This window comes from Amycolatopsis sp. NPDC051903, from assembly GCF_044452505.1.
Taxonomy (GTDB): Bacteria; Actinomycetota; Actinomycetes; order Mycobacteriales; family Pseudonocardiaceae; genus Amycolatopsis.
In genome coordinates this window covers 243,297-294,662 of sequence record NZ_JBITBT010000001.1, presented here as the reverse complement: position 1 = coordinate 294,662, position 51,366 = coordinate 243,297, and the positions used below count along the sequence as shown (strand labels likewise).

Here is a 51,366-nt window from a genome sequence, read left to right as displayed (position 1 = left end):
CGGGGCGACCGGTCCCCTCGCGGGCGGGAATGCGCGCGAGCGGTCCCTTGGCGCACAGGGGTCGGCGCGAACGGTCCCCTCGCGCATTGGGTCGGGGCGACCGGTCCCCTCGCGGGCGGGAATGCGCGCGAGCGGTCCCTTGGCGCACAGGGGTCGGCGCGAACGGTCCCCTCGCGCATTGGGTCGGCGCGACCGGTCCCGATGCGGGCGGGAATGCGCGCGAGAGTGCCCTCGCGCGCGGGCGCGCGCGAATCAAGCGGTCCTCTCGCATCGGGCGCGCGCGACCGGTCCAGTCACGCACCCGTTCCGGCGCGGAAGGTCCCTTCACGCCGCCAACCGCGCGCCACTGGTCCCTTCACGCAGACGAGGCCGCACCAGCCCATCGCGAGCGGCACGAAGGGTCCCATCACGCCACCAACCAGGCGCCAACGGTCCCCTCGCACAGACGAGCCCGCACCGGCGATCCACTCGCGCAGTCGGCGCGGCACCGCAGGTCCATTCGCGGTCGGGCGGCGTTAGCGGTCCACTCGCGTGTTCAAGGCGGCACCAGCGGTCCACTCGCGAGCGGGGCAACATCAGCGGTCCCCTCGCGCATTCAGCACGGCACGAACGGTCCACTCGCACGGCCAGCGCGGGGCCAGCGGGCGTTGCACTCGCGCAGCAAGGGCGGCATCAGTGGTCCGCTCGCGTTCGAGCAGCACCAGTGGTCCACTCGCGAGCGGGGCAACATCAGCGGTCCCCTCGCGCATTCAGCACGGCACGAACGGTCCACTCGCACGGCCAGCGGCCCACTCGCGCAGCAAGGGCGGCATCAGCGGTCCACCCGTGCGGCCAGCGCGGGGCCAGCGGTCCACTCGCGCAGTCAGCGCAGCACCAGCGGTCCACCCGTGCGGCAGGCGCGGCGCCAGAGGTCCACTCGCGAGCAGGCTCCGGCGGTCCCTTCGTGAGCCGGACCGGCGTGAGTGGTCACCTCGTGCTGTCGGGGTGGTGCGAGTGGGCCGTTCGCGCGGGAAGGGGCCAACCGGAGCCGTGAGTCAGCCCAGTGCGGCGAGCATGCCGCGCACCGATTCCGGCCACGCGAACTCCTCCGCTCGCGCGCGGGCGGCGGCGCGGCGGAGGTCTTCCGGACTGTTAAGGAGGCCCGTGACGGCGGAGGCGAAGGCCGGGGCGTGGTCGTCCACGGCGGCGCCGCAGCCGGGGCGGACGATCTCGCGCAGCGCGGACGAGGCGGAGACGACCACGGGGGTGCCCGAGGCGAGCGCCTCGAGGGCGGCCAGCCCGAAGGTCTCGTGCGGACCCGGGGCGAGCGAAACGTCGGCGGTGGCCAGCAGCCGCGCCACTTCGTCGCGGCCGGACAGGAAGCCGAGGAACGTGACGGGCAAGCCGCGGGCGCGGCGTTCCAGCGCCCGTCTTCGGGGCCCCTCTCCCGCGATCACCAGGCGGACCCGCGCGCCCGACTCCGTGAGTTCCGCCACGGTGTCCACGCTGCGCTCCACGTGTTTCTCCGGAGACAGGCGTCCACAGTGGACCAGTAACGCGTCCGCGCCACCGGCCAGCGAAAGGCGCCAGGAGTCCGAGCGCATCGAGGGCGCGAACGTGGACAGGTCGACTCCCAGTGGCACTCGGCGGACGTTCGGCGCCGAGATGCGGTCGAACTCCGCGCGGGCGAAGGCCGTGGTGCACACGACGGTGTCGTAGCTGGCGGCCATGCGGCGGTTGGCGACGTCGGCGACGGACCGGGCCATCGGCCGGGGCAGGAAGAACTGTTCCAGCAACCGGTCGAGGCGTTCGTGGGAGATGACCGTGCTCGGGACCCCGTGGCGGCGGGCCCAGGTGCCCATGCCGCGCAGCGTCAGGCGGTCCGACACCTCCAGCCGGTCCGGCTCGAGCCGGCGCAGCACCGCCCGCACGCGGTGCGGGTCGACCGCCCGGTACCCGCCCGTGCCCGGGATCCGGGGCGCGGGCAACGAGTACCGGCGCACCCCCGTCGGCAGCGTCTCGACCGCGTACCGCGTGCCCGGCACGACCAGGGTCACGCGGTGTCCACTGGCGACGTACCCGGCGCCGAGGTGGTGCAGCGCGGTCCGCAACCCACCGGAGCGCGGCCCGTAGAAGTTCGCCAGCTGGACGATGTGCATCGCTCAGGCCGCGCGCGCGGCCCGGCCCTGTACGGCCTCGTAGTGCCCCACCAGCTCGTGGCACACGGCGGGCCAGGTGCGCCCCAGCACGACCTTGCGCGCCTTCTCCCCCAGGCGCGCCCGCAGCGCCGGGTCGCGCAGGTCGTCGAGGCGTTCGACGAGTGCGCGGCCGAAGCTCTCGCGCTCGGCGGGCAGCAGGTAGCCCGTGCGGCCGGGCAGCACGAGGTCCTTCGGGCCGCCCGCGTCGGGGGCGAGCACCGGCAGGCCGGAGGCCATGGCTTCTTGCACGGCTTGGCAGAACGTCTCGTGCGGTCCGGTGTGGACGAACACGTCGAGGCTCGCGTATGCGACCGACAGCTCATCGCCGTACTTCGCGCCGAGGAACGCGGCCCCGGGGAGCCGCTCGCGCAGCGCCGGCAGCTCCGGACCGTCGCCGACGACGACCACGCGGATGCCGGGTACGCCCGCGAGCGCGGTGAGCCGCTCGACCTCCTTCTCCGGCGCCAGGCGGCCGACGAAGCCGACGAGCAATTCGCCGTTGGGCGCGAGCTCGGCCCGCAGCGCCGGGTCCGCGTGTTCGGGCGAGAAGCGGTCGACGTCGACGCCGCGCGCCCACCGGTGCACGCGGGGCACGCCGTGCAGGCGCAGCTGCTCGACGGAGTGGCTGGACGGCGCGAGCGTCCGGTCGGCGCGCGAGTGCACGCGGCGTACCCAGCGCCACGCCGCCCGGGCGCCGATGCCGAAGCCGTACGACGTGGCGAAGCCCGCGATGTCCGTCTGGTAAACGGCGATCGACGGCACCCGCAGCCGCCGGGCCGCGGCGAGGCCGCGCGCGCCGACGACGAACGGGGAGGCCAGGTGCACCACGTCGGGGCGGAAGCCGGTCAGCGCCGTGAGCACGGTGCGTGTCGGCAGGCCGATCGGCAGCGAGTGCACGCCGGGCACGTCGAAGGCGGGGATGCGGACGACCGGGGCGCCGCGGTAGGACTCCGGACCGGGTCCCGGCGCCACCACGAGCACGTCGTGGGCGCGGTCGACCAGGTGCTCGACGACCCGCAACACGGAGTTCGTCACGCCGTTCACCTGGGGCAGGAAACTTTCGGTGACAATGGCGACTCGCACGTGGTCACTGTGACAAAGGCGTGCGCGAACCGGACCAATCCCGTGTGACAGGTGGGCCAACGGTGTCCGAACACTCGCATGCGGTGTTCACGAGGACACAGTCCGTCGACAGATTCGCCACGACATGTCACCTCAAGGTCGTGTCCCGGAAACCAGGACGGCCCAGACTAAGCAGGCATGACCCTCTTGTCCTCCAGGCCGTCGCAGCCCGTGGAGCCGGGGCTGCTCTCGAGGGCTCTCGAGGTGGCCGGCCGGCTGGCCAACGACGCCACCGACGTGATCACCGCGACGGCAGGCCGCGGCGCCCACCCCTCGACCCTGGACTCCCCGTTCGACTGGGTCACCGACACCGACCGCATCCTCGAGCGGCACACCCGGCGGGTGCTGACCGCGGAGTTCCCCGGGATCCCCGTCGTCGGCCACGAGTTCGGCGCCGACCACGGTGCTGACGTCGCCGAGTACCGGTGGGTCGTGGACTCCGTCGACGGCACGGCCAACTACGTCGCGGGCGTGCCGTGGTGCGCCTACAGCCTCGCCCTGATCGACGCGTCGGGCCCGGTCGTCGGGGTCGTCGCCGACCCGTACCGGGCGCAGATCTACGCCGCCGCCCGCGGCCGGGGCGCCCGCGCGAACGGCAAGCCGATCCAGCTGGTCGACCGCCGCGTGACGGCCGGCGCGATCGTTTGCACGGAGCTCGCCCGCAAGGGGCCGTGGCCCGGCATGGGCGGGTTCATCGAACGCGCCGCCGCCGCGCACGCCGGGGTGCGGGTGCTGGGGTCGGCCGCGCTGTCGATCGCGCAGGTCGCGCTCGGCCACGCGGCCGCCGCGGTGCTCCACAGCTACCACGAATGGGACGTCGCGGGCTCCGTCGCCATGGCCATCGAGGCCGGCGCGGTGGTGCTGGACAAACACGGCGAAGACACCGCCCTGCCGACCGACGGCCTCCTCGTCGCCGCCCCCGGCGTCGCCGACGAGGTCCTGCGCTGGTGGCAGGAAACGGCGACGGTCGCGAGCTGAGGCGGGTTCGGCGGTTCTGAGCGGCTGCGGTCGGGCGGCTGTGCGGGCTGGGACAGCGCCTGTTCGACCTTGATCACCGATTGGTCGCAGTCGGCCGGCGATTGTTCGAACCTGGTCCTGACCTGTGCGTGCTGGGTCGACGCCAGTCCGAACCTGACCCCGCCCGTGCGAACCTGATCCCCGCCTGTGCGGGATGGGTCGACCCCGCCTGTCCGAACCCCGCCCCAGCCGTCCGCGCCTGGCCCCACCCGTGCGAATCGAGTCGCCGGCTGTGCAGATTCGGGGTGCCGGCGGTGCGACCTGGGCCATTAGCTGTGCGAATGGGGGCGTCGGCTGCTCAGATCAGATCGCTGCCTGTTCGAATCTGAGCACCGATTGGGCGGTCCCGGCCATCGACTGTGCGATCACGGTCGTCCCCTCTTGTTCCGAGCGGGTGGGCGGCTGTGCTGCCCCAGACAGCCAGCCGTTCGAAGCGCAGCACCTGCTGTGCGGAGTCGACCGCCGACCACCTGAACCAGACCATCGACTGCGCGTCATCGGTCACCAACTGTGCGAGTTCGACCGCGCACTTAATCGGGCTCAACACCAGCTGCGCGAAGCCGGTCACCGGATGTGCGAGCAAGAAGGCCCAGCCGGTCATACTGGATCAGCAGTTGAGCGGCCAAGGCTGCCCCGCTGTTCGCAGCTGGGCGCCGGTTGTGCGATTCGGGACGCTGGCTGTTGTCGGCGGGGTAAACGATGTGCGAAGTCGATAGCCAGCCGCGCGAATTGGGCCGCTGGTTGTGCGGCGTCAGTCACCAGACTGGGCCGCCGAGCGCTCCGGGTGTTCCGGATGGGTCGCGGACCGTGGCGATCAGGACACTAGATGTTCGAACCTGATCATTTGTTGCACGGCGGCGGTCGTCGACAGTGCGGAGGGCGACGCCCGGCTGATCGGGCAGGGGCGCCGACTGTGCTCTGGTGACCAAGTGCTGCGGCGTTCGAGGCTGATCGTCGGCTGTGGGTGGAAGGCCGTCGTCTGGATGGAGCCGGTCGCCGGATGCGTGGATCCGGACGATCGCTGTGCGGATCCGATCACCAGCCGTGCAGATCGCGACCGAAACTGCGCGAACCCGCTCAAGCAGCCGTAACTTCAGGCACCTCGGCAGCAGCCCGGGCAGCCCGATCGCGCTTGAGCAAGCGGCGGAGCCACCACATGAGCGGGCCCGCGACGGCCCACGTGACGAGGATGGTGGTCCCCAGGGGCAGCAACGTGAGCGTCGCGGTGCGGCCGGCGACGCGGGCGAGGCGGTCGGGGTTCGTGGTGTCGTACTCGATGGCCACGAGCTGGCCCGCGGCGAGGCCGGAGGGGTAGAGCACGCCGTTGGCGGGGCTGTGGACGATGCCGTCCGGGCTCTGGAACTGGATGATCGTGCGGTCGAAGCCGACGGACTCGACGGTGGCCGTGGCCGTGCCGAGGTGGTCTTCGATGGCGTTGTCGTTGCGGATCGCCGCGAAGAGCAGGCTCACGCAGAGCACAGTGAGGAGCGAGGCGACACCGAGGACGGCATACCACCCGATGCGCCTCGCCCGCTCACTCTTGGCCGTCACACCGCGAGCTTAGAGCCTCAGCGCTCGCCCGCGGCGGCGAGCATCCGGTGGTTGGCCCGGATCTGGTCGTACGACTTGGGCTTCACCACCGCGTGGGCCGCCCGCACCCCAGCCGGAGCGGCACCGTTCGGGCCGGCGGCCGGCTTGCCCTTCGTGAAAAGCCACGTCTGGAACAGCGCCTGCAGCGGCTTGCCCGACACCTGTTCGGCCAGCGCCTCGAACTCCGGGATCACGCCGTGCCCACCGGCCTTCACCACCTGCCACTTCTTCAGGATCGCGAAGAACGCGTCATCGCCGACAGCCGTGCGAAGGGCCTGCAGCGCCATCGCACCGCGGTCGTAGACGGCGCCGTCGAACTGGTTCTCCGCGCCCGGGTCGCCGGGCAGGACCTGCCAGAACGGGTCGTCGGCGGCGTAGGAGTCGTAGGCGTACTGGGCGAGCTCGGCCGTGGTGCCCTCGCCCTCGTGCTCGGACCACAGGTACTCGGCGTACGACGCGAAGCCCTCGTTGAGCCAGATGTCGCTCCACTTGCCGAGCGAGACGTTGTCGCCGAACCACTGGTGGGCGTTCTCGTGGGCGATGAGCGTGGTGTTGGACCCGGCGAGGAAGTTCTTCAGGCCGTACGTCGGACGGGTCTGGTTCTCGAGCGAGAACGTGATGCCGCTGGTGACCACACCGCCCTCCGCCTCGAACGGGTAAGGCCCGAACTGCGTGGCGAGGAACGCGTCGATCTCCGGCGTCCGCTCGACGCTCGCCTTGGCCGCGTAGAGCGAGTCACCGAGGTCGGCGCCGTAGGCCGTGATGAACGGCTTGTTGTCGGGCGTCGTCGACTGGACCACCTCGTACTTCCCCACGATGAACGACGTCAGGTACGTCGCCTGCGGTTGAGTGCTCCGCCAGTTCCACCGCGTCCACCCGGCGCGCGACTGCGTTTTGCGCACGAGCGAGCCGTTCGTGATGGCCGCGAGACCGTCCGGGGCTTCGATCGAAACGTCGTACGTCGCCTTGTCCGTCGGGTGGTCGTTGGACGGGAACCACCACTGCGCGCTCTGCGGCTCGTCGACGCCCAGCGCGCCGAACGCGCCGTGCTTCCACCCGTGGATCCCGTCGACGGTCTCGGTCGAAGGCGTGTCGTCGTACGCCACGACGACGGTGGTGGTCTGCCCCTTCGCCAGCGGGTGGGCGGGGGTGATCACGAGCTCGCCGTTGCCGTTCTGGTTCCGGAACCCGGCGGCCTCGTTGCCGACCAGCACGCTCTTGGCCCTCAGCGCGAAGTCCAGGTCGAACCTCGACAGGTCCTGCGTAGCGGTGAGCAGCAGGGTCGTCGAGCCGGCCAGGCGGTCGGTGTCGGGCTGGTAGGTCAGCCGGATGTCGTAGTGCAGCACGTCGGTGCCGCCGTTGCCCGCGTTGGGGTAGTACGGGTCCCCCACGCCGGGCGCCCCGTGCCCCGGTGCGGCGGCCGCCGCCCCCGACACCAGCACCGACACCACTCCCGCCGCGACCAACCCGAGTCCGGCCCGTCTTCCACGCATTGGCGTTTCCTCCCAGAAGGCGATCAACGCGCTCGAACGTAGCCAGCGTTGGAGTTGCGAGGTACATCCGTTGGGAGGTTCTTACCCGCTGAGATCTTCAGCGGTTATCGGTTCGGTTGACTGGACCACCAGAATCGACCCGTGACCGAGATCCCGCTGACCGGCAACGTGACGGCCGGCGTCGTCCGCGTCGGCGACACCGTCCGGCGCCCGGCCGGGCCGTGGACGGACGCGGTGGACGCCGTGCTCACCCACCTGCACGACGTCGGGTTCCCCGGCTCGCCGCGGCCGCTCGGCCGAGATGAGCGGGGACGCCAAGTGCTGGAGTTCGTGCCGGGCAGCACCGGGGCCGAGGCAGGGCTCTACGCACCGGCTGAGCTGCGAGAGCTCGGCCGGCTGCTGCGCGAGCTGCACGACGCGCTCGCCGGGTTCACGCCACCGCCGGGCGCGGTGTGGCAGCGGCTCCTCCCACCGGATCGGGAGGAACTGGTGTGCCACAACGACGTCGCGCCGTGGAACCTGGTGCGGAACGACCGCGGCTGGGTGCTGATCGACTGGGACTGCACCGCCCCGGCGTCACGGGAGTGGGACCTGGCTTACGCGGCGCAGACCACCGCGGGCCTGCGCGCCGATCGCGGGCTCGCGGAATGCGCGGCGCGGCTGCGGGCCTTCACCGACGGCTACGGACTCGAGGACCGCCAGCGCGCGGAGCTCCCGGCGACGCTGGGCCGCCGCGCCCGCGCGATGCACGATTTCCTCCGGGCCAACGCCCACCGCCCGCCGTGGGCCCGCATCTGGCTCGAGGACGGCGCGTACTGGCGCGAGACCGCCGAGCACCTCGACGCCCACCAAACCGTCTGGCGCGAAGCGCTCCGCTGATTCAGACCTGTCCGACCGCCGACGCAACGGCTTTCCGCAGCCGGGCGTGGAGACCGCGGTGCTGGGTCCGGTCCACGCGCACCTCGACGACGCGCAGCCCCGGCGCGGGAACCAGCGCGGCGCGGAACTCCTCGACCGTCGTGGCCAGGGTGTGGGGCACGCGGTACCCCGCGCACAACGCGCCCAGGTCGGCGCCGTGCGGGGTGCCGAAGACGCGTTCGAAGCTGGCCGCGTGTTCGGGCGCGCCCTGTTCCAGCAGGGAGAAGATGCCGCCGCCGTCGTCGTTCAGCACGACGATCGTCAGGTCCGGACGTTGCTCCGCGGGGCCGGTCAGCAGGCCCGACGCGTCGTGCAGGAAGGTCAGGTCGCCGAGCAGCGCGTACGAGGGCGCGCGGTGCACCGTGGCGGCGCCGAGGGCTGTGGACACGGTGCCGTCGATGCCGGCCACGCCGCGGTTGCGGTGGACGAGGACGTCCGGGCGCAGGGAACCCGCGAGTGCGACGTCGCGGGTCGGGTTGGAGGAGCCCACCACGAGGAGCGCGCCTTCGGGCAGGGAGTCGATCAGCGCGGCGGCGACGGTCAGGCCGTTGGGCCACGGCTCCCCCACCAACGCCGCGGAAACGGCCGACGCGGCGGCGGCGTCCGCGCGTTGCCAGGCGGCGAGCCACTCCGGGTCGGCGGGTTTGGTCGGCTCGGCGAACCACTGGCCGACCTGACGCACGTTGTGCGCGGGCGCCGGCCAGTCCGAGTCCGGGCGCACGAGCAGGACCTCGACGGCCGGGTCGGACAGGACCTTGCCGACCTGGCGGAACACGGTCGGGCGGCCGAGGCACAGGACCTGCTCGGGCTTGTGCTTCGAGATGAACTCCTCGACGCCCAGCAGCCACGCACCCGACGAGATCGCGGTGGTGCCCGAAAGGCCCAGGCCACCGGTCTCCGACACCACGGGCCAGCCGTGTTGTTCAGCCCATTCGCTGGCCGCCTGCACGCCCGTGTCGCACGCGATGACCAGGCCGTGGCGGGCCGAGGGCACCACGAACGACGGCAGCGCGCCGAAGTCCGGCAGCTCCGTCCAGCGCTCGCCGTCGGCGCGGCCCTCGATGGATTCGTACCACTCGCCGTCATCCCCGACGTCGGGCACGAGCGGGTCGCGGAACGGGATGTTCAGGTGCACGGGCCCGCTGCGCCATTCGCCGTACGCGGCGTTCCACGCGCGGCAGATCTGGCTGCGCCAGTACGAGTTCTGCCCCGGCCGGCGTTCCGCGACGGCGAGCTCGTCGAAGTAGCGCACGGCGTCGCCGTAGAGCCGGTACTGCTCGATGACCTGGCTGGCCCCAGCGGCGCGCAACTCGGGCGGGCGGTCGGCCGTCAGCACGATCAGCGGCACGCCCGCACGGTCGGCTTCGAGCACGGCCGGGTGGAAGTTCGCCGCGGCGGTGCCGGAGGTGCAGACCACGGCCGAGGGCCGGCCCGTGCGCGCGGCGATGCCGAGCGCCAGGAACGCGGCGCCGCGTTCGTCGATGCGCACGTGCAGCTTGAGCCGTCCGGCCGCGGCGGCGTCGTAGAGCGCGATCGACAGCGGCGCGTTCCGTGAACCGGGGCACAAGACCACGTGGGACACGGTGTTGCGGACCAGTTCGTCGACGATGACCCTGGCCTGCGCGGTCGACGGGTTCACCGGCGGGCCCCTGGTGCGTCGACCGCCGACGCTCGCCCTTCCGGGGAGGCGGCATCAAGCACAGCACGAGTGTCCACAGGTCCTATTCTCCCAAACGTGGATGACGCCCGAGTTTCCGAGCTGTTCGACCCCGCCGCGTGGACCGAGGTCGAAGGTTTCGCCTTCACCGACATCACCTACCACCGCTCCGCTGAGAGCCGCTCCGGCAAACGGGTGGTCCGCGTGGCGTTCGACCGTCCGGAGGTCCGCAACGCCTTCCGCCCGCACACGGTCGACGAGCTCTACCGCGCCCTCGACCACGCCCGGATGAGCTCCGACGTCGGCTGTGTCCTGCTCACCGGCAACGGGCCGTCGCCCAAGGACGGCGGCTGGGCGTTCTGCTCCGGCGGTGACCAGCGTATTCGCGGACGGTCCGGATACCAGTACGCGGCTGGGGAGACCTCCGACACGGTCGACGCGGCGCGTGCGGGCCGGCTGCACATCCTCGAGGTCCAGCGCTTGATCCGGTTCATGCCGAAACCCGTGGTCGCGGTCGTGCCGGGGTGGGCCGCGGGCGGCGGGCACTCGCTGCACGTGGTGTGCGATCTCACGCTCGCCTCGGCCGAGCACGCGCGGTTCAAGCAGACCGACGCCGACGTCGGCTCGTTCGACGCGGGCTACGGCTCCGCGTACCTCGCGCGCCAGGTCGGCCAGAAGTTCGCGCGTGAAATCTTCTTCCTCGGCCGCGACTACACCGCCGAGCAGATGCACTCGATGGGCGCGGTGAACGAGGTCGTCCCCCACGCTTCCCTGGAGACCGTCGCGCTCGAGTGGGCCTGGACCATCGTCGGCAAGTCGCCGACGGCGCAGCGCATGTTGAAATACGCGTTCAACGCGATCGACGACGGGCTCGTCGGCCAGCAGCTGTTCGCCGGTGAGACCACGCGGCTCGCGTACATGCAGGACGAAGCGGTGGAAGGCCGCGACGCCTTCCTGCAGAAGCGGGACCCGGACTGGTCCGACGTCCCGTACTACTACTGATCCCCCGGGAGGACTTGTGCGGGTCGTCTGGCTCGACGGGAGCGCGGAGGCCGTGTCCGCGCTGGACTCGGCCGTCGCGGCGGCGCTCGACGGCGGGGACGCCGTGCTGCCGCTGTCCGCGGGTGACCCGGCGGCGCCGGCGTTGCTCGAGGCCATGGCGCCGGACACCCCGGTGGAGCCGGACACTGCGGTGATCATCGCCACGTCGGGCTCCACCGGGGCGCCGAAGGGCGTGCTGATCTCGCCGGGCGCGCTGACGTCGTCGGCCGTGGCGACGCACGCGCGGCTCGGCGGTCCGGGCCACTGGCTGCTCGCGACGCCCGCGCACTACATCGGCGGCCTGCAGGTCCTGGTCCGCGCCCGGCTGGCCGGCACGAAAGCGGCGTACCTCACCGGCACGGGCTTCCGGACCGACGACTTCGCCGCGGCCGCCGCGCCCGTGCTGGCCGAGGACGGCCCGCGGTACACGGCGCTGGTGCCGACGCAGCTCGCGCGGCTGCTCGACGACGGTGGCGCGGGCCTGGCCGCCGCGCAGGGCTTCGACGCGATCGTGCTGGGGGCCGCCGCGACGTCGCCGAAGCTGCGCGAACGGGCCCACGACGCCGGGGTGCGGATCATCCCGTCCTACGGCATGAGCGAGACGGCCAGCGGCTGCGTCTACGACGGCGTGCCGCTGGACGGCGTGCGGGTCGAGCCCGACGCGTCCGAGCGGTTGCGGATTTCGGGCCCGGTCCTCGCCCACGGCTACCGGCTGGCTCCCGAGCTGACGGCCGAGTCGTTCCAGGACGGCTGGTTCCGCACGTCGGACCGCGGGCGGCTGTTCCCCGACGGCCGCGTCGAGGTCCTCGGCCGCGCCGACGACGTCATCAACACCGGCGGCGTGAAGGTGTCGGCGGCTTCGGTCGAGAAGGTGCTCGGTGCGGTCGCGGGCGTGCGCGACGCGTGTGTGGTGGGCGTTGAGTCGCCGGAGTGGGGCGAAGCCGTGGTGGCGCTGGTGGTGGCGGAGGGTGCGGTCGACCCCGCCGCGTTGCGCGCCGCCGTGCGCGACGAGCTCGGCGCCGCGGCGGCGCCGAAGCGGATCGAGTTCACCGGCGAGCTGCCGCTGCGCGGACCGGGCAAGATCGACCGATCGGCCGTCAAGGCACTGTTCAGCTCCTGAAACGACCTACAGACGGCTCGAAAACCGCCCGGATCGTTGACAGGGTGCCAGTGATCGCGGTTGCCTCGGGGGATGAAGACCTGGACGAAGGCAGCGCTGGCGGTGGTGGCGGTGGTCGCCGGGCTCGTGCTCGGCGCGGGGGCCGCGTCGGCGGACGAGCCGGACAGCAGCGGGACCCTCACGTGGGAGGTCACGGGTTCCTGATCGGGTGAAGATCGCATGGCGTTGAATAACGCCCATGGCGACAGTGAGTGAGTGGATCGAAGGCGCCCGCCCGCGCACCCTGCCCAACGCGATCGCCCCGGTGGTCGCCGGGGTCGGGGCGGCGATCGCGCTGGACGCGTTCTCGTGGTGGCGTTCGGTGCTCGCGCTGCTGGTCGCGCTCGCGCTGATCATCGGCGTCAACTACGCCAACGACTACTCCGACGGCGTCCGCGGCACCGACGAGAACCGCGTCGGCCCGCTTCGCCTGGTCGGTTCCGGCACGGCCGCCCCGAAGGCCGTCCTCGCCGCGGCGCTGGTGTGCCTGGGTCTGGCCGGCGTGCTGGGCCTGCTGCTCGTCGCGCTCACCGGCTTCTGGTGGCTGCTCGCCATGGGCGCCCTGTGCATCCTCGGCGCGTGGTTCTACACGGGCGGCAGCAAGCCCTACGGCTACTACGGCTTCGGCGAGATCGCCGTGTTCGTCTTCTTCGGCCTCGCCGGCGTACTGGGAACCGTCTACGTGCAAGCCGGCCGCGTCAGCTGGGCCGGCCTGGGCTGCGCCGTCGCGGTCGGCTGCTTCTCCACCGCGGTCCTCACGGCCAACAACCTCCGCGACATCCCCACCGACCTGGAGTCCGGCAAACGCACCCTCGCCACCCGCCTGGGCGACAAGGGCACCCGGCGCTTGTATCTGGCCCTGGTGACCGTGCCGTACGTCATCACGATCCTGCTGGGCATCTGGCACCCGCTGCAGCTCATCGCCTTGGTCACCGCGCCGATGCTGCTGAAGTCCGTTCGCGCTGTCGGTGGTGGCAAGGTGGGCCGGGAACTCATCCCTGCGCTGCGCGACACGGGGTTGGCGATGCTCGCGTGGGCGATTTTGAGCGCCATCGCCCTGGCCTTCTGAACCACCCCACAAGGCGAGGCCAAGCCACTTGCCGCCAGCCCAACAAGGCTGCAGTTGGTGTTGTGGGGTGATGCGGTCCTGCGCAGGGGCGTGTTGCGGGGCGTAGGCACCCCGAAGCTCAAGTGTGACTACGGCCGCTGACCCCGTGTCAAGGCGGGAAAGCGTGCCTTGACACGGGGTCGGCGGCCGTGTGGAAGCTTCGGATCGAGGTGCCGGGCAGGGACTGGGCGCATCCTCAGTGGGGCGGTCGGGCGGCGGTGTCGTAGGTGGCTTCGAGTCGCCTTTTCAGGTGCCGGGCAGGGGCTGGGTGCAGGACGTTCTGCGTAGGTTGGCGGCGGATTCGTAGGTGGCTTTTCGTCGCCTTTTGAGGTGGTGGGGAGGGGCTGGGTGCTGGCCGAGGGCGAGGGCTCTCAGCCGTCGAACCGGCCGCTGATCAGGAACTCATCGAACTTCGCCCGATAAGGCGCGATGTCGATCCCCTGCTCCGCCAGCCACTCATCGTCGTAATACGTGTGCGCGTACCGATCCCCGCCGTCGCACAACAACGTCACCACGGACCCCGCCTGGCCCTCCGCGATCATCCGCGAGATCAGCGCGAACGCCCCGTACAGGTTGGTCCCCGTAGACCCACCCGCCCAGTGCCCCGTGTGATCCCTCAGCAACCGGATCGCGGCCAGCGACGCCGCGTCCGGCACCTGGAACATCTCGTCGATCACCCCGGGCACGAACGACGGCTCCACCCGCGGGCGGCCGATGCCCTCGATGCGCGACGGCATCCCCGTCGAGTAGTCCAGCTGCCCGGTCTCCCACGCGCCGTAGAAGGACGAGTTCTCCGGGTCCACCACCGCGATCTTCGTGGTGTGCCGCTTGTAGCGCACGTACCGGCCGAAGGTCGCGCTCGTGCCGCCGGTCCCGGCGCCCACGACGATCCACGACGGCACCGGGTGCCGCTCCGCTCGCATCTGTGCGAAGACGGACTCGGCGATGTTGTTGTTCCCGCGCCAGTCCGTCGCGCGCTCCGCGTAGGTGAACTGGTCGAGGTAGTGCCCGCCGCACTCCGCAGCCAGCTGCTCCGCTTCCGGGTACATGTCGGGCGCCCGGTCGACGAAGTGGCAGTCGCCGCCGTAGAACTCGATGAGGGCGATCTTCTCCTTGCTGGTGCTGCGCGGCACGACCGTCACGAACTTCAGGCCCAGCATCCGCGCGAAGTACGCCTCGGAGACGGCCGTGGAGCCGCTGGAGGCTTCGATGAGCGTGGTGTCCGGGCCGATCTGGCCGTTGACCAGGCCGTAGAGCAGCAGCGACCGGGCCAGCCGGTGCTTGAGCGAGCCCGTGGGGTGCACGGACTCGTCCTTCAGGTACAGGTCGACGCCCCACTCCTGCGGCAGCGGGAAGACGTGCAGGTGCGTGTCGGCGCTGCGGTTGGCGTCGGCCTCGATGATGCGGACGGCCTCGCGCACCCAGGCGCGGTTGTGGAGCCGGTTCATGCGGCGTCGTCGCCGGCGGGGCCGTCGCCGCGGAGCTCGGCGCGCAGGGCCGACCGGGCGCGGGCGCGGGCTTCGTTGCGCTTGGCCAAGCCCGCCGTGACGCGCGTGTTGAGCGAGCGGAAGAGCAGCAGCCCGAGCGGCAGGCCCACGACGAGCCCGATCAGGAGGGCGACCAGCAGCGGCACCCCGACCAGCGTCAGCACCCAGGCGACCACGGCCACCAGCGCGAAGCGCGCCAAGAGGTAGACCGTCAGGTCGCGGTACAGGTTCTTCGGCGTTTCGCTCACATCGAAGCAGGCTACGCCTTGTTCCCGTCCTCTTCGCCCAGGCCCGCGTTGTTCGGGCGGCCCTCGAAGCGCGTCGAGAGCACCACGGTCGTGTTGGTGCGCCCGACGCCCGGGATGCGGCGCAGACGGCCGAGCGTGTGCTCGAGCTCGTCGACGGTCGACACGCGCACCTTCACCACGAAGGCCTCGTCGCCGGCCACGGCGTAGCAGCTCTCCACCTCGGCCAGCTCGCCGAGCGCGGACGCGACGTCCTCGTCGGTCGCGGTGTCGGTCGGGTGGATGCCCACGAGCGCGGTGACGCCCAGTCCGACGGTGCTGGGGTCCACCATCGCGTGGTAGCCGGTGATCACCCCGGCCGCTTCGAGCTTGCCGACGCGCTCGTGCACCGACGAAGCCGAAAGCCCCACGGACCGGCCGAGGTCGGCGTAGGTGGCCCGGCCGTTGACCCGCAGCGCGGCGATGATCTTCCGGTCCAGCTGATCCACCGGCTCATTATGCTGCGCGGCTCCCCGGGCCCGCAGGCAAGGTAATGCCCGGAGTGTCTACTGCGTCACAACGTCGCCGATGGTCCCGATGGCCCGCGATGCCCCTTTGGCGCGTCTTTACCTGAGTGAGCGCCTCCGCAGAGGAAAACACGCAGGTCAGCGCGATCTGAACGGAGACTTCACGCGACGGAGAGCCGCAGAGGTTATGTCCCTTTTGCACTTTAAGGGCTCTTTACTCTTGGACAACCGTTCGAGTACCCGACGGGTGAAGTGCCACGATTGCCGCGTTGGCTACCCCGGCGCGACGGGCGAAAGGCCCGATGCCTCCGGTATAGCAAGTAGTTCGTTAAGGAGGCGGAAAATGACCGCGACGATGGGCGGAAGGCTGCTCACCCCGGGTGAGGTGGCCGCCTTGTTCCGGGTGGACCCGAAGACGGTCACCCGGTGGGCCACGGCCGGCCGGATCGGCTCGATCCGGACCCCCGGCGGGCACCGCCGGTTCCGCGAGTCCGAGGTGAACGAGCTCCTCGCCGAGCTCACCACCGACGCGAGCGAACCGGCCCGCAAGGCCTGAACCGCCACCAGCACGCAAGGGTCGTGAGTGGTAAGGGGTGACTTCCCGCACCTCTTACCGGTCACGACCCTTCGTCGTACCCGGGGTTCGGGCCGGTTCGCGGATTTCGGGCTGCGGTGCTTCTCGGTACCAATCCGGCCACGGTCACGGCGGAAGCCGCCGGCACACGCAGCAACGTCCGGTCGCGTATCCGCCTACCACCGGCCCGGAGAGGTAACGTGGGGAATCGGCAAGGCCCTGCACGACGGAAGGACCGGGCATGATTCCTCTGCTCGCAGCGGTGGGCGCGATCACCATCGCCGTTCTGTTGTGGCGGGTCTTCGCGGCGGGGCAGCGCATCGGCGTGCCGGACCGCCGGCCCACCCGCGGCCCGGACGACGACCCGGACTTCCTGCGCAAGCTCACCGAAGAGCAGCGCAAACGCCCCACGACCGACGACGGCGACTCCTGAACCGGAAACGAATCGGCGCCCCAGCTCCGCGAAGCCGGGGCGCCGTCGCGCGTCAGCGGTACTGCTGCGCGCCGAAGCCGTCCGCGACCGTGGCCGCCAGCTCCAGCAACGCGAGGCGCGTGTCGCCGCCCAGGCGCTCCAGCTCGATCTCCGCGCCCTCCTCGAGGTGCGGGTCGAACGGGATGCGGCAGACGGCGCGGACCTTGGCGCCGAAGTGGGCCGAAAGCTTGTCCAGGTCGACCGAGCTGCCCTTGGGGCGCACCGAGTTGATGACGACGACCGAGCGCTTCACCAGCTCGCCGTAGCCGTGGGCTTCGAGCCAGTCGAGCGTGGCCGACGCCGACCGCGCGCCGTCGACCGAACCGGACGACACCACGACGAGTGAGTCGGCGAGGTCGAGCACGCCCTTCATCGCCGAGTGCATCAAACCGGTGCCGCAGTCGGTGAGCACGATGTTGTAGAAGTGCTCCAGCAGGTTCACCGTGCGGCGGTAGTCGATCTCCGAAAACGCCTCCGACACGGCCGGGTCCTGCTCGCTGGCGAGGATCTCCAGGCGGCTCGACCCCTGGGACGTGTACGAGCGGACGTCGCTGTACCGGGTGATCTTCTCGGCGTCGCGCAGCAGGTGGCGCACGGTCGCCGTGGTTTCGATGGCGATCTTCTGCGACAGCGTCCCACGGTCGGGGTTCGCGTCGACGGCGACCACGCGGTCGCCGCGCAGCGACGCGAAGGTCGAGCCCAGCGTGGTCGTGGCGGTGGTCTTGCCGACGCCGCCCTTGAGCGACAGCATCGCGATCTTGTAGCACCCCCGCAGCGGCTGGTTGACGCGCGCGATCAGCTCGCGCCGGCGCGTGTCGGCCGGGCTCTCACCCGGGTTCACGAGCTTGCCGGTGCCGACGTACAGCGCCTTGCGCCAGCCCGACTGCGGCGTGCGCTTCGCCTGCTTCACCAGGTGCGCGGTCGCCAGGTCGTCGGGCACCGCCGACGCGGCGCGCCCGCCCGGCTGCGGCAGGTTCGACGGCTGCTGCTGCGAAGGCTGGTAGCCCGCGGGCGGGTACTGCGGCTGGGGTTGCTGCGGCTGGTGGGGTTGCAGCGGGGGCAGGTTCTGGTCGTACTGCTGCTGCGCGTACCCCGGCGGCACCTGGGCCTGCTGCTGCGGCACGGCGTGCGGTCCCGAGTTCGGGTTCGGTGACGCGACGACCTGCGTCGGCTGGGCGTCGTAGGCGCCCGAAGGCGGGTGCGGCGCCGAGTCCGTGCGTTCGTCGGAGAACAGCTCGGCCGCCGGTTCCTGCGCCTGGTCGGCCTTCGCTTGAGCCTCTTCGGCCGTAGCCCGGGCCGCTTCTTCACTGGGTCCGGTCACCGCTGCCTACCTCCCGGGTGCTGCGCCCGTCGAAAGTGCTTTCTGGATCCCTCCAGTATCGACGGTAGTCGGGGGGAGCGTTACCGACCGCGTGGCCCCCCGGTCAGCTGACCCCGGCGTACGAGTGCAGCCCGGCGGTCACCAGGTTGACGAAGAACAGGTTGAAGATCGTCACCGCGAACCCGACGATGTTGATCACGGCCGCGCGGGTGCCGCGCCAGCCCGCGGTGGCGCGGGAGTGCAGGTAGGCGGCGTAGACGACCCACGCGATGAAGGCGACGGTCTCCTTCGGGTCCCAGCCCCAGAACCGGCCCCACGCGGCCTCGGCCCACACGGCGCCGCACAGCACGCCGAAGGTGAAGATCGGGAACGCGATGATCGTGGCGCGGTAGGCGATGCGGTCGAGCACGTCGGCGGCCGGCAGCTTCGGGCCGAAGCCGGGGAACTTGGCCGGGTTGCGGTCGTAGGCGCTGCGGAACAGGTACAGCACGCTGGCCACACCGGGCACCAGGAACACGCCCGAGCCGATGATCGCGGCCGACACGTGGATGTAGAGCCAGTAGGACTGCAGGGCGGGCACGACCGGCGCGGCCACCGTGTACAGCAGCGTGCCGTTGATGAACATCAGGATCACGACGGGCAGCAGCACGAAGCCCGTGAGGTGGCGCACCGGGAACTTCTTGATGACGACCAGCCACGCGACCACCGTGATGAAGGTGACCGCCATGCCGTACTCGTACATGTTGCCCCACGGCGCGCGGTGCACGGCGAGACCGCGCAGCACGATCGCGGTGAGCTGCAGCAGGGCGCCCAGCACCAGCAGCGCCGCACCCATGCGGCCGATGCGCTCGGGCCGGCCGATCTCGCGCGGCACCTCGGGTTCGGCGGGCTTGTCGACGTCCTCGATCACCGGCGCGCCGGCCCCGACGAGGGTCTTCTGCGCGCTGCGCTCGTGGGCCAGGCGGCCCTTGGCGCCGAAGGCCTGCTCGAACAGCGAGAGCAGGAGCGCGAGGACGTAGATCGCCACCGTGGTGGTGTAGAACCAGTCGCTGTACTGCGACAACGTCTCGTTGATCTGCATGCCTCAGCTGCCTTTCCGGCCCGTGACCAGCCGTTCGCCGATCCGCTGGAACTCTTCGCCGTACCCTGCTTGGTCGGTGCGCGCGAGGCCGGCGACCTCGATCACGGTACCCGCGTGCCCGTCGTCACCGCGGCTCACCCGCACCCACACGCGACGCCGCTTGACCAGCAGCGACGCACCGAGACCCGCGAACATCACGATCGCGAAGCCGAGCACGTACCCCTGCGTCGGGTCGTGCGAGACCTGGAGGTTCACCCACTCGTTCACGCCGTCGAAGCGCACCTTGGTGCCGTCGTCGAGCGTGAGTTCCTGGCCCACGGCCAGGTTCTGCCGCGCGACGCGCTTGAGGCGGCCGTCGGCGACGCGGTCCTGGTCCACGTCGAACACCGACTGCCCGCGGCCCGCGTCGAGGCCGAGGTCGCCGCGCAGCACGTCGACGGCCACCATCGGGTTGTTCAGGCCCGGCGCGGTGGAGGTGAGCACACCGCCGTGGATGAACGACGTCGGCGCGAAGATCCCGGTGATCGCGAGCTGCTTCGTGCGCCGCTGGATCTCGTCGGTGATCCCCGGGGTGTCGAACTTGGTGGCGCCCTGCGACAGCATCGTGGCCGTGTCGGTGGGCCGCCACTGCGTGTTCTGCGTGCGCTTCTCGCCGTTGGGGAAGGTCACGGTGAACTGGGGCGAGTAGCCGTTGCCGAGCAGGTAAACGCGGTCGCCGACGGTCCGCAGCGGCTCGTTGGGCTGGAGGTTGTACGGGCGCCACGTGCCGGTCTGCAGGTCCGCGCCGGACTGGTACTGGATGTTCGAGTGGTAGTAATCGGCTTCGCCTGCGGGCGTGTAGTGCGCGGTGAAGTCGTTGACCTTCACGCAGAACGGGTCCAGTTTCGTGCCGTCGATGCGCAGGCCGGCTTCGAACGAGTCGTAGTTGTAGATGCCGGAGTTGCAGAACTGGCTGCCGTCGGCCTGCACGATCACCTGGCCCTCGTAGCTGTAGAGCTTGCCGAGGGCGAAGAAGATGATCAGGCCGAGCATGCCGAAGTGGAAGAGCAGGTTGCCCGTCTCGCGCAGGTAGCCGCGTTCGGCGGAGACGCTGAAGCCGCCGTTGTCCTCTTCGCGTTCGACTTTGCGCCAGCCGGACAGCTGCTTGAGCACGTCCTCGCGCACGGCCTCGACGGGGCGCGAGGTGCGGGCGATGCGGTGGTGCGGCATGCGCGCGAGGTTGCGCGGGGTCAGCACCGGCCGCGCGCGCATCTGCTTGACGTAGTCCCAGCTGCGGGGCGTGAGGCAGCCGACCAGCGAGATCATCAGCAGCAGGTAGATCGCGGAGAACCAGACGCTGGAGTAGACGTCGTAGAACTGCAGCTTGTCGAGGAGGGAACCCCACCAGCCGTGGCTCGAGATGTACTCGTCGACCTTGGCGGCGTTGAGGCGGTTCTGCGGCAGCAGGGCGCCGGGCAGCGCGGCGAGCGCCAGCAGGAACAGCAGGATCAGCGCGGTGCGCATCGACGTGAGGCCGCGCCAGGTGTTGCGCAGGAACGCGAGCAGCTGCTTGCCCGCCGACGGCTTGTAGGGGCGCTGGGGGTTGGCCGGGGGTGCTTCGGTGGTCGTCACAGTGGCAGCACCAGGTTCGAGGCGACGGAGTTGCGGAGCCAGCCCATGACGTCTCCCCAGAGTCCGGTGACGAGCAGGATGCCGACGACCAGGAGCAGCCCGCCGCCGATCAGCTGCACGCGGCGGCCGTTGCGGCGCAGCCAGTCGGTGGCGCGCACCGCCCAGCGGGCGCCGAGCGCGATCAGCAGGAACGGCAGGCCGAGGCCCACGCAGTAGATGAGCACCAGCAGGTAGCCGCGCGCGGCGGCGCCGCCGGTCGCGCTCGCGAGGCTCGTGACGGCCGAGAGCGTCGGGCCGATGCAGGGCGTCCAGCCGAGCCCGAAGACGGCGCCGAGCAGCGGCGCGCCCCAGATGCCGCCGCCGGGGACGTGGTGCGAGCGGAACTCGCGTTGCAGGCCCGGGATCCAGCCGAGGAACACGAGCGCCATCGCGATCGTGAGCACTCCGCCGACGCGCTGCAGGAGGTCCTGGTTGATCAGGAGGGTGTCGGCGAGCCAGACGAGCGTGCCGAGCGTCGCGACGAACACCACGGTGAACCCGAGCACGAACAGGCCCGCGGCGCCGAGCACGGCGTAGCGGCCCTTCTTGCGTTCCTCGCCGGCGCGCACCGCCGGGGCGTCGGCACCCACCAGCGCCGCGAGGTAAGCGAGGTACCCGGGCACGAGCGGCACCACGCACGGCGACGCGAACGAGATCGCGCCGGCCAGCAGCGCCACGCCCGCGGCGAGCAGCAGCGGTCCGGAGATCGCCAGCTCGGACACGGAGTTCACGCACTTGAGAGTAGGCAGTGAGCTTCGCGTGAGACGGGCGGGGGCAGCTCACAGGACCTACGCCACACCGCAGCGGGACCTTCGTCCCGCCTGGGCTTTCCGTGTGGTTGTCGCCGATCGGCCTGCCCCGCCCGGGTGATCCCGGTAGCGTCGGGCCGATCTTGCGTGCCGTCTTCTGGGGAGGAGCGCCCACCATGCCGACCGTCTCCGTGCTGCTGACCGTGGCGTCGGAAGGCCCGGAGCTCGACGCCGAGGAGCGCGACGAGCACGCGGCCGAACTCGGCCGGGCGCTGCGCGAGCTCCCCGACACCGCGATCGGGGTCCCGGACGGCGGGCCGGCGCCCGAGGGCAGCAAGGGCGTGAGCGGGCTGCTCGGCGTGCTGTCGGTGACGGTGGCGGTGTCGCGCAAAGCGCTCGGTGCCGTGGTCGAGGTGGTCCGGCGCTGGGTCGCGCTCGAGGCGTCGCGCAAGGTCGTGTTCGAGGTGGACGGCGACAAGCTGGAGATCAGCGGCGCCACCAGCGACCAGATCGACAGACTGGTGGCCGTGATCGTCGATCGGCACGGCCGGCCGAAGCCGTGACCCGCGCGGCGCTGCTCGCCGGGACCGGCACCCACACCGATCCCGCGCTGAGCCGGCTGCGCGCGCCCGGACCGGACGTCGACGGGCTGGCCCGCGTGCTGGCCGACCCGCAAGTCGGGGCGTACGGGGTCGACCGGCTCGTCGACCGCACGGCCGCGGAGCTGAGGTCGACGCTGCGGGCGTTCTTCGCGAACCGCGCGCCCGACGACGTGCTGCTCGTGTACTTCTCGGGCCACGGCGTGAAGGACGTCGCGGGCGAGCTGTACCTCGCGGGCACCGACACCCGGCTCGACGACCTCGACGGCACCGCGGTGTCCGCGGCCGAGCTGAACCGGTGGATCCGCGCGTGCCGGTCGCGCCACGTCCTGCTGGTCCTGGACTGCTGCTACAGCGGCGCGTTCGGCCGCGGGATGTTCGCGAAGGCCGGCGACACCGTGCTCGTGCAGGAGAACTTCTCCGGCCGCGGCCTCGCGATCATCACGGCGACCACGGCGATCGAGTACGCCTTCGAGGGCACCACGTTGCGTTCGGACGCGCCCGCCGCGTCGGCCTCCGTCTTCACCGAAGCCTTGACCCGCGGCCTCGACACCGGCGAAGCCGACGACGACCTCGACCAGCGCATCACCCTCGACGAGCTCTACTACTACGTCTTCGACACCGTCCGCGAAGCCAACCCGGCGCAGACGCCCTGCTGGTGGCTGATCGGCGGGCAGGGCGAGTTCGTCGTCGCCGCCCGCCGGCCGGGTACGTCGGCGCGCCGGGTGCGGTCCGCCGAGCCGGTGCCGGCGGTCGAGCTGAAGCCGGACCGGGGCGCGCTGGCACTGACGGTCCCGGTCGCGCTGGCCGGCGGCGCGCTGGTGTGGGCCGGGCTGGCGGGCTTTTCGTCGGGGCGGTTGTGGTCGTTGGTGGCGCTGGGGCTGGTGGTCGTGCTGGCCGCGGTGGTGCGGACGGCCGTCGCTTTCCTGGGCCGCGTGCGGCTGGAGGACCACGGGATTCGCGTGTCGCTGCTGCGGTCCTCCGCCGTGCCGTGGCCGGCGGTGCTCGCGGTGGAGACGCGCGCGGGCCTGTTCGGCCGCACGGTCGCTCTGCACCGCGGTGACCGCCGGCGGCTGCCGCTGCCCGCGCCGAGCGCGTCGTGGACTTCGCGGCGCGCCCGGTTCTCGGCAGGGCTCGACGCCATCCGCGACCACAGCATCAGCCGCGGCTCCCCCACGGCGGTGGCGCGGCGCGGCTGGGCCGTCGCGCCGGCGCGGGTGGTGCCGGTGCTGGCGCTGGTGGTGGTGTTGTTGTTCGCGACGGACCGGCCGTGGCTCTGGGAGGGCACGATCGCCACCTCACCGCCCGACGCTTGTCAGGTCCTGGACAAGAACACCGCTGCGGACTTGGCCGGTATCGGGGACGCCGGCGGAGTAAACGACATGATCGGCCCGCTCTACTCCGCGTTATTCGGTCCCATCAACGAACAACCTCCAGTCAGTGAGCACTCTGACCTCGGCAATCGCTGTACCCGCCGATACGCCGCCAACATAAGTGGGGCGAACGGCGCAATCGCATTGGCCTACGCACTCTCAGTGGCCACTGAATCCGAGTCAGCGCACAACGCTGCAGGCGAAGCCCTTGCCCGATCTCGAAGTTCCGATGGCGAACACGGCCAAATCCACGAGGAGGGGCTCCACCACCCGGGCTACTGGCTCAGCTACGACAACCACGGTGTCGCCCGGGAACTCTGCGGCAACGTCGTCACCACCATCACCTTCGACATGAGCGGTGAGTTCACCGCCCCGGGGCCGAAAGCGCTCGCGCCCGCGGTGGAGAAAGCCGTCCGCACGCTGACCGACGAAAACCCCGGCCTCTGCTGACCCGCTACTTCTCCGCCGCCAGCCGCTGCACCGTCGGCATCAGGTCCGACGCCAGCACCTGCCGCAGGAAGACCGCGGCGACGCGGTGCTTCTTGTCGAGCACGATGGTCGACGGGATGAGGTTGCGGGGGTAGCCCTGCAGCTGCAGCAGCACGCGGCCCGTCGGGTCCCAGATGGACGGGTAGGTGATGTTGCGGTCGCGGATGAAGTCCTGGGCGGCGTCGCGCTCGGGGTCGCGGAGGTCGAGGCCGACGATCTGGCCGCCGAGCGGCGCCATCTCCTGGCCGGCCTTCTCCAGTTCCGGCGCTTCGGCGCGGCACGGGCCGCACCACTGGCCCCACAGGTTGATCACCACGACCTTGCCGGGGAAGTCGGCGATGGACAGCTGCTTGCCCTCGTGCATGAGGTCGTCGCCGGCCAGGACGGGTGCGTTCTGGCGCTGCGCCTCCGGGTAGGTGATGTCGACCTTGCCGCCCGGCGAGACGAAGCTGAACGTGCCGCCTTCGACGACCGCGTCCTTGCCCGTCGAGCACCCCGCCACCAGCAACGCCGCCGCCAGCACCGCACCGAGAAGTCGTTTCACGCGCCTGTCACCTTCGGGTCCGTCGTGCCCGCGGGTTCGCTGTAGACGATCTCCACGAGCGCCTCGCCGTCGAAGACCAGGCTGGTCAGCGACGCGAGTGAGCACTGCCGGTGCCGAGGGTCGTGCCACAGGCGCTTGGCCTCGACGAACCGGCGCAGCGTCCAGATCGGCAGCTGGTGCGAAACGCACAGCGCCTCGCGCCCCTCGGCCTTCTCGCGCGCCCGGTGGACCGCGCCGAGCATCCGGTGCGCGATCTCCACGTACGGCTCGCCCCACGACGGCCGGAACGGGTTCAGCAGGTGCGGCCACGCCTTGGGCTGGCGCAGCGCGCCGTCGCCGACGGCCACGCGCTGGCCTTCGAACACGTTGCCGGCTTCGATCAGGCCGTCGTCGGTCGCGATGTCGAGCCGGTGGGCCGCGGCGATCGGCGCCGCGGTCTCCTGGGCGCGCTGCAGCGGCGACGCGACCACGTACGCGAGGTCGTGGCCCGCCACGGCTTCCGCCACGGTGAGCGCCTGGCGCTGCCCGCGGTCCGACAGCCGGAAGTTCGGCAGCCGGCCGTAGAGGATCTTGTCCGGGTTGTGGACTTCGCCGTGGCGCAGGAGGTGGACGACGGTGGTCACGGCCGGACCGCCTCGGCGGCCGCGCGCGCCGCGGCCGGTACCGCGGCCTCGATCACGCCGAACGCTTCGTCGTCCATCGCGGCGTTCACGAACCACGCTTCGTACGGGCTCGGCGGGCCGTACACGCCGGCGTCGAGCAAAGCGTGGAAGAACGCGGGGAAGCGCCAGGTTTCGGTGGCCTGCGCGCCCGCGTAGTCGCGGACCGCGCCGGAGCCGAAGAACACGCTCACGAGGTTGCCCGCGTACTGCACGTTGTGCGCGACGCCGGCCTCGGCCAGGGCCGAGTCGAACAGGTCGCCGAGCCGCTTCGCGTTGGCGTTCAGCGCCGCGTACACGGCGTCGTCGGCCAAGCGCAGCGAAGTGAGGCCCGCGGCGACGGCGACGGGGTTCCCGGACAGCGTGCCGGCCTGGTAGACCGGCCCGCCCGGAGCAAGCCGGGCCATCACGTCGGCGCGCCCGCCGAACGCCGCGGCCGGGAGCCCGCCGGACATGACCTTGCCGAACGTGTACAGGTCGCCGGCGACGCCTTCGAGGCCGTACCAGCCCGCGCGCGAGACGCGGAAGCCCGTCATGACCTCGTCCATGATCAGCAGCGCGCCGTGCTCGTGCGCGAGGTCGCGCAGGCCGGCGTTGAACCCGTCGTCGGGGGCGATGGCGCCCATGTTGCCCGCGGCCGCCTCGGTGATCACCGCGGCGATCTGGCCCTCGTTCTCCACAAAGGACTTCCGCACGGCGTCGAGGTCGTTGTAGGGCAGCACCAGCGTGTCGGCGGCCTGCGCGCCGGTGACGCCGGGCGAAGTCGGCAGCCCGAGCGTCGCGACGCCCGAGCCGGCCTGCGCCAGCAGCGCGTCGACGTGACCGTGGTAACACCCGGCGAACTTGATGATCTTCGCGCGGCCGGTGAGCCCGCGGGCGAGCCGGATGGCGCTCATCGTCGCCTCGGTGCCGGAGTTCACGAGCCGCACCTGCTCGACGGGCTCGACGCGGCCGATGATCTCCTCGGCGAGCTCGACCTCGCCGATCGTCGGCGTGCCGAACGAGAGCCCGCTGGCGGCGGCCGCGCGCGCGGCCTCGACCACCTGCGGGTGCGCGTGCCCGAGGATCATCGGGCCCCAGGACGAGACGAGGTCGACGTAGCGGTTGCCGTCGGCGTCCCACAGGTGGGGACCCTCGCCGCGAACCATGAAACGCGGGGTGCCGCCGACCGAGTTGAACGCCCGCACCGGCGAGTTCACCCCGCCCGGGACGGCCGCCTTCGCGCGTTCGAACCAAACCTTGGACTGCTCGGTGCCAGTGCTCACCCCTCCAGTCTCGCAAATCCTCCCGCTCGGCCGCCGACCCCCGCCACGCCGACACCGGGCGCGAGGGCGGCGAGCCTCCTAGGATGACGCAGCGGGTGACCGGCGCGAGACGGGAGGGGAACGTGACGAGCCCCACGCACAGGCGCAATCCCTGGGTGGTGCTCGTGGTGTTCTTCGCGCTCGTCGCGGTCGTCGCCGTGGTGGGTTCGCTGGCGGCGACGGCCGCGCCGGAGACGTACTCCCGGCTGGTGCTGCCGGGCTGGGCGCCGCCCGCGTCGGTGTTCGGTCCCGTGTGGACACTGCTGTACGTGCTGCTCGCGTTCGCGGGCTGGGTCTACTGGCGCACCGACGGCGAAACCCAGGGCTTCGCGATGTACGGCGTCAGCCTGCTGTTCAACCTGCTCTGGACCGCGCTGTTCTTCGCCGGCGGCTCCACGCGGCTGGCGGTGGTGGCGATCGTGCTGCTCGACTTCACGGTGCTGATGACGATCGGGCTGTTCTACCGCCGCTCCCGCCCGGCCGCGGTGCTGCTGCTGCCGTACTTCTTCTGGATCGCCTACGCGACCGCGCTGAACGTCGCGATCATCGCGCTCAACGAGGGCCTGCGCTAGCGCCGTAGCACTCGGCCACCGTGGCGAACGCGACCTTCGGTTCCCACGGCAGATCCGGGTAGGTCGTGCCGTTCTTCCCTTCCAGCACCTTGACGATGCCGCCGCCCGCCAGGTCGAGGTCGTCGCGCGGGTCACCGTCGGGGCGGTGCGGGTGCGTGTGCAGCGCGAAGAGGAACACGAACGCGCTGTCGACGCCCTCCTCGGCGAAGATCTCCAGCAGTTCCCCGAGGTACCGGGCCTGCCCGGGTTCGTCGCGCTCGTACACGCCGGTGAGCCGGATCGGCCGGCCGTGCTCGTCGTTCTCGACGATTTCCATGCTGCGCGGCGCGACGTCACCTGAACCGCGCCAGGTGGCGGTGCCGAAGCCGGTGATCGCGACGGGTTTGGCGTGGGTTTCGACGAGGGTGCGCACGCCGTCGCGGAAGCGGTCGGCGACGGCGGCCGAGCGGATGAGCTCCAGCGTCACGAAGTCGAACAGGTCCCAGTCGACGCGCTCGAACTGGATGGCGGCGTAGGTGAGCTGGCCGCCGAAGACCGCACGCAGCGCCGGGACGGTGTCGCGGAAGAAGTCGTTGAGCCTGGTGCTGACCGTGGCGAGCCGGGCGGGTCGTTCGGCCGGCTCGCCGAGGAGCCAGCCGAGGCGCTGCTCCAGCGTGTCGCCGTCGGCGAAGCCCGGGTTCATCACGGACAGCTCGACGCCCGCGACGAGCACGACTTCCGCCCCGGTGCGGCGGATCCGCTCGGCGCGTTCGGCGCAGTCGAGGAACAGCTCGCGCAGCTCGTCGGGACCGCGGTCCAGCGGGTACGGCGAGAACCACACCTCCAGCCCCAGCGCGGCCGCGGCCCGCGCGGCGAGCTCCAGCCGTTCGGGATCGCCGCCGGTGAGCTGGACGGCGGTGCAGTGCAGGTCGTCGCGGATGATCGCGAGTTCTCGCGCGACGACGGCGGGATCGAAGTCGTCCCAGGACGTGCCGCCATCGGTGGTGAACCCGGTGTCGTAGGCCATGCCTTTCGCTCTCATGGCGGCGAGGCTAGCGCCAAATATTGCGTGCGCGCAAGTTTGCGTGTGCGCAGTTTTGTTGGCACGATGGTGCCGTGAGCGGTCTGCGTGAACGGAAGAAGCAAGCGACCCGCGCCGCGTTGAGCGAGGCGGCGCTGCGCCTGGCCGTGGAGCGCGGTCCGGACAACGTGCGCGTCGACGACATCGCGGAAGCCGCGGGCGTCTCACCGCGGACGTACAACAACTACTTCCCGAGCCGGGAGGACGCGATCGTCTTCGCCGTGACCGCGGAGCGCGAAGAACGCGTCGCCGCGGCGGTCCGGGCGGCGTCGGCCCCTCTCGCCGACGCGGTGCTCGACGCCGTGGTCACCGAGTACACCGCCCCCGCGCGGGACACCCTGCTGCTCATCACGACGAGCCCCGCGCTGCGCTCCGCTTACGCCCGCACCGCGACCGCCCTGGAACCCCCACTGGCCGCCGCGCTGACACCCCGGATCCCGGACCCCACGACGGCCCGCGTCCTCGCCGCCGCCGTCGCGGCCGCCGTCCGGGTCACCCTCGAGCACTGGGCACAGCCGACGGGCAGCGCGGGTTTCGTCGTGGTCTCCGGCTCGCTGCCGGACCTGCTGCGCTCGGCGCTGGCGCCGCTGAAACCCGCGCTGGCCGCGGCGGCGGCCTAACGCGCGGGCTGCTCCACGATCGCCTGCGCGGTCACGTTCCCGTCCGAACCCGGGCGGCCCTGGACGGTCACCGTCGCGCCCGGTTTGAGGTCGGAGAGCTTGCCGGGCTGGGTGAGGCCGACGGTGGTGGAGTCCGAAGTGGACACGGTGACCTCGGTGCCCTGCACCGTTTTCAGGGTGACGGTGGAGCCGTCGACCTTCTCGACCGTGCCGACGGTGCCGCGGCCGCCGCCGCGGGCGCCGGCGAAACCGCCCTGCTGGCCGGAACCCTGGCCCGCGCCCTGCTGGCCGGAGCCCTGCTGACCGCCGAACCCGCCGAAGCCGCCGCGGGCGCCGCCGGACTGGCCGCCCGTGCGAGCCGCGGCGCCGCCGCCAGAACCGGAGCCGAACGCCGCGTGCGTCCAGGCGCCGCCGGCGAAGGACAGGGCGATCACGAGCACGCCGGCCAGGATCACCGTCGGTTTGCCGAACGGCTTGGCGACGCGCTTCATCTCCTGGTTCAGGTCGCCCTCGACGGCGGGGGTCGCAACGATCTCCTCCGGCGAGAGCTCGGCCGTCACCGGCAGGAACTCCGTCGTCGGCTCGCCGGCGTCATCGGGGGTCGGCGCGGCACCCCGCGCCTGGGTGGACGAAGACATCTGCGAGCTCCTACTCGTGCCGGAGGGCGTCGATGGGGCGCAGCCGCGACGCGCGGTTCGCCGGGAAACTGCCGAAGAAGAGACCGATCAGCGCCGACACCGCGAAGGCGAGCACGATCGACGACGGCACCACCACCGGGGTGATGCCCGCGAAGCTGAACTGGCTGCCGACGATGCCGATCACCACGCCGAGCAAACCGCCGAAGAGGCTCAGGATCGTCGCCTCCGCGAGGAACTGCCCGAGGATCGCCGAACGCGGCGCGCCGATCGCCTTGCGGATGCCGATCTCGCGGATCCGCTCGGTCACCGTCACGAGCATGATGTTCGTGACGCCGATCCCGCCCACCAGCAGGGAAATCGCAGCGACCGCGCCGAGCAGGACGGTGAACGTCTGCGTCGCCGACGTCCGCGTGGCCAGCAGCTGCTCGGAGTTCTGGATCTGGTAGTCGGGTGTGCCGCCGAGCCGGATGCCGTGGCGCGCGTTGAGGATCGCGGTGATCTCGGCCTGCGCGAGCGACACGGAGTCGGCGGAGGTGGCCTGCACGGCGATCTGGCTGAGGTTGCCGTAGCCGGCCAGGGAGTTCTGCACCGCGCTGATCGGCGCGATGGCGACGTCGTCCGCGTTCTGCAACCCGGTGCTGCCCTTGGCCTGCAGCACGCCGATCACCGTGAACTGGATGCTGTTGAGCAGCACGTTCTTGCCGACCGGGTCGGCCGTGCCGAACAGCGACTGCGCGGTCGTCGGCCCGAGCACCACGACCTTGCGCGCCTGCGTCACGTCTTCGGCGGTGAACAGCGCGCCGTTGGCGATCTGGCGGTTCGTGGTGGTGAAGTACGCCGGCTCGGTGCCCGCGACGCTCGAGATGTCGTACGACGTCTGGCCGTAGGTGGCCGTCGCGCTGGTGTTCACGACCGGCGACGCGGCCTTCACGTCCGGCGCGCCCACCGGGTCGACGAGCGCGTGGGCGTCCTGCACCGTCAACGGTCGCGCCTCGCTGCCCTGCCCGCCACCGCGGGCCGGCGACACGTTGACGACGTCCGTGCCCAGCCCCTGGATGCTCGCCGCGATCGCCGCCGACGCGCCGTTGCCGACCGCCACGAGCAGGATCACCGACGCGACACCGATGGTGATGCCGAGCGTGGTGAGCGTCGAGCGCAGCTTGTTGGCGGTCAGGCCGCGCACGGCGAAGCGCAGCACCTCGAACGGGTTCACGCGACCACTCCGACGCTGCGGTTGAGCTCGTCGGACACGATCCGCCCGTCGCTGACCCGCACCACGCGGTGCGCGTGCTCGGCGACCTCGTCCTCGTGCGTGATCACGACGATCGTGCGGCCCTGCGCGTTGAGGCGGTCGAACACGCCGAGCACGTCGTCCGTGCTGGCGCGGTCGAGGTTGCCGGTGGGCTCGTCGGCGAGCAGCAGCGCGGGCCCGGTCACCAGCGCCCGCGCCACGGCGACGCGCTGCTGCTGCCCGCCCGAAAGCTCGCTCGGCAGGTGCTTCGCGCGTTCCGTGAGGCCCACCATCTCCAGCGCGGCCAGCGCCCGCTTGCGGCGCGCGGACCGGCGCAGTCCGCTGTAGACGAGCGGAAGCTCCACATTGGACAGCGCGCTCGTGCGGGGCACGAGGTTGAACGACTGGAAGATGAAGCCGATCTTGCGGTTGCGCAGCAACGCGAGCTGGCGCTCGTTGAGGTCGGCGACGCTGAACCCGTCGAGCAGGTACTTGCCCGAGGTCGGCACGTCGAGGCAGCCCAGCATGTTCAGCAGCGTCGATTTGCCGGAGCCGGACGCACCCATGATGGCCACGTACTCCCCCGGCCGCACGACCAGGTCGACGCCGCGCAGCGCGTGCACGGCCGTCTCGCCGGCGCCGTAGGTCTTGCGCAGTCCGGAGACCGCGATCACGGGCTTCATCCGCGGCCACCGCCGCCGCCGAAGCCGCCCGCCTGACCGCCCCGGAAGCCACCGCCGTTGCCGCCGTTGCCGCCGGTGCCGCCGAAGCCCCCGAGCCCGCCGGTGCGCTGGCCGTTTCCGCCGCTCGTGGTGGCCGTCGGCGACGCGGCCGTGAGGACCACGCTGTCACCCTCGTCGAGACCGGACTTGATCTCCACAGTGGACTCGCCGCGCACACCGATCTCCACCTGGCGCGGCACGTTCTGGCCGTTCTGCTGGACCGTGACGACGTTGGTGGTGCCCGTCGTGGTCACCGCGGCCGCGGGCACGCTCAGCACGTTGTCGGCCTCGGCGACGGTGATCACCACGCTCGCCGACTGCCCGGGCCGCAGCCCCGTCGGCGGGTTGGTGAGCGCGAGCTGCGCGCCGTAGGAGACGACGCTGCCGCTACTGGTCGGCGTGAGGTCGACCTTCGAGACGGTGGCCTGGATCGGGCTGTCGGGCGACGCGTTGAGCGTGACGGTGGCCTTCTGGCCCGCCTTCACCTTGCTCACGTCGATCTCGGCGACCGACGTGTCGACGACCAGGTTCGACATGTCCGTGATCTGGATGAAGCCGCCGGCGGACGACGAGCTGCTGCCGGAGCTGCTCGACGCGTTCTGGCCGTTGCCGCCGTTGCCGTTGCCGCCGGAGCCGGAGCCGGAGCTCGCCGAGCTGCTGCCGGAACTGCCGGACCCGCCGCTGCCGGCTTGCTGGCCGACGGTGCCGTTGATGGCGGTCACGGTGCCGGCGCCGGGCGCGGTGAGCACCGTCGCGTCGACGGCGGCCTGCGCGGTGTCGACGTCGAGCTGCGCCTGGTCCACTTTGGCCTGCAGGGAGGTCGTGGATTCCTGCTGTTGCTGCGCCGTCTGGCCCTGGCCCTGGCCTTGGCCCTGCCCCTGGGTGGGCGTGGTCGAGGCGTCCTCACCGTCGGCGAGGTTGTCCTCGGCCACGGTGAGGTTGTCCTTGGCGACCTGGAGTTGTTTCTCCGCCTGGGTGGAGTCGACCGTCGCGAGTTTCTGGCCGGCGCTCACGACGTCGCCGACCTTCACGTCGATGCTCGTGACCTTGCCCGAGGTCGCGAAGTTCGCGGCGCCGGTGTAGCCGCTCGTGAGGGTGCCCGCCGCGGAGACCGTCTCGGTCACGTCGGCGCGGCGCACCGGAGTGGTGCGCGTCTGCGCCTGTGCGGTGTTGCCTCCCGGCGTGAAAGCTTGGTAGATCCCGAAAGCCGTACCGCCGAGCAGTACGACCAGCACCCCGTTGATGACCCATGTCCGGGTACGCAGCCGCGTCATGGCCGCAAGATTGCTGGGGCTGGTTAGCAGTCAGCTGTTGGTTCCCTGTGGACCAGCTGTGGATGTGGCCGTCCGACTTGCGAAGTCAGCGCTTCCTCGTACGGTGGCGCGCACGCACCGCGAGCAGGAGCTGACGAACCGCGTCCACCACGAGCACCGCGGTCACCGTACCGAGGCCGAGAGCGCCCGCGAGGTGCCCGCCGAAGTAGCGCTGCGACGTGAGCTGCGCGCCGTCGCCGGCGGTGGTGACGACCGTGACGACCCCCGCGTGCCACAGCGCGAACGCCACCCACAGCGCGAGCGCGGCCACGACCACTTCGCCGAGCGCCACGAGCGCCCGCCACGGCTGGTTGAGCCGCGCCTTGGCCTGTTCCTCGGGCCACAGCTCCGCACCGGTCGGCTGGGGAAGGTCGATCACGGGTTCAGCCTCTCACTTCCGGTTGGATTCGACGAGCCGGGCGAGCGCGGCTTTGAGGGCTTCGACGTCGCGGGCCCACGCGAGGACGACCGTGCCGTCGGCGAGCTTCACGGGCAGCTCGTCGTACTTGTTCGGCACGCTCCAGCCGCCGCCGAGCACCCGCGCGCCGACGGGCGGGCCGACGTCGGTGACGTCCGCGATCTTGTCCGCTTCGATGCGTTCACGGCCTTGGCGCAGCCCCTCGGTCGTGACGGCCAGCGAGAGGAAACGCCGCCGCGCGTACACCCACGGGATCGTCAGCACGCACAACGCGAACGCGACCATCAGCCACGGGACCCAGTGCACGGGCCCGCCCGTCACCAGCTCCGCCACCGCCCCCAGGGCGGCGAACAGCGGCCCCCACACGAGCGCCACCCAGCCGACGCCGGGTTCGGAGTAGAACGTGCGGTCCATCAGAGCTTCTTGCCGACCTTGGGGAAGAAGTCCCGCGTGCTCGGCAGGTACAGCAGGATCACCACGATCACCAACAGCAGCGACGAGACCACCGAGAAGATGCTGCGCACGATGCCCAGCTGGAACACGAGGCCGAGCACAGCCAGCAACGTCACCACCGTGCGCGCCGACCGCGTGCCCTCGCGGGCCTTGTACGCGAACAGCACCATGATCGCCCCGTAGCAGAGCGCCCCGACGAACAACGCCCACACCAGCGTGTTCGCGTTGGACTCGACCTGCGCCACGTCGACCTTCCGCCCCGCGGGGACGGCCTTCACGGCCTGGTCCACGAGCTGCTGCTTGAACAAGATGAAGACGACCTGCCCCAGCAACAGCACCACCGACGCGCCGATGGTGAGGATGAACGCGGCCTGGATGGACCCGGGCGGCTTCGGACGATCCGCCGTCGTGTCCACGGCGACAGGATCAACGCCGGCTTTGGGGAAACCGGAGATCGGCGGGGCTTTGGGAAAGTCGCCCACCTGCTGCGGCTCCGGTTGCTCTTGCTTCGGCGGCTCCGCTTGTTCCGGCTCCGGCTTCGGGACCTCGGCGGCCTCGGCCGATTCGCCGCCCTGCGCCGCGGTCTCCGGCTCTCCGGCGCCAGCGTCCGGCGGCGCGAGATCCGGCGTTTTGCCGCTGGTCAGCCCCGCGGGTTCCGTGCTGTTGTCGTCCTTCTCGGCCACCTGCCGACTCTAGCTCAGCCGACTCGGCGGCCCGGCGGCAGACGCCGCACCCTGCCCCGGCATCCCACCCGGAACACACCCCACCACTCCCGGGGACCGCCCTGGATCCATCTTACCGGCCACCACCGACGAGAACGGCTGCACCGCGAAGTTGTACACAGGGCAGGCGAGTTGTGGACAACCGAGGCGAGCCCCGCTCAGGCTCGCAGTGAATCAGTGCCACATCGGCCGAGCTGCTGGCACCACCCAAGCCGCCCGCGTCAGTCGAGCCAGGCGGCGGCTTCGGTGGCCCAGTACGTGAGGATCAGGTCCGCCCCGGCGCGGCGGATCGAGGTGAGCACCTCGAGCACCGTGCGCTCGCGGTCGAGCCAGCCGTTCGCCGCCGCGGCTTCGACCATCGCGTACTCGCCCGAGATGTTGTAGGCCGCGACCGGAACCGGGGAGATGTCGGCGGCGGCCTTGATGACGTCCAAATAGGACAGAGCCGGCTTGACCATGATCATGTCGGCGCCTTCGCCGAGGTCGAGTTCGATCTCGCGCAGGGCTTCGCGGGCGTTGCCCAAATCCTGCTGGTACGTCTTGCGGTCGCCCTTGAGCTGGGAGTCGACGGCTTCGCGGAAGGGGCCGTAGAAAGCGCTCGCGTACTTGGCCGAGTACGCCAGGATCGCCTTGTCGCTGTGGCCCACCTCGTCGAGCGCGCGGCGGATGACGCCGACCTGGCCGTCCATCATGCCGCTCGGCCCGAGCACGTGCGCGCCCGCTTCCGCCTGCGCCACGGCCATGTCCGCGTACACGCGCAGGGTCGCGTCGTTGTCCACGGCGCCGTCCGCGTCGAGCACACCGCAGTGGCCGTGGTCGGTGAACTCGTCGAGGCACGTGTCGGCCATCAGCACGGTCGAGTCGCCGAGTTCGGCGCGCAGGTCGCGCAGGGCGACGTTGAGGATCCCGTGCTCGTCGACGGCACCGGACCCCTCGGCGTCGCGCGTCGCGGGGATGCCGAACAGCATGAGCCCGCCCACGCCCGCGTTCACGGCGTCGACCGCGGCTTTGCGCAGCGTGTCCCGCGTGTGCTGCACGACCCCCGGCATGCTCTGGATCGGCCGAGGCGCGTCGATGCCCTCCGCCACGAACATGGGGAGGATCAGCTGACGCGGGCGCAGCGTGGTCTCACCGACCAGCCTGCGCATGGCCGGCGTGGTACGGAGCCTGCGGGGTCGATGCTCGGGGAACACCCCGTCCACGGTACTCCGGCGGGCTGCGGGTGAATTCGCGCGCCCTCGCGAAAACCGTGTTCTGACACGGTGTCGGGAAACGGAAACCGGGAGGGGTTCCCGATTCCACGGCACCCGGCTCTCGGCCAAAACACCGGAGGCCCTTTCCCGGCGATGCGGGAAAGGGCCTCCGTGACCGGGAAGCGTCAGGAGCGACGCGCCCGCTTCGCCTTGCGCGGCGGCGGCAGCGCGCCCTCGGCGCGGAGCCGGGCCGCGTGTCCGGCCAGCGCGTCGACGGAACTCCTGCACTCAGCCGACTTCTTCGGCGAGTGCACTCGCTCGCGCGAGCCGGCGGTCAGTGGTCAGCACCTTGGTTTTCAAGCGCGCGGCCAGCTCGATGTACAGGGCATCAGTCAGCCGGAGGTCAGCGCGCCGGGCCCACGCTCCGGCTGCGAGCTCGGCAACCGAATGCCGCGTGAGCGGAAGCGCGGTCAGCGCACCCAGCCCGGTCTCGACCTCGGCAACGCTCAACTCACCCGCGCGCTGCAGCCGGCCCAGCGCGGAAAGCACCTCGGCATCCAGGTGCGCGGGTGCGTGCAGCACGGTGCCACGCAAGCGTTTCCTCGCCGCATTCGCACAGTCGGTACCCGCGAGGAGGTCAACGACGACGGAAGCATCCAGGACCGCGATTTCAGCTGCTGATTCAGCCATCAGCCGAGTCGCCCAGCTCGGAGCGGGCGGCATCGATCGCGTCCAGCACGGCACCGTGCGAAACCACACCGCGCGGCGCGGGAAGGTTGTCGAGCCAGCTGTCGGTGGCTCGACGTTGCAACGCGTCGGCGAGCGCAGCCTGGACCAGGGCGCTCACGTTGAGGTCCGCCGCCTTCACCCGCTCAGCCAGCTCGTCGGGGACGTACACGTTCATCCGCGCCATACACACACTATACACACACTTAGGTGTCCTCAAACGAAGAAGGGCTCCCCTCCGGATGTCCGGAAAGGAGCCCTCCCCCACGAGCAAAGCGTCAGGAGCGACGCGCCCGCTTCGCCTTGCGCGGCGGCGGCAGCGCGCCCTCGGCGCGGAGCCGGGCCGCGTGTTCGGCCAGCGCGTCCACCAGGTGCGGCACGTCGGCCTTCTCGGGCTGCACGTCGACCCGCAGCCCGAACTCCACGGCGGTCTCCGCGGTCTTCGGGCCGATGCACGCCACCAGCGTGCGCGTGTGCGGCTTGCCGGCGATACCGACGAGGTTGCGCACGGTCGAGGACGAGGTGAAGCAGACCGCGTCGAAGCCGCCGGTCTTGATCATCTCGCGGGTTTCCGCGGGCGGCGGCGCGGCGCGCACCGTGCGGTAGGCCGTGACGTCGTCGATCTCCCAGCCGCGGTCGCGCAGGCCGGCCGACAGGGTTTCGGTGGCGATGTCGGCGCGCGGCAGCAGCACGCGGTCCACCGGGTCGAGCACGTCGTCGTACGGCGGGAACTCGGCCAGCAGCCCTTCCGACGACTGCTCGCCGGCGGGCACGAGCTCGGGGATGATGCCGAACGAGCGCACCTTGGCGGCCGTCGACTCGCCGACACACGCGATCTTCACGCCGGAGAACGCGCGGGCGTCCAGGCCGAACTCCTCGAACTTCTCCCACACCGCGCGCACCGCGTTGGTGGAGGTGAAGACGATCCACTGGTAGCGGCCGTCGACGAGGCCCTTCACCGAGCGCTCCATCTGCGCGGGGCTGCGCGGCGGCTCGACGGAGATCGTCGGCACCTCGTGCGAGGTCGCGCCGTGGCTGCGGAGGCGGTCGGCCATCTCACCGGCCTGCTCCTTGGTGCGCGGCACCAGGACCTTCCAGCCGTACAGCGCGCGCGACTCCCACCACGACAGCTTCGAGCGGTGCCCGGCGGCCTGGCCGACGGTCACGATCAGCGGGCCGACGAGCTCACCGGCGTCGTTGGCGAGCGTGGCCAGCGTGGTGTCGAGCGTGCGCTGGGTGTTGATGGTGCCGTTGGCGGTCACGGCCACCGGCGTGTTCGCCGGCGTGCCCTTCTCCGTCAACTGGCTCGCGGCCTCGGCCAGGTGGGCCGAGGTGGCGTGCAGCACGAGCGGGCCGGGCAGGGCCGCGAGCGCGGCCCAGTCGACCTCGCCGCGGACGTCGACCTCGGTGTGCGTGCCACCGAGCGCGACGCCCGCGTACGCCGGCACCGCGGCGCCGGGCGAAACACCCGGGATCACCTCGAACACGGCGGACGTGCGGGCCACGGCCTGCACCTCGTTGACAACGGCGGGGCTGGTCAGCGGGTCGCCGGCGACCAGGCGCAGCACGAGCCGCCCGGCCTTGGCCTCGGTGGTCAGGTCCTTCGACACGTCGGCGGGCTCACCAACGGCGGGCCGGACCTCGGCGCCGGGCGCGGCGAACGCGAGGACGGCTGCCGGCACGTCGGGGTCGGTCACCACGACCTCGGCCTTGGCGAGCAGCTCCTGGGCGCGGACGGTGAGCAGCCCGGCGTCACCGGGGCCCGAGCCCACGAAGGCGACGCGCCCAGCGGTCTTGCGAGCGGGGGTCATCTCTGGCGATTCTCCTGTCAGGCGGCCGGATGCGTCGTCGGCCGCAGGTGGGTGGTGCAGGTCGTTCGGGTCGGTGACGCTGGCGTCACTGGGCGGGGCCCAGCAACGCGCCGGCCCCCAGGTCGAGGAGCTCGGCGGCCAACGTCCGGCCGAGCTGCTCCGCTTCGGCGAAGTCGGCGAGTGCGGAAGCCCGCAGCATGTCGACCGCGCCGTTCTCGCCCTCGACGGCCGCGGTGCCGCGCAGCGAGATCCGTTCCACGACCGCGCCCTCGGAGTCGAGGTCCTCGACGATCTCGGCGAGCGCGCCGACGGGCGCGCTGCACCCCGCCTCGAGCGCGGCCAGCAGGGAACGCTCGGCCGTCACCGCGGCCCGCGTGCCCTCGTCGTCCAGTGTGGACGTGAGCAGGTGCTCGCAGTCCACGTCTTCGGCCCGGCACTCCACCGCCAGCGCCCCCTGCGCGGGAGCGGGCAGCATCTGGATCGGGTCGAGGGTCTCGGTGATCTCCCCCGCCCGGCCGATCCGGGCCAGACCGGCACGCGCGAGCACCACGGCATCGAGCTCGCCGTCGGTGACCTTGCGCATGCGGGTGTCGATATTGCCTCGAATCGGCACGATTTCCAAACCGAGACCCAGCGCGCGCAGCTGCGCGGTGCGCCGAGGCGCGCCCGTGCCGACCTTCGAGCCCGGCGGGAGCTCGCCCAGCGTCAGCCCGTCGCGGGCGATCAACGCGTCGCGCGGGTCCTCGCGCGGCGGCACCGCGGCCAGCACGATGCCGGGCTCCGGCGCCGTGGGCAGGTCTTTGTAGGAGTGGACGATGACGTCGATTTCCTTGCGCAGCAAGGCTTCCCGCAGCGCGGACGTGAACACGCCGACGCCGATCTGCGGGATGGGTGCACTGGAGGTGTCGCCAGGGGTGGTGACGGTGACGACTTCGACTTCGGCGCCGGTGGCCCGGATCTTCTCGGCCACGGTCTCGGTCTGCGCGACGGCGAGCTTGCTGCCGCGCGTCCCGATGCGGATCACTCTGTTCACTGCCTACTTCTTCTCGATTTCTGGCGGCCGCGCCATGGGGTTGGTGGGGCTAGCCACGGCCGCGGGGGCCTGCGGGTCGAGGCAGAACAGCTCGCGCAGCGCGTTGGCGTAGTCGGTTTCGGCCGTCTCGGCGGCCAGCTGCTTCACCCGCACGGTGGGCGCGTGGAGCAGTTTGTCGACGACACGGCGGACCGTGCGACCGACTTCTTCGCGGACCTGCGAATCGAGGTCCGGGAGGCGGTTGTCCAGGCGCAGCAGCTCGCCGTCGACCACTTCGGCCGCGCGGCGGCGCAGCGCCGTCACGGTCGGGGTCACCTCGGCGCTGCGCTGGCCGGCGAGGTAGTCGCGCACCTCGTCGAGCACGATGCCGGTGGCCTTCGCCGTCTGGCGCTCGGTGGTCGGGGCGCCGGCGTCGCGCATGCGGCGCTGGATGGTCTCGAGGTCGACCACGGTCACGTCGGCCAGCTCGGCCACGCCCGGGTCGACGTCCTTGGGCAGCCCGAGGTCGCACACGACGAGCGGCCGGCCCGCGCGAACGGGCACGTGCACGGGCAGGAACACCGCGTCCTGCGCTCCGGTGCACGACACCACCACGTCGGCCAGCGCCACGGCGGCGGCCAGCTCCGACAGCGGCACGGCGCGCGCGGGCACCCCCTCGTCGACGGTCTTCTCGGCCAGGCGCGCGGCCTTGGCCTCGGTGCGGTTGGCCACGGTGATCTCGCCGATGCCGGCCTTGCGCAGCTGCGCCGCGGTGAGCGCGCCCATCGAACCGGCGCCGACGATCAGGGCGTGCTTGCCCTTCAGGTCACCGGCGGCGGCGAGCGCCTCGGACACCACGGACGCGCCGAGCTGGTCGAGACCCGTCTCGGAGTGCACGCGCTTGCCGACGCGCAGCGTCGTCTGGATCAGCTCGTGCAGCGTGCGCCCGACGGTGCCGGCTTCCCGCGCGGTGGCGTAGGACGAGCGGACCTGGCCGAGGATCTGCGTCTCCCCGACGACCATCGAGTCGAGGCCCGACGCGACGGAGAACAGGTGCTCGACGGCCGCGCCCGCGTAGTGCACGTAGAGGTTGTCGTAGAGCTCGGCGGGCTCCATGCCGGCCTGGCGCGCCAGCACGTCGGAGACGTCGTTGACGCCACCGTGGAACGTCTCGACCACGGCGTAGACCTCGATGCGGTTGCACGTGGAGACCAGCATGGCCTCGCTCACGTGCTCGGCCTGCTGCAGGTCGTGCAGCACCTTGGTGACCGCCTCCGCGGGCACCGCGGCCCGTTCGAGCGTGGTCAGCTCCGCGCTTCGGTGGGAGAGCCCGACCGCCAACACGCTCATCCGCGCACCACCATTCCCAGACCACCGTCCGTGTGCCCGTTACCCGAGCCGTTGCCATTGCCGATCGGCGAGCCGGCGTCGGGTAACCCGGTATTCCCCTGAACTGCCAGGGCGTCATCGGCACGGCGAGCCACGTGGAACGAGAGGATCTGAAGCTCGACCGCCAGGTCGACCTTCCGGACCTCGATGTGCGCCGGCACCTGGAGCACCACCGGCGCGAAGTTCAGTATGCACTGGACGCCGCCCGCTACCAGCCTGTCGCACACGGACTGCGCAGCGGTAGGAGGTGTGGCGATGATCCCGATGGAAATCTGCCGTTCGGAGCAGACGCGCGGGATTTCGTCCAGGTGCGAGACGGGGAGGCCCCCTACGGGAACCCCGATGAGGTCGGGGTCGAGGTCGAACAGCGCCTCGACGGGAAACCCGCGGCCGGGGAAGCCGCCGTAGTTGGCGAGCGCGTGACCGAGGTTACCGATGCCGACCACGGCGACGCGGTGCTGGCGCGTGAGGCCCAGGATGCGTTCGATCTGGCTGACCAGCACCTGCACCTCGTAGCCGACGCCGCGCGTGCCGTACGAGCCGAGGTAGGACAGGTCCTTGCGCAGCTTCGCCGAGTTCACGCCGGCGGACGCGGAGAGCTCCTCGCTCGAGACGGTGGTCGCGCCCTGCTCCGCGAGGCCCGAGAGCACCCGCAGGTACACGGCCAGGCGGGCGACGGCCGCCTCGGGGATCTGCTTCGCGCGGACCGCCGTGTCCAGGTTCTCCGACCCGACGGCCGGGATCTCCGCGGTGGGCGCGTTGTCGGCGTCGGGCGCGCTGCGCCTGCCTTTCGCAGCCCGGCGAGGTGGTGTGGCGGGCGGTTCGGCACCGCTGCGCCTCCCCCTCTGTGTCACCACGCCGGTCCACTCCTCGAAAGTAGGCAGTTCTCGATTCAGCCGAGTCGCTTGACCCCGCGTTTCGCGTCCGGTTCAATGCCGGGCTTTCGCGGGACGGTTCCCTACGGTAGTCCACTTGTGAACGCACGCACAAAGTCACTGGTCATCGACATGACGCGGCGCACACCCGGCGCCCGATCAGGTGACCGTGGCCGGATGCGCGCTTGCGTGACGGCCGCGCCGGGCAAGATCCTCTGCGCTTCGTCCCGACTTCGGAGGTACGCACGGCCCATGGCCACCACCTGGATCTGGTACGTCATCGTCGCTGTCGCCGCGATCGGCTACGCCTGCTGGCGCTGGCAGCGCTACCGGGCCCGCCGCTCGGCCATCCGGAAACTCGCGGCCGACCGCGGCTGGACCTACACCGAACACGAACCGGCCCTGCTGAGCCGCTGCCACGGCCGCCCCTTCGGCGGATTCGGCGAGCGTCGCCGCGCCTGGCACGCCGTCACCGGGCGCTGGCACAACCTCGACGTGCTCTCCTTCGAATACAGCGAGGTCGTCGGCAACCTGGGCCGCGCGCGCCGGTTCTGGCAGCAGTTCACCGGCGTCCGCCTGCCCTTCCCTCGCACGAGCTCTTCGCCGTCCGGCGCCACAACTTCAGCCACCTCGCCCGCGGCGTGGGCCTCCTCCACGCCGACGGCCCCGACGACACCTTCGACCAGGACTGGTACACCTCCGGCTCGTTCACCCCGGAGCTGAAGCGGTGGGTCCAGCAGCACCGCCGCCCGTTCCGCGTGGTCGCCGGCGTGCTCGAAACCTGGGAAAACGGCCGCTTCCTGCCCGAGCGCGTGGAGCCGGCTGTCGCGGACCTGGCCGAACTGGTGCCACTGGTGAACGCGGTCGCGGGCCGGTGATCAGCCCAGCGCTCCACATGACGAACCCGATCAGTCGGAGTGCCGGACGACCTCGCTGAACTCGAACGACGTGAACTCGTGGCTGCCGGTTACCGCGTGCCAGGCCGGCTGACCGTGCGCCGGCGTGGTGTTGCGGGAGTCGTGGCCGAGCGCTTCGGCGTGGGCGGTGCCGGAACCGGGAACCCTGACTTCGACCGGAGATTCACCGTGGAGGGGCCTGCAGAGGCGCTTACGCCGGAGGCGCAGACGTGGCTGTCGGCGCATCCCCGTCCGGTCCGAGTGGACGCCGGCGAGGTCATGGTGTGGGACGAGGGGCGTTCTGACCTGGCTCGGATCGAGCCGGCGTTGCGGCAGCTCAAGGAACTGGTCGGCCGAGCCCGGTTCGGTTGATCCCAGTCAGCTCGGGCCCGTTCACGCCGAAGCTGACCGGTGCTCAGCTCGCGTTGACGACCACCGAATGCCAGCCCGACGCGCCGTTCGGCACCGGTTCCGCCGCCTGGTCCGTCTGGGTGTAGCCCGACTGGTCCGTGGCCCGCACGGTGACGGTGTGGCTGCCGGCCGAGACGGGTAGCTGCGTCCACCACATGCGCCACGTGTCCTTGTTCACCTCGGTCGACAGCACGGCCGGCTGCCACGCCCCCTGGTCGACGCGGACCTCCACCTTGGCGATGCCGATGTGCTGCGCCCAAGCGGTGCCGGCGACGTGCAGCTTGCCGCCGGTGGCCGTGGCGGTGTCGATGCGGGATTCGGTCTTGATGGGGGCCTGTTCGGCCCAGCCGCGCTGGAGCCAGTAGGACTGGCGGGCGTCCCAGCGGGCGAATTCGAGGTCGGTGACCCACTTGGTCGCCGACACGTAGCCGTAGAGGCCCGGGATGACGATGCGCGCGGGGAAGCCGTGCTCGACCGGCAGGGGTTCGCCGTTCATGCCGATCGCCAGCATCGCGCCGCGGGCCGGGTCCAGGGCCACCGGTGCCGGGGTGCTGCAGGTGAAGCCGTCGACGCTGGTGGCGTACATCTGTTCCGCGCCGGGCTGCACGCCGGCCGCGTCGAGCAGGTCCACGAGGTCCACGCCGATGAACTTGGCCGTCGAGATCAGGTCGCCGCCGACTTCGTTGGAGACGCAGGTCAGGGTGACCTCGCGTTCCACCAGCGGGCGTGAGCGGATGTCGGCGTAGGAGAAGCTCACCTCGCGGTCGACCATGCCGTGGATCTTCAAGCTCCAGTCGTCCGTGCGCACCTGCGGCACCACGAACGCCGTGTCGATGCGGTAGAAGTCCGCGTTCGGCGTGATGAACGGCGGTGAACCCAGCTTCTGGAAATCGGCGTCCGGCGGCAGCGGTGGCGCCTTGCGGGCTGCGACCAGCGGACCGACGGCCGCGCGCGACTGGTCGGCGCTGCCCGTGCTCGAAATGGCCTGCCCGGCGACCGCGGCGACCCCCGCGCCCGCGGCCACGCCCAGCCCGCGCGTGAGCACCTGCCGCCGCGTCGGGCCCTCCGCCGGGCCGGCGGACGGCACCGGCAGCGCGTAGTGGTGCAGCCACGTGAACACCAGCACCGAAGCCACCAGCGCGACCACCGGCGCCAGCAACGCGAGCTGCCCGACGTCCGTGCGCTGGTAAACCGCTGCGATGCCCGCGACGCCGAGCACGACCACGACGCTCTGCCCGCCGCGGGGCGTGCGCCGCGAGACGGCGCCGGCCAGCACCGCGAACAGCACCAGCACCACGGCCAGGCCGATCTTCAGCACGGTCTTGTCCGCCGTGCCCAGCGTCTGCTCCGCCCACACGACCACGGCGTGCGGGCTGTGCGCGATCACGAAGTCGGCGACGGCCACGAACGGCGACGCGTTGTAACCGACGAAACCGGCGATGAGGTGCCCCACGCCCAGGGCGGTGACCAGGGCGGCCAGCCCGATCAGCGACGCCACGGGCAACGACAACCGCCGCGGCTCCGGGGGTTTGACGACCGACGGGGCTTCCTTCAACGCGCTCACCCCACCATCTTCGGCGGGTCCGGCCCGCGAAACCGCCGGGAACCCTTACGACTTGCTTACCGAGCCGGGATCAATCCGACAGGGCGCGCCGGAACCGGTCTTCCTCGACCCGCCAGTACCCGTGTTCCGCGCCGTCGATGAGGATCACCGGCACCTGCTCGCCCCATTCGGCCCGCCACTCGGGGTCGCTGTCGACGTCCGCGACCTCCCACGCCACGTCGAGCTCACCGCAGATCCGCGCGACGTCGGCCTCGGCCACCTCGCAGAGGTGGCAGCCGGCGCGGCTCATCACCGTCACCTTGTGCACAGCCGAATCCTAAGTCTCAGCGCAGCTTCAGCCGCCGCAGCTTGCCCGTCGCCGAGTGCGGCAGCGTCTCCGCGAACTCCACGAGGTGCGGCACCTTGTACCCGGCCAGCCGCGCGGCGCACTGCCCGGTCACCTGCTGTTCCGACAGCGCCGCGCCTTCGGCCGGCACCACCACGGCCTTCACGGCCTCGCCGCTGCGCTCGTCGACCACCCCGACCACGGCGACCTCCGCGACACCGTCGAGCCGCGAGATCACGTCCTCGACCTCGTGCGGGTAGACGTTGAAACCGTTGACGATGATCAGGTCGTTCGCGCGGTCGACGAGGTGCAGGTCGCCGTCGGAGTCGAGGTAGCCGACGTCGCCGGTGCGGAACCAGCCCTCGGCGTCGGGGCCGTGGGACCCGTCGGGCCAGTAGCCGGAGAACAGGTTCGCGCCGCGGATCGACACGAGCCCGGTGTCGCCGCCGGACTCGAAGACGTCGTCGACGTCGTCCGGGTCGAGCGGCACGTCCTCGGCGCCGCCGTCGCTGTCGACCAGCCGCAGCTCGATCCCCGGCAGCGGCCGCCCGACCGAGCCGGGCTTCGGGTAGCCCGTGACCAGCGTCGACGTGACCACGGGGGCGCACTCGGTGAGGCCGTACCCCTCGTAGACGTCGTGGCCGGTGGCCTCGCGGATCGCGGCGAGCACGCGCGGGTGCAGCGGCGCGGCGCCCGACGTCATCATCCGCACGGTCGCGAGCCCGCGCGCCAGCTCCTCGGCGCCGAGCGCCGCGAACTCCGTGTACATCGTGGGCACGCCCGCGATCGACGTCACGCGGTGCTCCGCGCAGTCGGCCAGCGTCTTCGCGGGCTCGAAGCGCTCCGACAGCACCAGCGACGCCCCGACGGACGTCGCCTGCAGCAGCCCCGGCCCGAGGCCGTAGACGTGGAAGAGCGGGATGGTCACCAGCACTCGGTCGTCGTGCACGAGCACGCCCTCGACCCCGCTGAGCTGCTCGAGGTTGGCCAGCAACGCCCGGTGCGACAGCATCACGCCGCGCGGCGGACCGGTGGTGCCGGACGTGTACGAGATCACCGCGATGTCCTCGCCCGCGCGGCCGAGGTCCACGGGCTCGCCGTCGGCGGCTCCGCGCGGCGGCAGGCCGGTCACGCCGTCGGGCAGTTCGGTGCCGGCCAGCTCGTCGCGCTGGACGACGAACCGCGCCTCGCAGTGCGCCAGGAGGTGGTCCAGCTCCGGCTGGGGTGCCTGCGGTGACAGCGGCACGGCGATCGCCCCGGCGCGCAGCACGCCGTAGAGCGCGACGGCGAAGTCGGCCGACGTCGGCAGCCGCAGCACGACCCGGTCTCCCGCCTCGACGCCCGACTCGACCAGCAGCCGCGCGTGCGCGTGGGCCGCTTCGTCGAGCTCCCGCCAGGTGAGCGTCGCTCCCGTGCCGGTCTCGGTGACGGCGGTTTCGCCCGCCCACCTGGCCGCTGCTCCGGTCAGCAGCTGCGCGACACCCTCCACCGGGCCCCCTTCCTGCCGTTGCCCTTTTGTCATCTTGTCACCCGTCACGGGGACGCCGTGCGATCGTCGCACCTCTGCTACCCGGGACCTCTACCTACTTCGCGGTAACAACACGTATGCTGCACTGCGTCGCCGGGTGGCGTTGATCACTACCGGGTGACGAGAGACGAGGAGTCACTGTGCCGAACCCGGGCCGCGCCGCCGTTGTCGAAGACAACGCAGTGCGGCCCGCTCCTGCTCTCCCGAGGACCCGGGGCACGCACGCCGGAGGCCGCCCGCGCGGTCCCGCGACCGCAGGAGGTGCCGTCCGGTGACGCTCCCGACCGCCGCGAACCGCGGCCCCGTCGTCATGTTCGCCGAACGCGCGTTCGGCCGGCCCGCCGCCGTCCCGTTGACCCGCGCGACGGACGCGCCGCCCGTCCCGGACCCCGCCGAAGCCGCGAAGGCCGAGGCGTGGGACCTCGTGCGCGCCGCGCAGGAGGGCGACTCCTCGGCGTTCGGCCGCCTGTACGACCGGTACGTCGACGTCGTCTACCGCTACGCGCTGTTCCGCCTCGGCAACCGCGAGCTCGCCGAGGACGTCACGAGCGAGACGTTCCTGCGTGCGCTGCGCCGGATCACGTCGGTGAGCTACCAGGGCCGCGACGTCGGTGCGTGGTTCGTCACGATCGCGCGCAACCTGATCCTCGACCACGTGAAGTCCAGCCGGTTCCGCTTGGAGGTCGTGACCGACGAGGTCGCGGAGCCGGCTGCGGCACCGGTTTCGCCCGTCGGCCCCGCGGCCCAGGCCGGGCCGGAGCAGCAGGCCATCGCCGGCGCGACCCGCGCGGAGCTGCTGCGCTGCGTCGCCGAGCTCGGCGAGGACCAGCGCGAGTGCATCGTGCTGCGGTTCCTACAGGGCCTGTCGGTCGCGGAAACGGCCCGGGTGATGAACCGCAACGAGGGCGCGATCAAGGCGCTGCAGCACCGCGCCGTCCGCCGGTTGGCGCAGCTGCTGCCCACCGGGCTGCGCTGACTTTTTTCACGTCCCGGCGCAACCGTAACTTCTGCGCGTTCTTAATCGTTTCTCCACGCAGACCGGCGGTCAGGGCCGGCGTGGTGGAGACGGAGCAGCACCGTGGGCGTGCCCGGGTGGTTTTCGCGGGAGCGAGCCGAGAGCGAGCGGTTCGACCGCGCCCTCGACCCTTCGCCCGTGCGGCGCGACGGTGAGTTCGCCGACGAGCTGGCCGTGGTGGCCGCCCTGCGTTCGCTGGGCGAAGCGGGCTCGCCGGACGCGGAGACGCGGGAACGGATCCGGGCGGAGATCGAGGGCCGGCTCGGCGAACCCGTCGCGCGGCGGCGGTGGCAGCCGAAGATGGCCGACCTCGTGGCCGCCGGCATCGCGCTCGTGCTGGGGCTGGTGGGGCTGACGCTGCTGCTGTCGCGCGGAGCCGTACCGGGCGAAGCGCTGTACGGCGTGAAGCGCGCGGGTGAGGAGACGGCGCTGAGCCTGACGTTCGGCGCCGAGGCCAAGGCCCGCAAGCACCTGGAGTTCGCCGGGAACCGCGTGACCGAACTGGGGACCATGACAGACGCGTCGCCGGCCGCATACCGCACGGCGCTCGCCGACTTCGGCAGCGACGTCCGGGCAGGCGTGACGACGTTGACAACGTTGGCGACGGGCGGCAACGGGCGCGCACCGCTGACGGACCTCGCGACCTGGACGCAGCAGCAGGAGCAGCTGCTGGCCACCGAACAGCCGCGGATCCCCACGGCGGCGCGCGCCGACCTGACGAGCGCCCGTGGCCTGCTCACGCGCGTGCAGCAGCGCACGACGGCGCTCGTGTCCCGGCTGAACTGCTACGAGATCACCACAGGCGGCTCCGACGAGCTGGGCGTGATCCCGGCACGCGGCGCGTGCACGCAGCAGCCGGCGCAGCCCGGCGGCTCGGCGCCGGCGAGCCCCGCACCCGCGACGCCGGTCCCGACCGCACCCGGTGCGCCGGTGACCGAGACGCCGGGACCTTCGTCGGACCTGGTCGTGTCCGGCACCCCGACGCCGACTTCGTCCCCCGGCGCGTCGACGGCCCCGCCGCCGGTGTTCGCGCCCCCGATCACCGCGCCGACCTCTCCGCGCCTGCCGACGCCGACGAGCCCGCCGCCGCCGTTGATCTCCGTCCCGCCGCTGCTGCCGGGGCTGCCGCCGATCGTGATCGGGTGATCACCCGCACGGTGGCAACCCCTGATCGAGGGCCTCGCCACACCTCCAACGAGTGAGTGCGGTGGTCGCTACGCTGTGCGGCAGGACCCGGCCGTACCCGGCCGCGGGGACGTGCCCGAACGTGGAGGCGGTGTGCGTGTCAGGTTGGCGTGGCAAGGATAAGAGTCAGGAGCTCGAACGGCTCGCCGCGCTCGCGGGCGAGGCGTCGGCCGAAGCTGCCTCGACCACCGCCAACGAGCCGGCCGTCCCGCCCGCGCCGCCGGACCTCACCGCGGCCGCGTTCTTCGACGTGGACAACACGATGATGATGGGCGCGTCGATCTTCTACTTCGCGCGCGGTCTCGCGGCGCGCAAGTTCTTCACGTCCGCCGACCTCGCCGGTTTCGTGTGGCAGCAGGTGAAGTTCCGCATCGGCGGGCGCGAGAACAAGGAGGACATCAAGTCCCACCGCGAACGCGCACTGTCCTTTGTGGCCGGTCGGACCGTCGAAGAGCTCACGAGCATCAGCGAGGAGATCTACGACGAGCTCATGGCCGACAAGATCTGGTCCGGCACCCGGGCGCTGGCGCAGATGCACCTCGACGCGGGCCAGCGCGTGTGGCTCGTCACGGCCACCCCCATCGAGCTGGCGGGGATCATCTCCCGGCGGCTGGGCCTGACGGGCGCGCTGGGCACCGTCGCGGAGACCGAGGACGGCGTCTACACGGGCCGCCTGGTGGGCGACCTGCTGCACGGCCGCGCGAAGGCCCACGCGGTGCGCGCGCTGGCCTCGCGTGAAGGTCTGAACCTCAAGCGCTGCACGGCTTACTCGGACTCGCAGAACGACGTGCCCATGCTCTCGGCCGTGGGCACCGCCGTGGCGGTCAACCCGGACAGCGGCCTGCGCGACGTGGCCCGCGCCCGCGGCTGGGAGATCCGCGACTTCCGCACGGGCCGCAAGGCCGCGAAGATCGGCGTGCCGTCCGTGCTGGGCGCGGGCGCGCTGGCCGGCGCCGTCGCGGCCGGGATGGCGTACCGGCGGCGTTAACCCCGGAACACGTTCTTGCGCCGCGCCAAGCGGCGGTACAGCGTGTGCTGGATCGACTCCCGGACCTGGTCGGTCAAGGTGAAGACCAGCATCGGGTCGTCGACCGCGTCCGGGGCGTACTCGTCGGTGCGGACGGGCTCGCCGAACTCGATGGTCCACTTCGTGGGGAGCGGGACGGCACCCAGGGGACCCAGCAGCGGGAAGAACGGCGTGACCGGGAAGTACGGCAGGCCCAGCACGCGCGCGAGCAGCGGGAGGTCGCCGATCTTCGGGTAGGTCTCCTCGGCGCCGACCACCGAGACGGGGATGATCGGCACTCCCGCGCGCATCGCGGCCGACACGAAACCACCACGGCCGAAGCGTTGCAGCTTGTAGCGCGCCGAGAACGGCTTGCCGATGCCCTTGAACCCTTCGGGCCACACGCCGACGAGCTCGCCGCCCGCCAGGAGCCGCTCGGCGTCCGCGCCGCAGGCCAGCGTCTGGCCCGATTTGCGCGCGAAGGAGCCGACCAGCGGCAGCTTGAAGATCAGGTCCGCGCCGAGCCCGCGCAGGTGCCGCCCGCCCGTTTCGTCGTGGACGGCCACGGCGGTCATGAGCGCGTCGAGCGGCAGCGTGCCCGAGTGGTTCGACACGAGCAGCGCGCCGCCGGCCGTCGGCAGGTTCTCGACGCCGAAGGTCTCGACGCGGAACCACTTCTCGTACAGCGCGCGCAGCGGCGGCAGCACGAGCGTCTCCGTGAGCTCGGCGTCGAACCCGAACTCGTCGACGGTGTAGTCGCCCGTGAGGCGGTGGCGCAGGAACGTCAGCGCGGAGCGCACCGGTTCCGGCAGCACGTCCGGCGCCGACGGCTGGTGCTGCTGCTGGGAATCGGCGACCGGGAACGCCACGACCGGCGCGTCCGCCTCCCGCGAAGGGGCGGGCGGCGGAGCAGAACCCCGCCCGTGCAAGGGAATCACCTGGGCCTCGATCACGCTGTGCGCCTCACTTCCCGTCACGGGGCTCACCGGCCCGCCTGCCCGGTCGCGGCGGCCACGAGCACCTTGCCGGCCAGCGAGGCCAGCCGGGCGCCGTCGAGCACCGGGCGCAGGCCGCGGCCCGCGATGTAGTCGTCGAACGCCTCACGCGTGGTGAAGCGCGGCTGGTAGCCGAAGTCCTTCTTGAGCTTCGTGGTGTCCACGACCCGGCCGAAGTTCAGCAGCCGGACCTGGTCGGTGGAGAAGTCGACCACGCGCGCACCCCGCAGCACCTTGCCCACCGACGGCACCACGGCGCTCGGCATCGGCAGCCCGAGCCGGCCCGCCCGGCGGATGGCCTGAGACAGCGTCAGCACGCCCTCCGAGGCCACGTTGAACACTCCCGGCTTGTCGTAGAGCGTCGCCTGCTCCAGCACCGACAGCGCGTCGGACGCGTGCAGCAGCTGCAGCCGCGCGTCGTAGCCGAAGACCGTCGGCACCACCGGCAGCGCGAAGTAGCGCGAGAGGACGGTGTCGACCTCGGGGCCGATGACGTTGGCGAAGCGCGCGAGCGTGACCGTGATGTCCGGGCGGCGCCGGGCCAGCCCGCGCACGTAACCCTCGACCTCCACGGCGTCCTTCGCGTACCCGCTGGACGACGTGGGGATGAGCTCCGAGTCCTCCGTGAACACGGCCTGCGACCGCGCCCCCGCGCCGTACACCGCGGCAGTGGACTTGACCACCAGCTTGCCCACCTTCGGCGAGCGCTGGCACGCCGCGAGCAGCCGCATGGTGCCGATGACGTTGAGCTCCTTGACGGCCGACCGCCGGCTCGGCCCGGCCGGGTGGGTCAGGCACGCCGCGTGCACGACCGTGTCGACGCCGGCGCTGCTGATGACCTTCGCGATCAGCGGGTTGCGGATGTCGGCGCGGACGAACTCCGCGTGGCCCATCCGCTGCAGCACGTCCTTGTCCGGCGGCGCGGTGTCGACGCCGATCACGCGCTCGAAGGCGGAGTTGGTGCCGAGGCGCGCGAGCAGCTTCCCGCCCAGATCGCCGGCGACCCCGGTGACGAGCACGATGTTCGACGGCATGTGACTCCCTGGTGCGGCGGGCGGTGGTGAGGGGTGGACGTTCACCCGAGGTGCGCGGAGGTGCCCGACGAACAGGCACTCGCCACAAGCATCGCGCTGGCGCACCCGTCATGTTACTGGCGCTGAGGGGTGCTCTGACCAGGTCTTACTCGCTATTTACAGCTGGGCGCCCGGAATGCGGTGAAGGCCTCACTCAATCGGGTGAGGTCGCCCAGAACATGGACGTGGGGCGGCCCCCGACAGGGGGGGGCCCCCCCCGCCCACCCCCCAAACCGCCCCCCAAACCGCCCGGCGACCCAGCCCACGCCGGCGGGGGA

The 51,366-nt window shown here is 71.6% G+C and carries 54 protein-coding genes; 18 read left to right on the top strand and 36 right to left on the bottom strand.

Annotated features, from left to right (window positions below; all coding sequences use genetic code 11):
• Window positions 1-1,034: 1,034 nt before the first annotated feature.
• Window positions 1,035-2,138, bottom strand: coding sequence for a glycosyltransferase (locus ACIA77_RS01555; RefSeq protein ID WP_395883807.1), 1,104 nt, complete (start codon window positions 2,136-2,138; stop codon window positions 1,035-1,037).
• A 3-nt stretch (window positions 2,139-2,141) separates the two neighbouring features.
• Window positions 2,142-3,260, bottom strand: coding sequence for a glycosyltransferase family 4 protein (locus ACIA77_RS01550; RefSeq protein WP_395883806.1), 1,119 nt, complete (start codon window positions 3,258-3,260; stop codon window positions 2,142-2,144).
• A 177-nt stretch (window positions 3,261-3,437) separates the two neighbouring features.
• Here ACIA77_RS01550 and ACIA77_RS01545 point away from each other — a divergent pair, with 177 nt between their 5' ends.
• Entirely contained in the window at window positions 3,438-4,277 is an 840-nt protein-coding gene (locus tag ACIA77_RS01545) for an inositol monophosphatase family protein (protein WP_395883805.1), read from the top strand.
• A 337-nt stretch (window positions 4,278-4,614) separates the two neighbouring features.
• Here ACIA77_RS01545 and ACIA77_RS01540 read toward each other — a convergent pair whose 3' ends face one another.
• The 3 genes from ACIA77_RS01540 to ACIA77_RS01530 all read right to left on the bottom strand — a co-directional run bounded on the left by ACIA77_RS01540 (window position 4,615) and on the right by ACIA77_RS01530 (window position 7,399).
• Window positions 4,615-4,917: a hypothetical protein gene (locus ACIA77_RS01540; protein WP_395883804.1), complete on the bottom strand. Its 303-nt coding sequence runs from the start codon at window positions 4,915-4,917 to the stop codon at window positions 4,615-4,617.
• A 476-nt stretch (window positions 4,918-5,393) separates the two neighbouring features.
• Complete coding sequence (locus tag ACIA77_RS01535; protein ID WP_395883803.1) at window positions 5,394-5,867, bottom strand: DUF3592 domain-containing protein; 474 nt, start codon at window positions 5,865-5,867, stop codon at window positions 5,394-5,396.
• A gap of 17 nt (window positions 5,868-5,884) precedes the next feature.
• Window positions 5,885-7,399: a M1 family metallopeptidase gene (locus ACIA77_RS01530; protein WP_395883802.1), complete on the bottom strand. Its 1,515-nt coding sequence runs from the start codon at window positions 7,397-7,399 to the stop codon at window positions 5,885-5,887.
• 141 nt (window positions 7,400-7,540) lie between these two features.
• Here ACIA77_RS01530 and ACIA77_RS01525 point away from each other — a divergent pair, with 141 nt between their 5' ends.
• Window positions 7,541-8,278 (top strand): phosphotransferase enzyme family protein, encoded by a 738-nt coding sequence (locus ACIA77_RS01525; protein ID WP_395883801.1) that lies wholly within the window; start codon window positions 7,541-7,543, stop codon window positions 8,276-8,278.
• 1 nt (window position 8,279) lies between these two features.
• Here the strand turns inward: ACIA77_RS01525 and menD are convergent, their stop codons facing one another.
• Window positions 8,280-9,956 (bottom strand): 2-succinyl-5-enolpyruvyl-6-hydroxy-3-cyclohexene-1-carboxylic-acid synthase, encoded by a 1,677-nt coding sequence (gene menD / locus ACIA77_RS01520; RefSeq protein ID WP_395883800.1) that lies wholly within the window; start codon window positions 9,954-9,956, stop codon window positions 8,280-8,282.
• Between the two features lie 96 nt (window positions 9,957-10,052).
• Between menD and ACIA77_RS01515 the strand changes: the two genes are divergently transcribed.
• The 4 genes from ACIA77_RS01515 to ACIA77_RS01500 all read left to right on the top strand — a co-directional run bounded on the left by ACIA77_RS01515 (window position 10,053) and on the right by ACIA77_RS01500 (window position 13,243).
• Window positions 10,053-10,976, top strand: a complete 924-nt coding sequence (locus tag ACIA77_RS01515) for a 1,4-dihydroxy-2-naphthoyl-CoA synthase (protein WP_395883799.1) — start codon at window positions 10,053-10,055, stop codon at window positions 10,974-10,976.
• 16 nt (window positions 10,977-10,992) lie between these two features.
• Complete coding sequence (gene menE / locus ACIA77_RS01510; protein WP_395883798.1) at window positions 10,993-12,135, top strand: o-succinylbenzoate--CoA ligase; 1,143 nt, start codon at window positions 10,993-10,995, stop codon at window positions 12,133-12,135.
• A 72-nt stretch (window positions 12,136-12,207) separates the two neighbouring features.
• On the top strand, window positions 12,208-12,339 hold the full coding sequence (locus ACIA77_RS01505) for a hypothetical protein (RefSeq protein WP_395883797.1): 132 nt from the start codon (window positions 12,208-12,210) through the stop codon (window positions 12,337-12,339).
• 34 nt (window positions 12,340-12,373) lie between these two features.
• Window positions 12,374-13,243, top strand: coding sequence for a 1,4-dihydroxy-2-naphthoate polyprenyltransferase (locus ACIA77_RS01500; protein ID WP_395883796.1), 870 nt, complete (start codon window positions 12,374-12,376; stop codon window positions 13,241-13,243).
• 410 nt (window positions 13,244-13,653) lie between these two features.
• Here ACIA77_RS01500 and ACIA77_RS01495 read toward each other — a convergent pair whose 3' ends face one another.
• From ACIA77_RS01495 to ACIA77_RS01485, 3 genes are read right to left on the bottom strand one after another with little or no spacing between them, the layout of a single operon-like run.
• Window positions 13,654-14,730, bottom strand: a complete 1,077-nt coding sequence (locus ACIA77_RS01495; RefSeq protein WP_395883795.1) for a PLP-dependent cysteine synthase family protein — start codon at window positions 14,728-14,730, stop codon at window positions 13,654-13,656.
• A complete protein-coding gene (locus ACIA77_RS01490) occupies window positions 14,727-15,017 on the bottom strand; it encodes a DUF4229 domain-containing protein (protein ID WP_395883794.1) in 291 nt (96 codons plus the stop codon). The genes ACIA77_RS01495 and ACIA77_RS01490 overlap by 4 nt, the downstream gene beginning before the upstream one ends.
• Before the next feature lie 11 nt (window positions 15,018-15,028).
• Window positions 15,029-15,502: an Lrp/AsnC family transcriptional regulator gene (locus ACIA77_RS01485; protein WP_395883793.1), complete on the bottom strand. Its 474-nt coding sequence runs from the start codon at window positions 15,500-15,502 to the stop codon at window positions 15,029-15,031.
• A 361-nt stretch (window positions 15,503-15,863) separates the two neighbouring features.
• Here ACIA77_RS01485 and ACIA77_RS01480 point away from each other — a divergent pair, with 361 nt between their 5' ends.
• Window positions 15,864-16,076, top strand: a complete 213-nt coding sequence (locus tag ACIA77_RS01480; RefSeq protein WP_072474890.1) for a BldC family transcriptional regulator — start codon at window positions 15,864-15,866, stop codon at window positions 16,074-16,076.
• 259 nt (window positions 16,077-16,335) lie between these two features.
• Entirely contained in the window at window positions 16,336-16,527 is a 192-nt protein-coding gene (locus tag ACIA77_RS01475; protein WP_395883792.1) for a hypothetical protein, read from the top strand.
• 52 nt (window positions 16,528-16,579) lie between these two features.
• Here ACIA77_RS01475 and ACIA77_RS01470 read toward each other — a convergent pair whose 3' ends face one another.
• From ACIA77_RS01470 to ACIA77_RS01455, 4 genes are all read right to left on the bottom strand, one after another.
• The gene (locus tag ACIA77_RS01470) at window positions 16,580-17,887 is read right to left on the bottom strand and encodes an AAA family ATPase (RefSeq protein WP_395883791.1); all 1,308 of its coding nucleotides are present in this window, start codon (window positions 17,885-17,887) and stop codon (window positions 16,580-16,582) included.
• Between the two features lie 103 nt (window positions 17,888-17,990).
• Window positions 17,991-18,968: a c-type cytochrome biogenesis protein CcsB gene (ccsB, locus tag ACIA77_RS01465; protein ID WP_395883790.1), complete on the bottom strand. Its 978-nt coding sequence runs from the start codon at window positions 18,966-18,968 to the stop codon at window positions 17,991-17,993.
• Between the two features lie 3 nt (window positions 18,969-18,971).
• Window positions 18,972-20,579, bottom strand: coding sequence for a cytochrome c biogenesis protein ResB (locus ACIA77_RS01460; protein WP_395883789.1), 1,608 nt, complete (start codon window positions 20,577-20,579; stop codon window positions 18,972-18,974).
• A complete protein-coding gene (locus ACIA77_RS01455) occupies window positions 20,576-21,349 on the bottom strand; it encodes a cytochrome c biogenesis CcdA family protein (RefSeq protein ID WP_395883788.1) in 774 nt (257 codons plus the stop codon). The genes ACIA77_RS01460 and ACIA77_RS01455 overlap by 4 nt, the downstream gene beginning before the upstream one ends.
• Before the next feature lie 194 nt (window positions 21,350-21,543).
• On the opposite strand from ACIA77_RS01455, the gene ACIA77_RS01450 reads away from it, so the two are divergent.
• Together ACIA77_RS01450 and ACIA77_RS01445 are read left to right on the top strand one after the other, a co-directional pair.
• Window positions 21,544-21,930 (top strand): hypothetical protein, encoded by a 387-nt coding sequence (locus ACIA77_RS01450; protein WP_395883787.1) that lies wholly within the window; start codon window positions 21,544-21,546, stop codon window positions 21,928-21,930.
• Window positions 21,927-23,789, top strand: a complete 1,863-nt coding sequence (locus ACIA77_RS01445; RefSeq protein WP_395883786.1) for a caspase domain-containing protein — start codon at window positions 21,927-21,929, stop codon at window positions 23,787-23,789. Before ACIA77_RS01450 ends, ACIA77_RS01445 begins: the two co-directional genes overlap by 4 nt.
• Window positions 23,790-23,793: 4 nt before the next feature.
• Here ACIA77_RS01445 and ACIA77_RS01440 read toward each other — a convergent pair whose 3' ends face one another.
• Genes ACIA77_RS01440 through hemL form a run of 3 tightly spaced genes read right to left on the bottom strand, consistent with a single transcriptional unit; the run spans window position 23,794 to window position 26,296 of the window.
• Window positions 23,794-24,372, bottom strand: a complete 579-nt coding sequence (locus ACIA77_RS01440) for a TlpA family protein disulfide reductase (RefSeq protein ID WP_395883785.1) — start codon at window positions 24,370-24,372, stop codon at window positions 23,794-23,796.
• Complete coding sequence (locus tag ACIA77_RS01435; RefSeq protein ID WP_395883784.1) at window positions 24,369-24,995, bottom strand: histidine phosphatase family protein; 627 nt, start codon at window positions 24,993-24,995, stop codon at window positions 24,369-24,371. The genes ACIA77_RS01440 and ACIA77_RS01435 overlap by 4 nt, the downstream gene beginning before the upstream one ends.
• Window positions 24,992-26,296 (bottom strand): glutamate-1-semialdehyde 2,1-aminomutase, encoded by a 1,305-nt coding sequence (hemL, locus tag ACIA77_RS01430; RefSeq protein WP_395883783.1) that lies wholly within the window; start codon window positions 26,294-26,296, stop codon window positions 24,992-24,994. The genes ACIA77_RS01435 and hemL overlap by 4 nt, the downstream gene beginning before the upstream one ends.
• Before the next feature lie 83 nt (window positions 26,297-26,379).
• On the opposite strand from hemL, the gene ACIA77_RS01425 reads away from it, so the two are divergent.
• A complete protein-coding gene (locus ACIA77_RS01425; RefSeq protein ID WP_395883782.1) occupies window positions 26,380-26,907 on the top strand; it encodes a TspO/MBR family protein in 528 nt (175 codons plus the stop codon).
• Here ACIA77_RS01425 and ACIA77_RS01420 read toward each other — a convergent pair.
• On the bottom strand, window positions 26,888-27,928 hold the full coding sequence (locus ACIA77_RS01420; protein ID WP_395883781.1) for a hypothetical protein: 1,041 nt from the start codon (window positions 27,926-27,928) through the stop codon (window positions 26,888-26,890). The two genes, ACIA77_RS01425 and ACIA77_RS01420, sit on opposite strands and share 20 nt — an antisense overlap.
• A 74-nt stretch (window positions 27,929-28,002) precedes the next feature.
• Here ACIA77_RS01420 and ACIA77_RS01415 point away from each other — a divergent pair, with 74 nt between their 5' ends.
• A complete protein-coding gene (locus ACIA77_RS01415; RefSeq protein WP_395883780.1) occupies window positions 28,003-28,587 on the top strand; it encodes a TetR/AcrR family transcriptional regulator in 585 nt (194 codons plus the stop codon).
• On the opposite strand, the gene ACIA77_RS01410 is transcribed toward ACIA77_RS01415, so the two are convergent.
• The 14 genes from ACIA77_RS01410 to ACIA77_RS01345 all read right to left on the bottom strand — a co-directional run bounded on the left by ACIA77_RS01410 (window position 28,584) and on the right by ACIA77_RS01345 (window position 41,072).
• Window positions 28,584-29,225, bottom strand: a complete 642-nt coding sequence (locus tag ACIA77_RS01410; protein WP_395883779.1) for a DUF5666 domain-containing protein — start codon at window positions 29,223-29,225, stop codon at window positions 28,584-28,586. The two genes, ACIA77_RS01415 and ACIA77_RS01410, sit on opposite strands and share 4 nt — an antisense overlap.
• A 10-nt stretch (window positions 29,226-29,235) precedes the next feature.
• Window positions 29,236-30,438 (bottom strand): ABC transporter permease, encoded by a 1,203-nt coding sequence (locus ACIA77_RS01405; RefSeq protein WP_395883778.1) that lies wholly within the window; start codon window positions 30,436-30,438, stop codon window positions 29,236-29,238.
• Complete coding sequence (locus ACIA77_RS01400; protein ID WP_395883777.1) at window positions 30,435-31,139, bottom strand: ABC transporter ATP-binding protein; 705 nt, start codon at window positions 31,137-31,139, stop codon at window positions 30,435-30,437. Before ACIA77_RS01400 ends, ACIA77_RS01405 begins: the two co-directional genes overlap by 4 nt.
• Window positions 31,136-32,452 (bottom strand): efflux RND transporter periplasmic adaptor subunit, encoded by a 1,317-nt coding sequence (locus tag ACIA77_RS01395; protein ID WP_395883776.1) that lies wholly within the window; start codon window positions 32,450-32,452, stop codon window positions 31,136-31,138. Before ACIA77_RS01395 ends, ACIA77_RS01400 begins: the two co-directional genes overlap by 4 nt.
• A gap of 85 nt (window positions 32,453-32,537) precedes the next feature.
• A complete protein-coding gene (locus ACIA77_RS01390; protein WP_395883775.1) occupies window positions 32,538-32,870 on the bottom strand; it encodes a hypothetical protein in 333 nt (110 codons plus the stop codon).
• A gap of 12 nt (window positions 32,871-32,882) precedes the next feature.
• Window positions 32,883-33,323 carry a hypothetical protein gene (locus ACIA77_RS01385; RefSeq protein WP_395883774.1) on the bottom strand — a complete coding sequence of 147 codons (441 nt, stop codon included), beginning with the start codon at window positions 33,321-33,323 and terminating at the stop codon, window positions 32,883-32,885.
• Entirely contained in the window at window positions 33,323-34,045 is a 723-nt protein-coding gene (locus tag ACIA77_RS01380) for a hypothetical protein (protein ID WP_395883773.1), read from the bottom strand. Before ACIA77_RS01380 ends, ACIA77_RS01385 begins: the two co-directional genes overlap by 1 nt.
• A gap of 260 nt (window positions 34,046-34,305) precedes the next feature.
• A complete protein-coding gene (hemB, locus tag ACIA77_RS01375; RefSeq protein WP_395883772.1) occupies window positions 34,306-35,277 on the bottom strand; it encodes a porphobilinogen synthase in 972 nt (323 codons plus the stop codon).
• Between the two features lie 288 nt (window positions 35,278-35,565).
• Window positions 35,566-35,967, bottom strand: coding sequence for a type II toxin-antitoxin system VapC family toxin (locus ACIA77_RS01370; RefSeq protein ID WP_395883771.1), 402 nt, complete (start codon window positions 35,965-35,967; stop codon window positions 35,566-35,568).
• Entirely contained in the window at window positions 35,960-36,190 is a 231-nt protein-coding gene (locus ACIA77_RS01365; protein WP_395883770.1) for a type II toxin-antitoxin system CcdA family antitoxin, read from the bottom strand. The genes ACIA77_RS01370 and ACIA77_RS01365 overlap by 8 nt, the downstream gene beginning before the upstream one ends.
• Before the next feature lie 91 nt (window positions 36,191-36,281).
• Window positions 36,282-37,814 (bottom strand): uroporphyrinogen-III synthase, encoded by a 1,533-nt coding sequence (locus ACIA77_RS01360; RefSeq protein WP_395883769.1) that lies wholly within the window; start codon window positions 37,812-37,814, stop codon window positions 36,282-36,284.
• Between the two features lie 85 nt (window positions 37,815-37,899).
• Window positions 37,900-38,847, bottom strand: coding sequence for a hydroxymethylbilane synthase (gene hemC, locus ACIA77_RS01355; protein ID WP_395883768.1), 948 nt, complete (start codon window positions 38,845-38,847; stop codon window positions 37,900-37,902).
• A gap of 3 nt (window positions 38,848-38,850) precedes the next feature.
• A complete protein-coding gene (locus ACIA77_RS01350; protein WP_395883767.1) occupies window positions 38,851-40,176 on the bottom strand; it encodes a glutamyl-tRNA reductase in 1,326 nt (441 codons plus the stop codon).
• On the bottom strand, window positions 40,173-41,072 hold the full coding sequence (locus tag ACIA77_RS01345) for a redox-sensing transcriptional repressor Rex (protein WP_395883766.1): 900 nt from the start codon (window positions 41,070-41,072) through the stop codon (window positions 40,173-40,175). Before ACIA77_RS01345 ends, ACIA77_RS01350 begins: the two co-directional genes overlap by 4 nt.
• Window positions 41,073-41,342: 270 nt before the next feature.
• Here ACIA77_RS01345 and ACIA77_RS01340 point away from each other — a divergent pair, with 270 nt between their 5' ends.
• Genes ACIA77_RS01340 through ACIA77_RS01330 form a run of 3 tightly spaced genes read left to right on the top strand, consistent with a single transcriptional unit; the run spans window position 41,343 to window position 42,358 of the window.
• Window positions 41,343-41,813: a hypothetical protein gene (locus ACIA77_RS01340; RefSeq protein ID WP_395883765.1), complete on the top strand. Its 471-nt coding sequence runs from the start codon at window positions 41,343-41,345 to the stop codon at window positions 41,811-41,813.
• Window positions 41,732-41,968, top strand: coding sequence for a hypothetical protein (locus ACIA77_RS01335; RefSeq protein WP_395883764.1), 237 nt, complete (start codon window positions 41,732-41,734; stop codon window positions 41,966-41,968). Before ACIA77_RS01340 ends, ACIA77_RS01335 begins: the two co-directional genes overlap by 82 nt.
• A gap of 39 nt (window positions 41,969-42,007) precedes the next feature.
• Window positions 42,008-42,358: a hypothetical protein gene (locus ACIA77_RS01330; RefSeq protein ID WP_395883763.1), complete on the top strand. Its 351-nt coding sequence runs from the start codon at window positions 42,008-42,010 to the stop codon at window positions 42,356-42,358.
• A gap of 43 nt (window positions 42,359-42,401) precedes the next feature.
• Here ACIA77_RS01330 and ACIA77_RS01325 read toward each other — a convergent pair whose 3' ends face one another.
• The 3 genes from ACIA77_RS01325 to ACIA77_RS01315 all read right to left on the bottom strand — a co-directional run bounded on the left by ACIA77_RS01325 (window position 42,402) and on the right by ACIA77_RS01315 (window position 45,808).
• Complete coding sequence (locus ACIA77_RS01325; protein WP_395883762.1) at window positions 42,402-43,961, bottom strand: molybdopterin-dependent oxidoreductase; 1,560 nt, start codon at window positions 43,959-43,961, stop codon at window positions 42,402-42,404.
• A 70-nt stretch (window positions 43,962-44,031) separates the two neighbouring features.
• Entirely contained in the window at window positions 44,032-44,250 is a 219-nt protein-coding gene (locus ACIA77_RS01320; protein ID WP_204097504.1) for a glutaredoxin family protein, read from the bottom strand.
• 34 nt (window positions 44,251-44,284) lie between these two features.
• Window positions 44,285-45,808: an AMP-binding protein gene (locus ACIA77_RS01315; protein ID WP_395883761.1), complete on the bottom strand. Its 1,524-nt coding sequence runs from the start codon at window positions 45,806-45,808 to the stop codon at window positions 44,285-44,287.
• Between the two features lie 277 nt (window positions 45,809-46,085).
• On the opposite strand from ACIA77_RS01315, the gene ACIA77_RS01310 reads away from it, so the two are divergent.
• The 3 genes from ACIA77_RS01310 to ACIA77_RS01300 all read left to right on the top strand — a co-directional run bounded on the left by ACIA77_RS01310 (window position 46,086) and on the right by ACIA77_RS01300 (window position 49,002).
• Entirely contained in the window at window positions 46,086-46,790 is a 705-nt protein-coding gene (locus ACIA77_RS01310) for a sigma-70 family RNA polymerase sigma factor (protein ID WP_395883760.1), read from the top strand.
• Between the two features lie 102 nt (window positions 46,791-46,892).
• Window positions 46,893-47,975: a DUF5667 domain-containing protein gene (locus ACIA77_RS01305; RefSeq protein WP_395883759.1), complete on the top strand. Its 1,083-nt coding sequence runs from the start codon at window positions 46,893-46,895 to the stop codon at window positions 47,973-47,975.
• Between the two features lie 121 nt (window positions 47,976-48,096).
• Window positions 48,097-49,002, top strand: a complete 906-nt coding sequence (locus tag ACIA77_RS01300) for an HAD family hydrolase (RefSeq protein WP_395884307.1) — start codon at window positions 48,097-48,099, stop codon at window positions 49,000-49,002.
• On the opposite strand, the gene ACIA77_RS01295 is transcribed toward ACIA77_RS01300, so the two are convergent.
• Together ACIA77_RS01295 and ACIA77_RS01290 are read right to left on the bottom strand one after the other, a co-directional pair.
• On the bottom strand, window positions 48,999-50,006 hold the full coding sequence (locus ACIA77_RS01295) for a lysophospholipid acyltransferase family protein (protein ID WP_395883758.1): 1,008 nt from the start codon (window positions 50,004-50,006) through the stop codon (window positions 48,999-49,001). The two genes, ACIA77_RS01300 and ACIA77_RS01295, sit on opposite strands and share 4 nt — an antisense overlap.
• Complete coding sequence (locus tag ACIA77_RS01290) at window positions 50,003-51,049, bottom strand: NAD-dependent epimerase/dehydratase family protein (protein WP_395883757.1); 1,047 nt, start codon at window positions 51,047-51,049, stop codon at window positions 50,003-50,005. The genes ACIA77_RS01295 and ACIA77_RS01290 overlap by 4 nt, the downstream gene beginning before the upstream one ends.
• Window positions 51,050-51,366 lie beyond the last annotated feature (317 nt).

Excerpts from the sequence above, each read along its gene's own strand:
- ACIA77_RS01320 (WP_204097504.1), bottom strand. The coding sequence starts at position 44,250 with ATGAGCCGCGCCGGCTGCCACCTCTGCGAGGTGGCCGAGGCCGACGTC.
- ACIA77_RS01545 (WP_395883805.1), top strand. The coding sequence starts at position 3,438 with ATGACCCTCTTGTCCTCCAGGCCGTCGCAGCCCGTGGAGCCGGGGCTG.
- ACIA77_RS01475 (WP_395883792.1), top strand. The coding sequence starts at position 16,336 with ATGATTCCTCTGCTCGCAGCGGTGGGCGCGATCACCATCGCCGTTCTG.
- ACIA77_RS01410 (WP_395883779.1), bottom strand. The coding sequence starts at position 29,225 with ATGTCTTCGTCCACCCAGGCGCGGGGTGCCGCGCCGACCCCCGATGAC.
- ACIA77_RS01315 (WP_395883761.1), bottom strand. The coding sequence starts at position 45,808 with ATGACAAAAGGGCAACGGCAGGAAGGGGGCCCGGTGGAGGGTGTCGCG.
- ACIA77_RS01505 (WP_395883797.1), top strand. The coding sequence starts at position 12,208 with ATGAAGACCTGGACGAAGGCAGCGCTGGCGGTGGTGGCGGTGGTCGCC.
- ACIA77_RS01365 (WP_395883770.1), bottom strand. The coding sequence starts at position 36,190 with ATGGCGCGGATGAACGTGTACGTCCCCGACGAGCTGGCTGAGCGGGTG.
- ACIA77_RS01420 (WP_395883781.1), bottom strand. The coding sequence starts at position 27,928 with ATGAGAGCGAAAGGCATGGCCTACGACACCGGGTTCACCACCGATGGC.
- ACIA77_RS01350 (WP_395883767.1), bottom strand. The coding sequence starts at position 40,176 with ATGAGCGTGTTGGCGGTCGGGCTCTCCCACCGAAGCGCGGAGCTGACC.
- ACIA77_RS01555 (WP_395883807.1), bottom strand. The coding sequence starts at position 2,138 with ATGCACATCGTCCAGCTGGCGAACTTCTACGGGCCGCGCTCCGGTGGG.
- ACIA77_RS01385 (WP_395883774.1), bottom strand. The coding sequence starts at position 33,323 with ATGGACCGCACGTTCTACTCCGAACCCGGCGTCGGCTGGGTGGCGCTC.
- ACIA77_RS01500 (WP_395883796.1), top strand. The coding sequence starts at position 12,374 with ATGGCGACAGTGAGTGAGTGGATCGAAGGCGCCCGCCCGCGCACCCTG.
- ACIA77_RS01495 (WP_395883795.1), bottom strand. The coding sequence starts at position 14,730 with ATGAACCGGCTCCACAACCGCGCCTGGGTGCGCGAGGCCGTCCGCATC.
- ACIA77_RS01530 (WP_395883802.1), bottom strand. The coding sequence starts at position 7,399 with ATGCGTGGAAGACGGGCCGGACTCGGGTTGGTCGCGGCGGGAGTGGTG.
- ACIA77_RS01540 (WP_395883804.1), bottom strand. The coding sequence starts at position 4,917 with ATGACCGGCTGGGCCTTCTTGCTCGCACATCCGGTGACCGGCTTCGCG.
- ACIA77_RS01425 (WP_395883782.1), top strand. The coding sequence starts at position 26,380 with ATGACGCAGCGGGTGACCGGCGCGAGACGGGAGGGGAACGTGACGAGC.
- ACIA77_RS01360 (WP_395883769.1), bottom strand. The coding sequence starts at position 37,814 with ATGACCCCCGCTCGCAAGACCGCTGGGCGCGTCGCCTTCGTGGGCTCG.
- ACIA77_RS01395 (WP_395883776.1), bottom strand. The coding sequence starts at position 32,452 with ATGACGCGGCTGCGTACCCGGACATGGGTCATCAACGGGGTGCTGGTC.
- ACIA77_RS01370 (WP_395883771.1), bottom strand. The coding sequence starts at position 35,967 with ATGGCTGAATCAGCAGCTGAAATCGCGGTCCTGGATGCTTCCGTCGTC.
- ACIA77_RS01290 (WP_395883757.1), bottom strand. The coding sequence starts at position 51,049 with ATGCCGTCGAACATCGTGCTCGTCACCGGGGTCGCCGGCGATCTGGGC.
- ccsB (WP_395883790.1), bottom strand. The coding sequence starts at position 18,968 with ATGCAGATCAACGAGACGTTGTCGCAGTACAGCGACTGGTTCTACACC.
- ACIA77_RS01450 (WP_395883787.1), top strand. The coding sequence starts at position 21,544 with ATGCCGACCGTCTCCGTGCTGCTGACCGTGGCGTCGGAAGGCCCGGAG.
- ACIA77_RS01400 (WP_395883777.1), bottom strand. The coding sequence starts at position 31,139 with ATGAAGCCCGTGATCGCGGTCTCCGGACTGCGCAAGACCTACGGCGCC.
- ACIA77_RS01480 (WP_072474890.1), top strand. The coding sequence starts at position 15,864 with ATGACCGCGACGATGGGCGGAAGGCTGCTCACCCCGGGTGAGGTGGCC.
- ACIA77_RS01340 (WP_395883765.1), top strand. The coding sequence starts at position 41,343 with ATGGCCACCACCTGGATCTGGTACGTCATCGTCGCTGTCGCCGCGATC.